Below are 56,352 nucleotides of genomic sequence, written 5' to 3' on the forward strand. Positions count from 1 at the left end.
TGTTCGACAAGCCGGTGCGCGTCTGCGAGATCGACCCCGGCATGGTGAAGAGTGACGAGTTCGCGCTCGTCCGCTTCGGCGGTGACGCCGACAAGGCCGCGGCCGTGTACCAGGGCGTCGAGGCGCCGCTGACGCAGGACGACATCGCCGACGCCGTCGCCTACATTGCCGAACTGCCGGAGCACGTCAACATCGACCAGATGGTCGTGCGTCCGCGCGCCCAGGCCGCGCAGCACAAGGTGCACCGCACCTCCTGACGCTCTCGCCCGCCGGTCCCCAGATGGGGCACGGTGGGTCGAGCGCGGAGCGTGAGGGACGAGCGGTCGGGGCTGGGGATGAGCGATCGGGGCTGGGTGACGACGCTGCCAGGGCCCCGTCTGCATGCCACCGGTTCACGGGCTGAGCCCGTCTGGCGACGCGTTGCGGCGCGGCCGTATCGTGGCGCCCGTCAGCAGTGGTGACCGCGGCGCGGTCACTGTCGTGAGTACCCGGGTTTGCGGCGGCCCACAGATGTTCAGGAGCTTCGGTGGCCCCGTCACGGTTTTCCTCGTCCAGCGTCATGTCCTCCTCGACGGCCCCGGCCGTTCTCATGGTCATCGGCTCGTGCACATCCCTGCAGTTCGGGGCGAGCCTCGCGACGCAGCTCTTCGGCCCGCTCGGAGCGACGGGCGTGACGACGCTGCGGCTCGGTCTCGCCGCCGTCATGCTGGCGCTGGTGACGCGCCCGAGGGTGCGCACCTGGACGCGTTCGCAGTGGACGGCTGTCGCCGCGTTCGGCCTCGCTCTCGCAGGTATGAACGGGATGTTCTACGAGGCGATCGCGCGCATTCCTCTCGGCCCGGCGGTCGCCATCGAGTTCCTCGGCCCGCTCGGGCTGGCCGCGATCCTGTCGCGCAAGCTCAAGGACTTCGCCTGGATCGTGCTGGCGCTCGTCGGGGTCATGATCCTCGGTTTCGATGACGCAGGTGGTTCGCTCGACCTCGTCGGCGTCGCGTTCGTCCTCGGCGCGGGGTTCTTCTGGGCGCTGTACATCCTCGCGAGTGAACGCGTCGGGGGAGCGGTCGACGGCGCGGGTGGCCTCGCGATGGCGCTCGTCGTCGGCACCGTCGCACTCGTCCCGTTCGGAGCGCAGGGCGCCTGGACGGGGCTGACGGACGTCCATTACCTCGCGCTCGCCATCGGCACCGCGTTCCTCGCCTCCGTCGTCCCGTATGCGCTCGAGCTGTCGGCGCTGCGGCGGCTGCCGAAGGCCGTGTTCGGGGTGCTGCTCGCCCTCGAACCCGTCATCGCGGCGCTCGCGGGTTGGCTGCTGCTCGATCAGGGCTTCGGTGCGACGCGCACGCTAGCAGTGCTCCTCGTCGTCGTCGCCGGCGCGGGGTCGGCCATCACGGCGTCACGGCGTGACGCGACGGTCGGCGTCGCCGCCGAACATGCTCCTGACGAGCTCGCCGCGTCCATCCACGGAGGGTGACGACGCCCGTGACGGCCGGTGTACGCAAGCATGCTCATGACGACATCGCCGCCGTCCCACGAAGACTGGCACCATGCGTCCCCGTAGATGAACGTCAGGCGGCCAGGGCCTTGCTCAGAAAACCCACGCCCACGATGCAGCCCACGGCGCCGGCGATGCGGGCTCCTAGGACGTTGGGGGTGAAGGTGGCGCGTTCGCGCACCCAGCGAGGTTGCCAACCCCAGCGCTGGTTGTAGCGGATCATCTTCTCCGGGTATGGCGCCTGGTAGCCGCCATGAGGATGAACAACACCGCGATGGCGCCGCTGCCGAGGCAGCTCATCGGCGGGTTCCACGTCGAGTCATCCTCGGATCGTGCGGCGTGACGGCCTGTTGACGCTCCCGATCTGCCTTTCCCTTGACCCAGGTCCTCCGTCCAAGCGGATCGTTTCCCGCGATACGCCCCGGTGCCCCACGACGCCCCAAGGGTGAGCAGCCACGGCCAGTGGCGAATGTGGACGAAATTCACGGAGGGGGACGAAAATCGCAGGGGTGCACGGGGCTGCGGGGCCGCCACCGTCGCCCTTCGAGTGGCGCGATGGGGTCGTCACCGCCGCGTCCTAGACTGACGGCATGAGTGAGACCACCCCTGACGAAGCCGTCCGGCAGCCCGAGAACCCCTTCGACCCGAGCGCGTGGACCGCCGTCGAGGGGTTCGAGGATCTCACCGACATCACGTACCACCGCAGTCGCGAACTCGGTTGTGTGCGTGTGGCGTTCGATCGTCCCGAGGTGCTCAACGCCTTTCGTCCGCACACCGTCGACGAGTTGTATCGCGTGCTCGATCACGCGCGCCGCACGCCGGACGTCGGCGTCGTCCTGCTCACCGGCAACGGCCCCGGGCCGGAGGGCACCGGCAGCGCCGGCAAGTGGGCGTTCTGCTCGGGCGGCGACCAGCGCATCCGTGGCCGCTCCGGCTACCAGTACGCGGCCGATCCAACGGGTGACGACTCCGCGAGCGGCGTCGACGAACTGCGTGTCAAGGCCGAAGGTGGGCGTCTGCACATCCTCGAGGTGCAACGGCTCATCCGCACCATGCCGAAGATCGTCATCTGCCTCGTGCCCGGCTGGGCCGCCGGTGGCGGGCACAGCCTCCACGTCGTGTGCGACCTGACGATGGCCTCCCGCGAGCACGCGCGGTTCAAGCAGACCGACGCCGACGTCGGCTCGTTCGACGCCGGCTACGGCTCGGCGTACCTCGCGAAGATGGTCGGGCAGAAGTTCGCGCGGGAGATCTTCTTCCTCGGCCGCACCTACACCGCCGACGACATGCACCGGATGGGTGCGGTCAACTTCGTCTGCCCGCACGCCGAGCTCGAGAGCGAGGCTCTGCAGGTGGTGCGGGAGATCATGGCGAAGTCGCCGCAGGCGCAGCGCATGCTGAAGTTCGCGTTCAACCTCACCGACGACGGCCTCATGGGCCAGCAGGTGTTCGCCGGTGAGGCCACGCGCCTCGCCTACATGACGGACGAGGCCGTCGAGGGCCGCGATCAGTTCCTCGAGAAGCGCGACCCCGACTGGTCGGGTTTCCCCTGGTACTTCTGAGAACCCCCAGGGCCGCCCGCGCCGTCTCCTGCTGAGGCCGGGGGCCGCCCTCTGCGCGCAAATGCACCCAGGTGCATTTGCGGGCAAGGTGAGGGCGCGGTCTTCGCGCATGGCGGGCCGGGCGTTCCACACGTGATCTGCGATGAGCGCGCACCCGCGGGGGTGCGCGCTCATCGCTTTGGTCCATCGTCCCCCGAGGCAGAGGCAGAGGCAGAGGCAGAGGCAGAGGCCGGCGCCCAGCCCCCGTTCGCGGCATTCGAACTTTACCAACCGAAAGGTAAAGTAAAGGCCATGAGGCAGAGTTCACGTGAGGTCATCCTCGACGCGGCGCTCGCGCTGATGCGGCGTCAGGAGCCGGTGTCGCTCGACACGGTCGCGCACGCGGCCGGGCTGACGAAGCCGGGGCTGATGTACCACTTCAAGACCAAGGAAGCGCTCATGCTCGCGGTCGTCGATCGGGTGGCTGACGACCAGAAGCGCCAACTGGAGAAGCTCCTGGCGGACGTCGACCCCGTGTCGCCGTGGCCGCGGCTGACGGCGTACGTCCGATGGATGCTCGCGGGCGAGGTCGACGAAGCAGACCTCGCGATGATGGCAGATCCGCGCCTGCGCGAGGTCCTCACGCGCCGCTGGGAAGAGCACTTCGAGCCCTGGGTGGCGCTGCCCGAAGGTCTCGACCCGCAGACGCGGGCACGCCTCGAGGGCGCCCGCTTCATGGCCGACGGCGTGTGGTTCGCCGACGCCAGCGGCGCCCTGCCCCTCGACGACGACGGCCGCTCGGGCGTGCAGGCACTCGCCGAACAGCTCCTCGCCCCTCAGACGCAGGGCGAGCGACACGCAGCGTCTTCGCACCAGGGGCATGCTGACGACGTCCTGCATGGGCGCCACATCGGAGATCGGCGCCGTCGACGATGACGCCCCTCACCACACGTCGCCACACGAACCCGACACGAAGCCCGGCAAGAAGATCAAGAACGTGAAGGAGGAGGAGGCGTGAAGAACTACCTGATGCTCGGATGCGCGGTCGTGTGCGAGGTCATCGGCTCGTCAGCGCTGAAGCGCGCGGAGCAGGACGCCGCGTGGTTTCTGCTCACGCTCATCGCCGACCTCGGCGCCTTCGTCCTGTTGGCGTTGCTGTTGCGCCGGGGCATGGCACTCAGCGTCGTCTACGGCATCTGGGGCGCGCTCGGCGTGGCGCTCACGGCATTCGTCGGGACGGTGGTGTTCGGCGAGCCCTTCACGCTGATGATGGGTTGCGGCGTCGCACTCGTCATCGGGGGCGTGATCATGGTCGAGGTCGGCTCCGACTCCCAAGCACGGCCGAGGACGGTTCGAGCGCGACGATGAACGAGGTGCGCGCGTGAGCTACATCTTCCTCGTCAGTGCGGTCATCAGCGAGGTGATCGGCACGGCCTTCATGCGCGTCGCAGCGCAGGGGCGGGCCCGGTACTACGCCGTGGTCGGGGTCGCTTACACCCTGGCGCTGTACCTGCTCGTGCGCACTCTGAGTGAAGGCATGGGCATCGGTGTCGCGTACGGCATCTGGGCCGCCGCAGGCGTCGCGCTGACGGCACTCGTCAGCCGGTTCGTGTTCAAGGAGCCCATCACTCGCATGATGTGGTGCGGCATGGCCCTCATCGCCGTCGGCGTCGTGCTCATCGAGGGTGGCGCACACGCCTGAGGCCCTCGACGTCGCCGCTCTGGAACCGGCCTTGCCGACGACGAACGCACCGGACGATCCGTGATCGTCCGGTGCGTTCGTCTTGTCTGCGCTGCGTCAGCCCTGCGTCCAGCTCCGCGTGGCCTCGAACACCTTCGAGCCGTCGAGGTCCGCGAGCGACATCCCCGCGAACGTCGTCGCCGCGTCGCTCGTCTGCCAGCGGAAGCGGTACTCGTCCGACAGGGCCGCCCCGGCGATGGCCTCGCCCGCGCTCTCGGCGCTCTGGGCGTTGGCGAAGGCACCTTCGGTGCGCTTCATGTACGCGGCGAGCAGGTCGGCGTACGGCCCCGCGTCGTCGCGCTGGACGTTCTCGACGAAGTTCGTCGCCACGGCGGCCGGTTCGATGACGCTGACCTTGATGCCGAACGCCGCGGCGACCGTCGACAGCGACTGCATGAAACCCTCGACGGCGAACTTGGCGCCGCAGTAGGCGTCGGCGAACGGCTGGCCGACGGCGCCGCCGACCGACGTCACCGTCAGGATCGTGCCGGACGTGGCCTTGCGCATGTGCGGCAGTGCGGCTTGCGTCAGCGCGACGGCCGAGAAGTAGTTCGTCTCCATCTGCTCCTTGATCGTCAGCATGTCGAGCGTCTCCGCGGTAGCGACGCACCCGCGCCCCGCGTTGTTGACGAGCACGTCGAGTCGCCCGTACTGCTCGACGACCGCATTGACGAGCTTCTCGCCCGCGCCATGATCGGTGACGTCGAGTTCACGGACGTCGAGCGTGACGCCCGCCTTGGCCGCCGTCTCGTTGAGCTCGCCCGCCTTGTCGGACGAACGAACCGTCGCGACGACCGTGGCGCCCGCCTTGGCGAGAGCGATGGCGGCATGCAGCCCCATGCCGCTGGAGGTTCCGGTGATGAGCGCGATCTTCGTCATGACGCCATTGTGTGTCCGCCTCCTGAACACGAGCGAATCGGTCGAGTAGGAGCGGCAGGATGCGCCGATTCGACCCTGCCGCTCGTATTCGCGGGGGTGCTGCGCGCGAGTGTGGGAAGCGCCGCCCGCGCATGGCCGTCAGATGGCATGAAGGCAGTTCATGTCCCGGGCTGGACGCGCGGGCCTGCACGTGGCGTAAGGGCGGCTCGTGTCCCGGGGCCTGCATCGCGGAAGCTGCTGCGACGATAGGGGGCATGAACGCGCGGCCTCTTGAACTGCCCCTCTCGTCGCTCGATGAGCTGCTCGATGGGTTCGAGGTCGTCTCGATTCCGCTCAACACGCGCTTTCGTGGTGTCGAGCATCGCGAGTGTGCCTATCTTCAGGGGCCTTGTGGTGCAGGAGAATTCGCGCCGTTCCTCGAGTACGGGCCGGCCGAGGCGTCGCGCTGGCTCGCGGCTGCGATCGAGGCGGCGTACCTCGGGTGGCCCGAGCCGGTGCGCGCGACGGTGCCCGTCAACGCGACCGTCCCGGCTGTTCCCGCCGGCGCCGTCGCCGGGGTGCTCGCCCGGTTCGATGGGTGCCGCACCGCGAAGGTCAAGGTGGCAGAGAGGGGCCAGAACCTCGACGACGACGTCGCCCGCGTCGCCGCCGTCCGTGACGGCCTCGGCGCCGACGCGAAGGTGCGTCTCGACGCGAACGGCGGATGGGATGTCGACCAGGCCGTCGCCGCGATCACACGACTGGCTGCGTTCGACCTCGAATACGTCGAGCAGCCCGTCATGCCCGTCGAAGATCTGGCGCGCGTTCGGAAGACGCTCGCGCGCAACGGAATCGACGTTCTCATCGCCGCCGACGAGTCGATCCGCAAGGCCGACGACCCGATGCGTGTCGTCGAGCTCGAGGCCGCTGATCTAGCGATCGTCAAGGTCGCGCCGCTCGGGGGAGTGCGCGCGGCGCTGCGCATCGCAGACGAGACAGGCCTCCCGATGGTCGTCAGTTCGGCGCTCGATTCGAGCCCCGGGATGGCGGCAGGCGTGGCGCTCGCGGCTGCTCTGACCGAGCTCGATCACGCGTGCGGCCTCGGCACGATCAACCTGCTCGACGGCGACGTCATCGCCGACCCCCTCGTCCCTCGTGACGGGACGATCGACGTAGCTCGCGCCGCCGCCGCGCGCCACCTCGACCCGACGTGCGTCGAGCGTCACCGCGCGAGCCCCGAGCGCCGGCAGTGGTGGCGCGAGCGACTGATCGCGAGCTACCAGCACCTGAAGCGCGACGCCTGACCGACGCTCACCACCTGACCGACGCAGACTGCCTGACCAACGCTCGGCGCGGGTTCGTCATGCCCCGGTCAGAGCTGCGAGCCGGCATGGCGGGTTTTCGGCCCTCAGGGGCGCCGCTGGGAGCTGTAATTCCGCATGGTGGGGTTGCAAGCTCCTAACCGACAGCCGGCCGGCTCACACGGCCACGCCCCCACGCAGCCAGCGCGACCCACTCAATCGGCGCCACTCACTCAATCGGCGCCACTCACGCAGGCAGCGCAGCGCGTCATCAGACGAACGGCCGCAACCGCTCGTGCAGCGCGGCGTCGGCCGTCACGAGCAGCGGCTTGGGTGTCAGTTCGTAGCGCGGGTCGTAGGGCGAGCCGTCGGCGTAGGCGGAGACGCCGCCCGCCTCGCGGATGAAGAGCGCGCCGGGCGCGTGGTCCCACGGCTTCGTCGTGACGTACAGGATGTAGTCCGCGCCGCCCGAGGCGATCTGGGGGTAGTCGACCGCGCAGCACACCCACGACAGCCCGAGCGGCGGCAGCCCGTCGAGTGATTCGCCGACGCGCGTCTGACGTGACGTCACGCCCTTCGGGGCATCGCCGACGACGCGCGGCTCGATGCGCACCCCGTCGAGGAAGGCGCCATTGCCCTTCTCCGCGACGTACGCGTGCCCGAGCTGCGGCTGCCACATCCAGCTGCGGACGATGTCGCCGCCGCGCATCTCGGCGACCATGACGCCGTGGTTCGGTGAGCCGTGGACGAAGTTCTTCGTGCCGTCGACGGGGTCGACCGTGAACCAGTGGTCGGCGGATTCGATGCGGTCGAGGATGCTCGGGTCGGCTGCGACGGCTTCTTCGCCGACGATCAGCGCGTCAGGGTAGGCCTTCTGCAGTTCGGCGGTGATGAACACCTCCGCCTCGCGGTCGGCGACGGTGACGAGGTCGCCCGGGTTCTTCTCGGTCACCTCGTGCGAGGCGAGCGCCTCGAAACGGGGGTTGATGTAGGTCTCGGCGGCTTGCTGGAGCAGGGTCAGAACAGCCTGGGTATCCACGCCCTCATCCTAGGGAGTGACGCGACGTCCGACGAACCGCACGCACGAACGGCGCCGCGGCCTGGGCCGGGCGCCGCTCGTCAGCGTTTCTCGATGCGGCAGCGTTGCTCGCTTCGTCAGCGTGGTCGCGACGAGTTTCAGTTGTCAGGGTTGTGGTCGACGATGTCGCCGGCTTCCTTGACGAGCGCCTTGGCGCGCTTGCGGTGCTTGACCCACTCGAAGATCATCGGCAGCACGCTGACGAGGACGACGACCATGATGGCGGCGTCGATGTTCTTGCCGAGGCTCGGGAAGGCGCGGCCGAGGAAGAACCCGGCGAACGTCACGACGAGCACCCACAGCACGGCACCGATGGCCGACCAGGTGAAGAAGCGTTTGCGGTCCATGTGGCTCGCGCCCGCGACGACGGTGATGAACGTGCGGACGATGGGCACGAAGCGTCCGATGACGAGGGCCTTGCTGCCGTGCTTGTCGAAGAACGCGTTCGTCTGGTCGAAGTACTTCTTCTTCAGCACCCTGCCGTCGCGTTCGTACAGGGGGGTGCCGACGATCCGCCCGATCTCGTAGCCGACGACGTTGCCCGCGAACGCGGCGACGCACAGAGCCGGCAGCGAGACGTAGAGGGGGATGTCGAAGCCGCTCGTGGCAGACGTCGCGGTGAACATGCCGATCGCGAACAGCAGCGAGTCGCCGGGCAGGATCGGGAACAGGAGCCCGCATTCGATGAAGACGATCGCGAGCGAGATCCAGAAGAACGCGCCGCCGAAGTGGGCGAGCAGGTAGTTCGGATCCATGAACTGAGGGCCGAGGGCATGCATCACGAGGCCGAGCCTACCGGCGGGCGATAAGAAACCGCTGAGACGCGCGGGTGAGGTACGGCGCGTCACCCGGATGATGGTGAACTCGTCGCGCCCGCCTACGCTGACGGCCATGGCAGACGTGGACGGGGCGAAACAGATCGACGACGGCGACGCACAACACCGCCGTGCTGACGCTGGGGGCACGGACGAGGTCGGCGTCGGACCGTGGCAGGGCGCCTGGCCGAGCACACCCGACGGCTCGCTCGACCCGCGCTACGACCCCGAGCTGCTCGAGCACGGCGACCGCCGCAACGTCGAGGATCGTTTCCGCTACTGGCGGCACGACGCCATCGTCGAAGAGCTCGACACGGCGCGTCATGCGTTTCACGTCGCCGTCGAGAACTGGGAGCACGACTTCAACATCGGCTCCGTCATCCGCACGGCGAACGCGTTCAACGCCAAGGCTTTTCACATCGTCGGACGGCGGCGCTGGAACCGTCGCGGCGCGATGGTGACCGACCGCTACCAGCACGAGTTCCACCACCCCACGGTCGACGACCTGCTCGCCTGGGCCGCCACGGCCGGGCCCGTCGACGCCGCCGGCCACCCCACGCGCCTGCCCGTCATCGCCATCGACAACGTGGCGGGCAGCGTCCCGCTCGAGGCGTTCGACCTGCCCGAGCACTGCGTCCTGCTCTTCGGCCAGGAGGGCCCGGGTGTGAGCGCCGACGCGCTCGAACGCGCCGACGCCGTCCTCGACATCGCCCAGTTCGGTTCGACGCGCTCGATCAACGCGGGCGCCGCGGCCGCCGTCACGATGCACGCGTGGATCCGACGGCACGTGTTCGGCCAGCGTGTCGACGGCGACGCCCATGGCAGCGCAATCGGAAGCAACCACGCGGACGCCGGCGACGCCCACCCCCGCGCCTGACGCGGCCGGAACTCGGGCGAAGCAAACTCCCGCCGCCCGCCCCGTTGCGCGACGCCCCGTGCGAGGATGGAGGCAGCGGGCCAGCCGCTCACGAAGTGCGCCCGAAACGCGTCATTGTTGTGCCAACACGAGAGGTGATGACATGCCCATCGCAACCCCCGAGATCTACCGCGAGATGCTCGATCGCGCGAAGAAGGAGGGCTTCGCGTACCCGGCCATCAACGTGTCGTCGTCGCAGACGCTGAACGCCGCCATCCGTGGCTTCGCCGAGGCCGGTTCGGACGGCATCATCCAGGTCTCCACCGGTGGCGCCGAGTACTTCTCGGGCCCGACGCAGAAGAACATGGTCGCGGGCGCGCTCGCCATGGCCGCGTTCGCTCGTGAGGTCGCCAAGCAGTACGACGTCAACATCGCCCTGCACACCGACCACTGCCCGAAGGACAAGCTCGACGGTTTCGTCCGTCCGTTGCTCGAGGCGTCGATCGAGAACGTCAAGAACGGTGGCGAGCCGTTCTTCCAGTCGCACATGTGGGACGGTTCGGCCGTGCCGCTCGAAGAGAACCTCGAGATCGCCCAGGAGCTTCTCGCCAAGTGCAAAGAGGCGAACATCATCCTCGAGATCGAGGTCGGTGTCGTCGGCGGTGAAGAGGACGGCGTCGCCAACGAGATCAACGAGCAGTTGTACTCGACGCCGGAGGACGCCATCGCGACCGCCCAGGCGCTCGGCGCGGGCACTGACGTGTACTACATGACGGCCCTGACGTTCGGCAACGTGCACGGCGTCTACAAGCCGGGCAACGTCAAGCTGCGCCCGTCCGTCCTCAAGGACGCGCAGGACGCTGTCAAGGCGAAGTTCTCCGAGGCGGAGGACAAGCCGTTCCACCTCGTCTTCCACGGCGGTTCGGGCAGCTCGCCCGAGGAGATCGCCGAGGCCGTCTCGTACGGCGTCGTCAAGATGAACGTCGACACCGACACGCAGTACGCATTCACGCGTCCCGTCGCCGGTTGGATGCTCGGCAACTACGAGGGCGTCCTCAAGATCGACGGTGAGGTCGGCAACAAGAAGCTGTACGACCCGCGTGCCTGGGGCAAGGCCGCTGAGGAGGGCATGGCGAAGCGTGTCGTCCAGGCCTGCAACGAGCTCGGTTCGGCCGGCAAGAGCAAGGCCGCCAAGAAGGCCTGATCGCCTGACCCGCCGCTGAGGAACGGCCCGCCCCGAATGATCGGGGTGGGCCGTTCGCGTGTCAGGTATCAGACGTTGTCGCCGCCCGTGTCCTGCTGCGGGCCACCGGTTTCGGTGCCGGTGTCGCCGGCGTCGGACCACACCCACGACGCGACGGCGGGGAGGTCCTCACCGTTCTCGTAGGCGTAGGCGCGTGCCTCGAGGCGCAGATCCTGCATCTCCTGACGCAGCCCCGCGCAGCGTGCACCGAGGCCGGGTACACGGTCGAGGACGTCGATGACGAGGTGGAAGCGGTCGAGGTCGTTGCGCATCACCATGTCGAACGGCGTCGTCGTCGTGCCCTCCTCGATGAACCCGCGCACGTGCAGGTTGCTGTGGCCGCTCCGGCCGTAGGTGAGGCGGTGGATGAGCCACGGGTAGCCGTGGTAGGCGAACACGATGGGCTTGTCGGGTGTGAAGATCGTGTCGAACTCGCGGTCGCTCAGGCCGTGCGGGTGCTCCTTCTCGGCCTGCAGGCGCATGAGGTCGACGACGTTGACGACGCGCACCTTCAGCCCCGGCACGCGTTCGCGCAGGATCTTCGCCGCGGCGAGCACCTCGATCGTCGGGATGTCGCCCGCGCAGGCGAGCACGACGTCGGGCTCCTCGCCGGCGACCTCGGTGCCGGCCCATTCCCAGATGCCCAGGCCGCGCGCGCAGTGCCGGACGGCCTCGTCCATCGTGAGCCAGACGGGGTTGGGCTGCTTGCCTGCGACGACGACGTTGACGTATTGCTCGGTGCGCAGGACGTGGTCGAACGTCGACAGCAGCGTGTTCGCGTCGGCCGGCAGGTAGACGCGGATGACGTCGCTCTTCTTGTTGACGACGTGGTCGATGAAACCGGGGTCCTGGTGGCTGAATCCGTTGTGATCCTGACGCCACACGTGCGAGCTCAGCAGGTAGTTGAGCGACGAGATGGGTCGACGCCAGCCGATCTCGTTCGTCACCTTGAGCCACTTGGCGTGCTGGTTGAACATCGAGTCGACGATGTGGATGAACGCCTCGTAGCTCGACATGAGCCCGTGGCGGCCGGTGAGCAGGTATCCCTCGAGCCAGCCCTGGCACTGGTGTTCCGACAGCATCTCCATGACCTGCCCGACGCGGCCCATCGGGTCTTCGGCGTCGTTGGGCTCGTACGCGCCCATCCACTGCTTGTTCGTCGTCTCGTAGACGGCCTGCAGCCGGTTCGACGCGGTCTCGTCCGGACCGAAGATGCGGAAGTTCTCAGGGTTCGCGGCTGCGACGGCGCGCAACCACTCGCCGAGCACCCGCGTCGACTCGGCGACCGAGGTGCCGCGCTCGTCGTCGCGGCCCGCGTCGACGGCGAAGTCGCGGAAGTCGGGCAGTTCGAGGGCGATGCGCAGTTCGCCACCGTTGGCGTAGGGCGTCGCGCCCATGCGCAGCTCGCCGTCGGGGGCGAGGGCCATGATGTCGTCGGCTGGGCGGCCGGCCTCGTCGAACAGCTCGTCGGGGCGGTAGCTGCGCAGCCACGCGTCGAGGTCGTGGAGGTGTTCGTCGGTGTCGCGGGCGTTGGCGAGCGGCACCTGGTGGCTGCGCCAGTGACCCTCGGCGACCTTGCCGTCGATCGTCTTCGGGCCCGTCCAACCCTTCGGCGTGCGGAAGACGATCATCGGCCAGTGCGGACGCTCGGCGTTCTCGGCACCCGCTTCGGCGGCCTCGGCCTTGATGCGGGCGATGTGGTCGAACACCTCGTCGAGCAGCGTCGCGAAACGGCGGTGGATCGAGATCGGATCCTCGTCGTCGAAGCCCGCCTCGAACACGTACGGCGTGTGGCCATAGCCGCGCATGAGGGCATCGAGCTCCTCGTCGCTGATGCGGGCGAGCACCGTCGGATTCGCGATCTTGTAGCCGTTGAGGTGCAGCACGGGCAGGACGACGCCGTCGGTGACAGGGTTGACGAACTTGTTCGAGTGCCACGACGTCGCGAGCGGCCCCGTCTCCGCCTCGCCGTCACCGATGACGGTGAACGCGAGCAGTTCGGGGTTGTCGAAGACGGCCCCGTAGGCGTGGCTAAGGGCGTAACCCAGCTCTCCGCCCTCGTGGATCGAGCCGGGCGTCTCGGGTGCCGCGTGCGACGGGATGCCGCCGGGGAAGCTGAACTGCTTCACGAGCCGGCGCAGGCCCGCCTCGTCGAGCCCGACGTTCGGGTAGATCTGCGAGTACGTGCCCTCGAGGTAGGTGTTGGCGACCATGCCGGGGCCGCCGTGGCCGGGGCCGGTGACGTAGATCGTCGGCTGAGAGCGCTCGGCGATGACGCGGTTGAGGTGGGCGTAGAGGAAGTTGAGCCCGGGCGTGGTACCCCAGTGCCCGAGCAGGCGATGCTTGACGTTGTCGCGCGTCAGCGGCTCGCGCAGCAGGGGGTTGTCGAGCAGGTAGATCTGCCCGACCGACAGGTAGTTGGCGGCGCGCCACCAGCGGTGGATCGTCTCGAGAGTCGCGTCGGTGAGCTCGGTTCCGGGGGAGGGCTGCCAGGGGGTCGCGGTGCTGACGTGGAAGGTCATGCCTCCATTCTCGTCGTGCGGCACGAGCGATGAAAGGGGCTGGGACGTTGGTCCTGACGCTCGGTGGAGTCGGTCGGCGGTGTGAGGGGTGTGACGTGGGTGTTGCCGGCCCGCCGCGGCGGGGTTGTCGGGTGTCGATGCTTGAATGGCGGCATGGACAACCTTCTTGCCATTCCGGAGACCAAGCTCGACGTCGACCCCGCAGCCGAGAAGCTCGACCTCGGCGTCCACGCCCGCGACGTGGCCCGCATGTACCCGGCGAGTTCGCTCGTGTGGGCGACGCTCGCCGAGGACGCGCTGGGTGACGGCGAGGCTGTCGAGGCGTACGCCTACGCGCGCACCGGCTACCACCGCGGCCTCGATTCCCTGCGCCGCGCCGGGTGGAAGGGCCAGGGGCCCGTTCCGTGGGAGCACGAGCCGAACCGCGGTTTCCTGCGCGCACTCGCCGCGCTGAGCAAGGCCGCCGGCGAGATCGGTGAGGTCGACGAGCAGCGACGCTGCGCCGACTTCCTGCGCGACTCCTCGGCCACCGCGGCGCGTGAGTTGGGCGTCTGAGACGCGCTCGAGCGCCGCGTCCGAAAATGATGTCGGCGTGAGGGAACCGATCTCCTGATCGCGGCGTCTCAGATGTGACGATGCCCGGTCAGGGAGCGCTCGCACTCGGTGCGTCGAATCGTCGTGCCTCTCGGGGCGCGGCTGTCGGCGCCCGGTATCTCTGGGGGGATGAGCGAACGGGAGTCGGGCGTCGTCCGCCGCCTGCAACAGGGCGGGCGCGACGGGGGTGTGGCCGGGAGGGGCCACACCCCCGTCGCATGTCATCTGGCGGCCACGGCGCGCTAGCCTGACGGCGTGAATCCTCTCGCCGTCCTCGGCATCGACGACCTCGCCGAACAGCTCTACCGCCAGGTGCTGCGTGACCAGGCGCGACCGTTCGGTGTGTACGCCTCGCGCCTCAACACGCCCGTCGGTGACGTCGAGGCAGCGGCTGAACAGTTGCGCGCGCTGCGTCTCGTGCGCATCACCGAGGACGGTCGTCCCTCCGCCGATCATCCGCGCGCCGGGCTCGAACGCGTCCTGTCGGCCGAGGAGGCGCGTCTCGCCGAGCGACGCCGCGACCTCGCCCGCCTGCGCGACGCCATCGATGGTTTCGCCGGCGACCACCGTGCGGGCCAGGAGCAGGCCGACCCCGCCGAGGCGGGTCGCGAGTACGTCGAGATCGACGGGCTCGGTGACGTCATGGAGCACCTGGCGGCATCGACCTCGGGCCCGATCCGGTTCACTCACACCGACGCACTCGCCGTCAGCGCCGGGGAACAGCCGGTGCTCGCGCGCCTCGTCGCCGACGGGCGCCTGCTGCGTGGCCTGCACGAGTTCGACGCCGCGAGCACGCGCAGCCTCGACGTAGTCGAGTGGGCGAACTTGGGCGAGGAGCAGCGCCTCGCGACGCACATCCCGAACGAGTTCGTCTGCTATGGAACGGATGCTGTCATCGCCAACACCGATTGGGGCGGCGAGGGCGGGCGCTACGTCGTACTGCGTGACGCCGTCGTCGTGCGTGCGTTCGTCGAACTCTTCGATCGGATGTGGGCCGCGTCCTCCGGCGTCGACGACGGCGCGGAACCGACGTCGGAGCGTCTCGTCGAACTCATGCAGGCCGGGTTGAAGGATGAGGCGATCGCGCGGGCGCTCGGCGTCAGCCTGCGGACGGTGCGACGCCGCGTCGCGGCGCTCATGGAGGAGTGCGGTGTCGAGACGCGCTTCCAGCTCGCGGTGAAGCTCACCGAACGTGGCCTCACCGGCTTCGAGGGCTGACCAGGCACTCTATGGGGGGCGTCCGGTGGTGCTCGGCGGGCGACGCGTCGGCTCGCCTGCTGGCGACGACCGCGACGGATGCGTGCCAGCGGGTAACCTTGGGCGGTAAGAGTTGACGCCCGGTTCGTCGCTCGAGGCCGCCGCGCGCCGGGGGTCGAGCGTGGCGGGGGAGCGGCGTCAGCCCACCAGCTACGCAAAGGCAGTTGATACCGATGCCGGCAATCGTTCTCGTCGGCGCCCAGTGGGGCGACGAAGGCAAGGGCAAGGCCACCGACCTTCTCGGAAGCCGAATCGACTACGTCGTGAAGTTCAACGGCGGCAACAACGCCGGGCACACGGTCGTCATCGACGGTGAGAAGTACGCGCTGCACCTGCTGCCGTCGGGCATCCTGACGCCGGGTGTCACGCCCGTCATCGCGAATGGGGTCGTCGTCGACCTCGGCGTGCTGTTCGAGGAGATCGATGCCCTCGAGGCGCGTGGTCTCGACACGAGCAAGCTCGTCATCTCCTCGAACGCGCACCTCATCCCGCGCTACAACAAGGTGATCGACCAGGTCTCCGAGCGCTTCCTCGGCAATCGCAAGATCGGCACGACCGGGCGCGGCATCGGCCCGACGTACGCCGACAAGATGAACCGCATCGGCATCCGCGTGCAGGACCTTTTCGACGAGTCGATCCTGCGGCAGAAGGTCGAGGCGGCGCTCGAGACGAAGAACCAGCTGCTCGTGAAGACGTACAACCGTCGCGCGATCGAGGTCGACGAGGTCGTCGAGGATCTGCTGCAGTACGTCGAGCGGCTGCGCCCGATGGTGAAGGACACGTCGCTGCTGCTGAGCAAGGCGCTCGACGCCGACGAGGTCGTGCTGTGCGAGGCCGGTCAGGCGACGCTGCTCGACGTCGACCACGGCACCTACCCGTACGTGACGAGTTCGAACGCGATCTCGGCGGGCGCCTGCACCGGTGCGGGCATCCCGCCGACGCGCATCGACCGCGTCATCGCCATCCTCAAGGCGTTCACGACGCGTGTCGGCGAGGGCCCGTTCCCGACGGAGTTGCATGACGAGGTCGGCGACCGCCTGCGCGAGATCGGCGGCGAGTTCGGCACGACGACGGGGCGCCCGCGCCGCATCGGTTGGCTCGACACCGTCATCGGGCGCTATGCGACGCGCGTCAACGGCGTCACCGACTTCGTCATCACGAAGCTCGACAACCTCGATTCCTTCGACGAGATCCCCGTCTGCGTCGCGTACGACATCGACGGCGAGCGCGTCGAGGAGATGCCGGAGAACCAGACCGACTTCCACCACGCGAAGCCGATCTACGAGATGCTGCCGGGTTGGAACGCCGACATCACCGGTTGCCGCACGTTCGAGGACCTGCCCGAGAACGCGCAGCGCTACATCGAGTTCGTCGAGAAGCAGATCGGCGCGCGTGTCTCCGTCATCGGCGTCGGCCCGGGTCGTGACGAAGTCATCGTCCGTCACGATCTCCTGAACGACTGACGCTCTCATCCCTCGCCGCAGGGGTCGACTCGCTGACGAGTCGGCGCCTGCGGCCCGTTCGTGTGCGTCCTGGCGTCGGCGGGCCGCCGGTAGGCTGAGTGTGTGGCGAGGGAAGCGATCCGACTGCAGTTCGGCAAGTACAACGGTGACGAGCACTGGGGGTTCGACGCCGTCGTGCTGGGTCGTGATGCGCAGGGGCTGTGGCTCGGGGTGACGGGTGGCACTCGTGTGGCACGACCCGGGCTCGAGTTCGCAGCGCACGGCGACTTCGTCGTCCTCGTTCCCGACGACGCCTGGTGGGTGGCCACCTTCAACACCGCTCCGGGCGGCAAGGACCATGACATCGACGTCTACGTCGACATCACGACGCCGACGACCGTCAACCAGGGTGAGGCGTTCACGCTCGACCTCGACCTCGACGTCGTCAAGCGCACGAACGGCGACCTCGACCTCGACGACGAGGACGAGTTCGAGCGGCACGCCCGCGAGATGAGCTACCCGCCGCGGCTCGTGACGGCGGCGCGTGAGGCTGCCGACACTGTCATGGCGATGGTGCGTGACGGCGCCGCACCGTTCGACGGTTCGCACGAGACGTGGCTCGCGAAGCTCTGACGAGGCGCCGTCTGTTTCGGTTCACGGCCAGCTCGTCCGCCATCCTGCCGATGTCAGCGCGAAGAGCCCCCTGCGGGCGCGTCAGAACCACCCTGACCGGGCGCCTAAAATGAACCCATGACGACTGTGTTGCCTCCTGACGCCGACTGGGTTTCGCGACTTGCCGACGAGACGATCGCCGAAGCCGAGAAGCGTGGCACGAAGGTCGTCGTCGCCTCCGGCATCAGCCCCTCGGGCCCGGTGCACCTGGGCAACCTGCGCGAGGTCATGACGCCGCACCTCGTCGCCGACGAGATCCGTCGCCGCGGCATCGAGTGCGAGCACATCATCAGCTGGGACGACTTCGACCGCTACCGCAAGGTGCCGAACGTCGAGGGCGTCGACGCTTCGTACGAGCAGTACATCGGCATGCCGCTGACGCGCGTGCCCGCGCCGAAGGGCAGCTCGGCGAGCAGCTGGGCCGAGCACTTCCGCGCCCAGTTCGAGGAGGGCCTCGCGGCGCTCGGCGTCGTCTACCGAGGCATCAGCCAGAGCGAACAGTACGGCGCGGGCGCCTACACGGATCAGATCCTCTTCGCGATGAGCAAGCGCGACGAACTCGACGCCATCCTCGCGCGCTACCGCACCCTGCCGAAGCCTGACGGCGACGCCGCCGGCAGCGGCAAGCCCGTCAAGGGCGGCAAGAAGGCGCCCGTGTTGTCCGAGGAGGAGCAGGCGGCAGCCGCCGAGGCGGAGGCCGGTTCCGGGGCGGCAGCCGAGGACGACGGCGGCAGCGCGTCCGGTTACTACCCGTACAAGCCGTACTGCTCGGCGTGCGGCACCGACTTCACCACCGTCACCGCCTATGACGACGCCACGCACGACCTCACGTACACGTGCCGCTGCGGGCACACCGAGACCGTCGACCTGCGTGAGCACCGCAACGGCAAGCTCGTGTGGAAGATCGACTGGCCGATGCGCTGGTCGGTCGAGAAGGTCGTCTTCGAGCCGTCGGGCGTCGATCACCAGAGCCCCGGTTCGAGCTTCGTCGTCGGCAAGGACGTCGCTCCGATCTTCGGGTGGGAGCGCCCGCTCGGCCCGATGTATGCGTTCGTCGGCATCAAGGGCATGGCGAAGATGAGCTCGAGCAAGGGTGGCGTGCCGACCCCGAAGGACGCGCTCGGCATCATGGAACCGGCCCTGCTGCGCTGGCTTTACGCGCGCAAGAAGCCAAACCAGAGCTTCACCGTCGCGTTCGACTCCGACGTGCAGCGCATGTACGACGAGTGGGACGCGCTCGACGCGAAGGTCGCCGCCGACAAGGGCCAGCCGGGCGACGTCGCCGCCTACGTGCGCGCGTCGACGACGGCTGAGAAGGTGCTGCCCGCGACCGAGTACCCGGTCGCCTACCGCACCCTCGCGAGCATCACGGACATCACGACGGGTGACGAGACGCAGACGCTGCGCATCGTCGGCACGCTCGACCCGGCGAACCCCCCGTCGAGCCTCGACGCGCTGCGCCCGCGCCTGACGAACGTCGAGAACTGGGTCGCGCGCTACATGCCCGACGACGAACGCACGGTCGTGCGGGAGACGAAGAACGCTGACGCCCTCGCAGCCGCCAGCGACGAGCAGAAGACCGCCCTGCGCATCCTGCTCGACGGCCTCGACGTACCGGGCGAGCAGGGGCTGCCGCGCATCGAGGACGCGTGGTCGCTCGACGGGCTGACGACGCAGGTCTACGGTGTGCCGAAGGTGCAGATCGGCAAGGGTGCCGACTTCCGACCCGACCGCAAGGCCGACCCCGAGACGGCCGCAGCCCTCGGCGCGAGCCAGCGCGAGTTCTTCAAGCTGCTCTACACACTGCTCATCGACAAGGAGACCGGCCCGCGTCTTCCGACGCTGCTGCTCGCCGTCGGCCCGCAGCGCCTGCGCGAACTCGTCACCCCCTGACGGCCGACCCCCGTCCACGTCGGCGATTCTCGTCCACATTCGTCGAGCCGGGCGGGGTCGGTGATCGGGTCAGCGAACGCCGCAGTGACGGGCGTCTCCGGCCCGATCGGGCCGCGTTGTCGGTGCCGACGTCTACGCTGATGCGCGTGATGACGATGACGACGATCCGCGGAGCTGTGACGAGCCTGGGCGCGGCTGCGCTCCTCGCGGGCACCGCGGCCTGCGGCACCTCGTCGGACGCATCGCACTCGGCGACGAGCGCGTCGCCCACGGCGTCCTCGTCGAACGGCACGCAGCCGGCGCCCTCGGCGTCGGGCTCGTCGCGCGCGTCAGCGTCAGGGCCCACGCCTGCCGACAGTGGCTCGACATCGACGAAGCCGGCGTCCGACGCCACGTCGAGCTCCGCGAAGGGCGGCGACACGCACGGGCAGGGCGCCGGGACGGGTCCGGGAGCGGCGTACGACGTCGTCAGCGTCATCGACGGCGACACCATCGCCGTCCGTATCGACGGAAAGCGCGAGAAGATCCGCATCATCGGCCTCGACACCCCCGAGACGCGCAAGCCGAACACGCCCGTGCAGTGCTTCGGCAAGGAGGCGAGCAGTCACATGCAGTCGCTCGTGCAGAGCAAGCAGGTGCAGCTCGCGGCGGACTCGTCGCAGGGCGATCGCGACAAGTACGGCCGCCTGCTGCGTCACGTCTTCGTCGGCGGGACGACGAACGTCGCGCTCGCGCAGATCGAGGGTGGCTATGGGCGCGAGTACACGTACGACGGGCCGTACCAGCACCGCCTCGAATATCTCGCGGCGCAGAACCAGGCGAAGAACGCCCACCGCGGCACGTGGGGCCCGCCGTGCAACGGTTTTCACCAGGATGACGCAGGCTCGAGCGCTGCTGCGTCGACGTCAGCTGCGCCGGCACCCTCGACGCCCGTCGCGTCGGCGGTGCCAGCCGCTCCATCGTCGCCGGCCGGTGCCGGCTCGAGCGGCGGAGCGTGCGCGATCAAGGGCAACATCAACTCGAAGGGCGCCAAGATCGCGCACGCGCCCGGTTCGGCGACGTACGACAAGACCGTCATCACGCCGAGCAAGGGGGAGCGCATGTTCTGCTCCGCGGCCGAGGCCATCGCCGCAGGGTGGCGCATGGCGAACGACTGACCTGACCGCAGCGCACCACGTCGGCCTGGTGGCCGCCCTGCTCGACGCCGGCCGATGCAGGCGCGCGCCATGGGTGGGAAGGGCCCGGCCACGCCCCGCCACCCCCTGGATTACTCGCCGGTATGACTCAGCCCACACAAGGCCGATCGACTCCTACGATGGCGTCATGAGCGACACCACCACCTCGAACACGCCGGGCGAACAGAACCAGCACGACATCGACGTCTTACTCACCGCCGCCGCGCGGCAGGGCGCCGTCACGATTCCGGCGGGCTGGGGGCAGGGTCGGGCGACGTTCGGTGGCGTCGTCGCAGGCGCCCTCGTCGCCCGCGTGCTCGGTGAGCTGGCCGCGGATCCGACGTCGCTGCGTTCGCTCACCGTCAACTTCGTCGCACCGGCCTCCGCCGGCACGGCCGAGGTGCGCGTCGAGGTGCTGCGTCAGGGCAAGTCGGCGACGCAGGTCGAGGCGCGCCTCGTGCAGCCGGACGATTCCGGCGAGAGCACCGTCCGCGCCATCGCCCTGCTGACGTTCGGTGCGCAACGCGACTCGAAGGTGGCGCTCGATCCGACCTTCGACGCAGTCACGCGCCCGGCGTTCGAGATGCTCGAGGCCATTCCGTACATCGAGCCGTTCACGCCCGAGTTCATCGCACGCGTCGACCTGCGCCCGGCCAGCGGGGTGCTGCCGTTCTCCGCAGCGACTGACGGTGACCTCACCGGCTACATGCGATTCCGCGAGCTGACGGACGACTTCAGCGTCGCGCACCTCGTCACGCTCATCGACGCGTGGCCGCCGGCAGCGGGGCAGATGCTGCACTCGCCGGCCCCGATGTCGACGATGACGTGGACACTCGAGTTCACCGCGCCCGTCTCGTCCGACCCGGTGACGACGTGGTGGTACGACGTCACGACGGACGCCGCCCACGACGGCTACGCCCACTCGGGGGCGCGCATCTACGACCCCGCGAGCGGCGCCCTCGTCGCCATCAGTCGTCAGACGGTGGCGTTGTTCGGCTGACGTACACGCGAACCAACGACGTCAGGACGCGTCGGACGCCGCCTGCAGGTGGTGGTGGATGACCTCGTCGATGACGAATCGGAGGAACTTCTCGCTGAACTCGGGGTCGAGGCCCGATTCGGCGGCGAGGCCGCGCAAGCGGGCGACCTGACGCTCCTCGCGCGACGGGTCGGCGGGCGGCAGCTCGTGCGTCGCCTTGTACTCGCCGACGGCCTGCGTGATGCGGAAGCGTTCGGCGAGCATGTGGATGATCGCCGCGTCGATGTTGTCGATGCTGCGTCGGTACGCGCCGAGCACCGCGTCGGACGTGCCCGCGACCGAGCCGTGCAGACCGCCGTCGCCCGCGGTCGGGCTGGCGTTCGCGCCGCCGTCGGGGCCGTCGCTCGCCGGCAGCGCGGCGTCAGGGGTGTGGGTCATGTCGTCCTCGCTCCGTCGTCACTCGTGTCGCGCGTCAGCGCACGTCGAGCACCGTCATGCGGTGCGCGGCACGAGTCAGCACAACATAGAGAACGCGCGCGCCGCCAGGTGACTCGGCGGTGATCTCATCGGGGTCGACGACGAGCGTCGCATCGTACTCGAGGCCCTTCGTCGACATCGGGTCGATGACGACGACGCGGCCCGCTGCGCCGTCGAGCTCGGCCAGCGCCTGCCGCCACGCCGCGGGCGCGATGACGGCGACGCTGCCGTCGACCTGCTCGAGCAGGCCGGTGACGGCTTCGCGGGCGCGGGCGATGACGTCGTCGCGGCTCACGTCGATCGAGACGGGGTGAATGCCGGTCTCGCGCACGGCTTCGGGGATGTCGGCGTCGGGCACGTAGCGTCGGATGAGGTCGGCCGCGAAGTCGAAGATCTCGCGCGCGTTGCGGTAGTTCGTCGTCATGTGGAAGCTCTGACGCTTCTTCGTCCCGAAGGCCTCCTCGCGTGCCTCGGCGGCTTCGTCGAGGTCGGGCCACGACGCCTGCGCGAGGTCGCCGACGACGGTCCACGACGCGAACTTTCCGCGCCGACCGACGGCGCGCCACTGCATCGGCGACAGGTCCTGCGCCTCGTCGACGAGGACGTGACTGTATTCCTCGGCGCGCGTGAGGCGCCCGGCGAGCAGGCGCTCGCGGGCGTCGGCGGGCGTCACCTCGAAGCCGACCTCGCCGCCCTGACGGCGCGATCCGGTCACCTCGACCTCGTGGACGCCGTACTCGGTGAGGTTGTCGAACTCCTCGATCTCGTAGAAACCACGCTCCTCGCGGGCGGCCTCGGGCACCTCGGCGAGGCGGGCGAGCAGGTCGTCGACGAGCGCAACGTCGGCCACGGACCACTCGCCGCGCTCGACCGCGACGGCGATCGACGCGACGAGTTCCGCCTGCTCACCAATGCTCAGCACGCCGCGTGCATACCGCGCGAGCCGGTCGGCGTCACCGAGCCACAGCAGCACGTGACGCGGGTCGATCGGGCGCCACCAGTCGGCGACGAACGCCTCGACGTCGCGCGAATCCTCGAAGCGGTCGACGAACTCGGGGCGCTCCAGGTTCGTGTGCTCGCGCACCTGCAGCCACGCCGCGGCCGCGAGGGCCTCGACGACGTCGGCGGGGTTGCTGGCGAGCTTGTTGTGCTGGTGGTGGCTGAGCAGGCTCGCACGGACGCGGCGCAGCTCGCGCTCATCGAGGTGGACGGCGAGGCCCGCGACCATCGCGCGCAGGCTCGTCGCCGCGTCGGGCGCGACGTCCTTCGCGGCGCGCGAGAGCACCTTTCGGATGCGCAGCCCACCCTTGACGGCGGCCGCGGCCGGCGCGTCGAGGCGCGTCGCCGTCAGCCCGCCGACGAGGTCGCCGAGCGCGCGCAGCGCCACCGAATCCTCGCCGAGCGACGGCAGGACGCGCTCGATGTATGCGGTGTAGGCGGCCGACGGGCCGACGACGAGGATGCCGCCCGACTCGAATCGGCGCCGATCCGAGTAGAGCAGGTAGGCCGCGCGGTGCAGCGCGACGACGGTCTTGCCCGTGCCCGGCCCACCCGTGATGAGGGTGACGCCGCGCGCGTCGGCGCGGATCGCCTCGTCCTGGTGGCGCTGGATCGTCGCCACGATGTCGCGCATCCGCGCCCCGCGCGAGCGCGTCAGGGCGGCCATGAGCGCACCGTCACCGACGACCGTCATGCCCTCCGGCGCCTCCACCGTCATGAGGTCGTCCTCGACGCCGAGGACGCGAGCGTCACGGCAGCGCAGCACGCGGCGGCGCACGACCTTCTCCGGGGCGACGGGCGTCGCGCGGTAGAACGGTGATGCCGCCGGCGCGCGCCAGTCGATGACGAGCGGTTCGTACTCGTCGTCACGCACGCCCAGGCGACCGATGTAGCGCACCTCGAGGTCGTCACCCGAGCCGGTGGAGACGAACCCGCCGGGGGCGTCGTTCGCGTCCCCACCCGCCGTCATCGCGTGGTCGAGGTCGAGGCGCCCGAAGACGAGGCCTTCGAACTGCTGCTCGAGCGTCGCGCGTCGCTTGCCGGCGGAGAACATGAGCGCGTCACGCTCGAACAGGCCGGCCTTCTCCTCGTCGCGCATGTCGCCGGAGCGGCTCGCGCGCCCGCGCGCGAGGCCCTCGGATTCGACGATGCCGACGCGCTCGCCGGCCTTCGCCAGTTCGGCGTAGACGCGCTCGACGTGCGCCTGTTCGATCGCGATCTCGCGGGTGACCTCGTCGGGCAGTTCGTCGACCTGGCCGGCCGGACGTCCCTCAACCGTGCTCACGCAGTGCTTCCCCTCGCCGTGCTGGCTCACCGCGCCGCGCGCGGATGACCCTCTACCTTAGAGCGTTCGTCGGCCCGTTCGGCGCGTCGGGGTCCATGTCGCGACAGGGCTCACAACCAGCCGCGTCGGGCGGCCAGCACCCCGGCCTGAAACCGTGTCTGGGCGTTGAGGCGATCCATGACGCTGCGGACGCGCCGATCGAACGTGCGCTGGCTGACGCCGACGCGACGCGCCACGGTGGCGTCGGGCACTCCTGCGGCGAGCAGCGTCAGGATGAGGCGCTCCTGGTCGCTCAACGCATCCGACGTGGCAGCCTGCACACCGTCCGTGCGCTGGCGCGCCATGGACTGCGTCGACGCACGCGGATGGGTCGCGGCGAGGGGAGCGGCGAGGCGCAGCATGAGGTCGATCGTCGACGACACCGCCGCGACGAGTCCGGCGTCGTGCACGACGAGCCCCGCCACACCGCCACCGCTGACGGTCTCGATGACCGCCATCCCGTCGTCGTTGACGGCGGCGGTGAACGGAACGCCCGTCGCAAGGGTGACGCGGACGTTCGGCGTGGGTTGCAGAGAGGCGAAGTCGTCGGCGTCGAAGTCGGCGACCAGGCTCGAGTCGATGACGGTGTCGACCGTCACGAGACGTTGCGAGGCGCCGACGCGCCCGTCGCGTGAACCGGGCAGCGCGTCGAGGATGGGCGAGCGCGTCGCGATGGATCGCGTGCGCATGGCTCGCACCTCATGACGAGCGTTCGCGACGCACTGGGCGAACGCGAACGCGACCTCGCGCTCGCCGTCGAGCGCGTCGGTGCCTTCTAACAGTCGGTTCGCGCCCGTGGCCTTCGCGGCGTTGCGGTGGGCGGCGACGAGGCCCGGCAACGCGGCGCGGATACTCGTCGCGCGTGACTCGAGCTGCCCCGCGAGGGTGGGCAGCGCCTGCTCCGGGGGCGTGACCCGCCACCCCGACGAATCCCGCTCGACCATGGCACGCGCGGTGAGGATGCGCAGGGCGACGGCGGTAGCCTCAACGGCGAATCCGGCTGCGGCGAGATCGTTCTCGTCGCACGCGCCGTGCATGAGCAGGTGGAGGTAGAGCTCGGTCGGACGGTCCTCGCCGATGAGGTCGGCGAGCGCGTTCGTCGTCGCAGCGCCCTCGGGCATCGTCGCGGCGAGGTCGGCGATCGCGTCGGCGGGCGTGCCGCCGCCGATCGTGCCGGGGGTGTCGGCAGGCGCGCCGAGAGCGTCGGCGGGTGTGCCGGGTGCCCCGGAAGGTACATCGGTGGATGACTGATGGGGCATGACGACCGCCTGTCGACGAGGGAGAAAGAAGTAACGCTCTTGGCGAATGTTCGCCAATGACGCCATTCTGCCAAACCGTGAGCGAACGGGTGTCCGTGGTCGTGCCATAGTGGGTCTGCCGGCCCGTCCGGTGCGCGAAGGAGCGTGTCACCACCTACCCCCGATGGTTCGACCCACTTCGCGCCAGGTGCGCGCCGCCCCGGGAGCATTTCCTCCCCCTGGGTTCCCGGGGCCGCGCGCGCCGCCTCCTCGCCGGTAGGGTTGCGGCCATGAAGGCTTTGGTCGTCGGAACGGGCGCGCGCGAGCACGCCATCGTCAAGGGTCTCGCAGCGGATCCGCAGGTCGACATCATCGTCGCCGCCCCCGGAAATCCAGGCATGGCCGCCGACGCCCAGGTGCGTGACGTCGACATCCTCGACGGTGACGCCGTCGCCGAACTGGCGCAGGAGATCAGGGCCGACCTCGTCGTCATCGGGCCCGAGGCGCCGCTCGTCGCCGGGGTGGCGGACGCGGTGTGCGCAGCCGGAATCGACACGTTCGGCCCGTCGGCCGAAGCCGCCCGACTCGAGGGGTCGAAAGCGTTCGCCAAGGACGTCATGGCGGCCGCCGGCGTCCCGACCGCCGGCGCGCACGCGTGCACGAACATGACGCAGGTCGCCGCGGCCCTCGATGCGACCGGCGCCCCGTACGTCGTCAAGGACGACGGGCTCGCGGCCGGCAAGGGTGTCGTCGTGACGAACGACCGCCACGAGGCGCTCGCGCACGCCCGGGCCTGTCTCGACGCCGGGTCGAGCCTCGTCATCGAAGAATTTCTCGACGGCCCCGAGGTGTCGCTGTTCTGCATCAGCGACGGTGCGACGGTCGTTCCGCTCGAGCCGGCGCAGGATTTCAAGCGCGCCCATGATGACGATGCGGGCCCGAACACCGGTGGCATGGGCGCGTACTCGCCGCTCGACTGGGCGCCGGTGGGGCTCGTCGACGATGTCGTGAAGCGAGTCGCGCAGCCGACGATCGACGAGATGGCGCGCCGCGGCACGCCGTTCGCGGGCGTGCTGTACGTCGGGCTGGCGCTGACGTCGAAGGGTCCGAAGGTCGTCGAGTTCAACGCGCGCTTCGGCGACCCGGAGACGCAGGTCGTCCTCGCGCGTCTGCGCACGCCGCTCGGCGGTCTGCTGCGCGCTGCCGCACGGGGTGAGCTCGCTGACTTCGGGCCGCTCGAATGGAGCGATGACGCCGCCGTCACCGTCGTCGTCGCGAGCGAGGGTTACCCCGCGAAGCCGGTGACGGGTGTGCGCATCGACGGCCTCGACGAGGTGAACGGTGACGGCACCGCGGCGGGTGACGGTGCGTACGTCCTGCATGCGGGGACGAAGCTGGGCAGCGACGGCGGAATCGTCTCGTCCGGTGGGCGTGTGCTGTCGGTCGTCGGACGGGGTGCGGATCTCGCCGCCGCCCGTGAGGTGACGTACGCGGGCGTCGAGCGCATCAGGTTGCCCGGCAGTCATCACCGCACCGACATCGCGCTCAAGGCACTCAAGGGTGAGATCACCGTCGAAGGAGAGCAGGCATGAGCGAGACACTCGACCTTCCTGGGTACGCGCACGTCTACTCCGGCAAGGTGCGCGACCTGTACGCGCCGCTCGACGCGGACGGCAAGGCTCGCGACGACCAGGTGCTGCTCGTCGCGAGCGACCGCATCTCGGCGTTCGACTTCATCCTCTCGACACCCATCCCCGACAAGGGCAAGGTGCTGACGCAGCTGTCGCTGTGGTGGTTCGAGCAGATGGCAGACCTCGTGCCCAACCACGTCGTCTCGACGGACGTGCCCGACGCCGTCGCGGGCCGTGCGGTGCTCGTCGAACGGCTCGACATGGTGCCGCTCGAAGCCATCGCCCGCGCGTACCTGACGGGTGGCGGGCTCGCCGAGTACCGCGCCACGGGTGCGGTGTGTGGGGTGGCCCTGCCGGACGGCTTGGTCGATGCCTCCAAGCTCGAGACGCCGATCTTCACGCCGACGTCGAAGGCCGAGATCGGGGATCACGACGAGTCGATGACGTTCGACGAGGCCGTCGTGCTCGTCGGGCGGGAGCGCGCGGATGAGATCCGCGACCTCACCGTGCGAATCCTCGCGCGTGGCAACGAGATCGCCGCCGAGCGGGGCATCCTCATCGCCGACACGAAGGTCGAGTTCGGCGTGCGTGCCGACGGCACGCTCGTGCTCGCCGACGAGCTGCTGACGCCCGACTCGTCCCGCTTCTGGCCGGCCGCGTCGTGGCAGCCGGGGCGCGCACAGGATTCGTACGACAAGCAGTTCGTGCGCGACTGGCTGACGTCCCCGGCCTCTGGTTGGGACAAGTCGTCGGGCGAGCAGCCGCCGGCATTGTCCGACGACATCGTCGCCGCCACGCGCGCCAAGTACATCGAGGCCTACGAAGCACTGACGGGCCGCACGTTCGCGTGACGGGTCGCAGGGCGGCGGGCGAGCCCGAGGTTCAGCGACCGGCCCACGGCATCAGTATCGGTGTCGACCTGGCTGCCGCCCCGGTCAACACCGCTGCGGTGGAGTTGGCTTGGGAGGGGGACCGCGCGAGGATCGTCGACGTCTGGGGCGAGGGTCGTGAGTGCGTCAGCGACGCGGTGCTCGTCAGCCTCCTCGATCGCAGTGACGCCAAGATCGGCGTCGACTGCCCGTTCGGCTGGCCTCAGGAGTTCGTCGAACTCGTGGGTGATCAGGGTAGTGGGGAACCGGGAGGGTCCGAGGTGCGGGAAGCGTCCTACGCGACGCCGGACGAGCGCCAGCGCTTGGTCTATCGGGCGACGGATCTCGACGTCATCGAGGTGACGAAGCGCCACGGCTCGAGCGCTGATCCGGCACGGCCGGCCGTCAGGCCGCTCAGTGTCTCGGCCGATCGCATCGCCCACGTGTGCGCACCGTGACGCGGCCCGTCAAGAGGGCTGGATCCACCTGCCGCTGCGCACGACGTGAGCGGGAATGGGGCGTTGTCGGTGGCGCCGCCTAGACTCAGGGTGCTGGACACACCGCCTCTCACAGGGAGAACCCATGGGCCACGTCGTCGTCGACGTCATGCTGAAGTCCGAGATCCTCGACCCGCAGGGTCAGGCCGTCGCCGGTGCGCTGCCGCGCCTCGGTTTCGAGCAGTTCACCGACGTGCGTCAGGGCAAGCGTTTCGTCCTCGCCGTCGACGGTGATGTGACGGACGCGCACCTCGCCGCGGCGCGTGAGGCGGCCGACAAGCTGCTGAGCAACCCCGTGATCGAGGACGTCGTCAGCGTGCACGACCTGAAGGACGAGCAGTGAAGATCGGCGTCATCACCTTCCCCGGTTCGCTCGACGATCACGACGCGAAGCGCGCCGTCCGCCTCGCCGGGGGAGACCCCGTCGACCTGTGGCACGGTGACGCCGACCTCAAGGGCGTCGACGCCGTCGTCGTGCCTGGCGGTTTCAGCTACGGCGACTACCTGCGCTGCGGCGCCATCGCGCGGTTCGCGCCTGTCATGGACGAGCTGATCCCTGCAGCGCAGGGCGGCATGCCCGTGCTCGGCATCTGCAACGGCTTCCAGATCCTGTGCGAATCGCATCTGTTGCCCGGCGCGCTCATCCGCAACGACCACCAGAAGTTCCTGTGCAAGGACCAGGTGCTGCGTGTCGAGAACACCTCCACCGCGTGGACGAACGCTTTCACGGCCGATCAGGAGATCACCATCGCGCTGAAGAACGGGGAGGGCTGCTTCGTCGCAGATGACGCGACGCTCGACCGCCTCGAGGGCGAGGGCCAGGTCGTCTTCCGCTACCTGCAGGGCAACCCGAACGGCTCGTACCGCGACATCGCCGGCGTCACGAACGAACGCGGCAACGTCGTCGGCCTCATGCCGCACCCCGAGCACTGCGTCGAGGAGGGCTTCGGCCCCTCGACCGACGGGCTCGCCTTCTTCACGTCCGCCATCACGGCGCTCGCGAGCGTCTGAGGAGACAGCACTGATGACTGAGATGAACACGAGCCCGGAGCCGGGCCAGCTCGCCGCTGCCGAAGAGGGCTTCAGCGCCGAAAGCCAGATCATCGCCGCGCCGAAGACGGACGGTCTCGACACGGTGAGCAAGGCCGAGGCGACGCCCGACGTCGAGCAGCCGTGGGCCGAACTCGGCCTCAAGGACGACGAGTACGCGCGCATCCGCGAGATCCTCGGGCGTCGCCCGACGAGCGCCGAACTCGCGATGTACTCCGTCATGTGGAGCGAGCACTGCTCGTACAAGTCGTCGAAGACGCACCTGCGCCGCTTCGGCGACCTGCCGAGCGAGACGCCGCGCGGCAAGCAGCTCGCCGGCATCGGCGAGAACGCCGGCGTCATCGACATCGGTCAGGGCTGGGCCGTCACCTTCAAGGTCGAGAGCCACAACCACCCGAGCTACATCGAGCCCTACCAGGGCGCCGCGACCGGCGTCGGCGGCATCGTGCGCGACATCATGGCGATGGGTGCGCGCCCGATCGCCGTCATGGATCCGCTGCGCTTCGGCGCGCTCGACCACCCCGACACCGCGCGCGTCCTGCCCGGCGTCGTCGCCGGCATCGGCGGCTACGGCAACTGCCTCGGCCTGCCGAACATCGGTGGCGAGGTCGTGTTCGACGACTGCTATCAGGGCAACCCGCTCGTCAACGCGCTGTGCGTCGGCAAGCTGCGCCACGAGGATCTGCACCTCGCCAAGGCCGCAGGCCAGGGCAACAAGGTCGTGCTGTTCGGCGCCAAGACGGGTGGCGACGGCATCGGCGGTGTCTCCGTGCTCGCCTCCGAGACGTTCGACTCCGAAGGGCCCACGAAGCGACCCGCCGTCCAGGTCGGCGACCCCTTCGCCGAGAAGGTGCTCATCGAGTGCTGCCTCGACCTGTACGCCGCGGGCGTCGTCGAGGGCATCCAGGATCTCGGGGGCGCCGGATTGTCCTGCGCGACATCCGAACTCGCCTCCGCCGGTGACGGCGGCATGCACATCGAACTCGACCGCGTCCCGCTGCGCGACAGCTCGCTGCGGGCCGAGGAGATCCTCATGTCCGAGTCGCAGGAGCGCATGATGGCCGTCGTCGCGCCGGACAAGCTCGACGCGTTCATGGCGATCGCCGAGAAGTGGGACGTCGAGGCCGTCGTCCTCGGCGAGGTCACCGACGGTGAGAACCTCGTCATCACCTGGCATGGCGACGTCGTCGTCGACGTGCCGCCGCGCTCCGTCGCGCACGACGGGCCGGTCTACGAGCGCCCGCTCGCGCGACCCGAGTACCTCGACGCGATGCAGGACGACGTGTCGTCGCTGCTGCGCCGACCGGCGTCGGGCCACGAGCTGCGCGCGCAGCTGCTGCAGGTGCTGGGTTCGCCGAACATCGCCGACAAGTCGTGGATCACCGACCAGTACGACCGCTACGTCATGGGCAACACGGCGCTCGCCATGCCTGACGACGCCGGCGTCGTGCGCGTCGACGAGGGCACCGGGCTCGGCGTCGCGCTCTCGACGGACTGCAACGGCCGTTTCGCGAAGCTCGACCCGTTCATCGGCGCGCAGCACGCCGTCGCGGAGGCGTACCGCAACGTCGCGGCCGCCGGCGCGACGCCGCTCGCCGTCTCCGACTGCCTCAACTTCGGCTCGCCCGAGGACGCGGGCGTCATGTGGCAGTTCAGCCAGGCCGTCGACGGCATCATCGAGGCGTGCCGCGCGTTCGGCACTCCCGTGACGGGCGGCAACGTGTCGTTCTACAACCAGACGGGTGACGTCGCGATCCACCCGACGCCCGTCGTCGCCGTCCTCGGCGTGCTCGACGACGTCAGCAAGCGCACGCCGTCGGCGTGGAAGGATGCGGGCCTCGCGCTCTACGTGCTCGGCGAGACGCGGGACGAGCTCGACGGCTCCGAATGGGCCGGCGTCGTGCACAGCCACCTCGGGGGCCTGCCGCCGATGGTGCACCTCGAGAACGAGAAGGCGCTCGCGTCGGTGCTCATCGACGGTGCCCGTGACGGCCTGCTCGCCGCGGCTCACGACCTGTCGTCCGGCGGTCTCGCGGTCGCGTTGGCTGAAGGCGTCATGCGTCATGGTGTCGGTGCGTCGGTGTCGTTCACCGACAACGCGTTCGTGTCGCTGTTCTCCGAGTCGGCCGGTCGCGCCCTCGTCGCGGTGGCACCGGAGCACGTCGAGGCGTTCGAGGCGCTCGCGTCGAAGGCCGGTGTAGCCGCAGCGAAGATCGGCGAGACGGGTGGCGGCGCGCTCGCCGTCGGCGACCTGTTCTCGATCCCGGTCGCCGAGCTCTCCGAGACGCACCAGGTGCCGCTGCGAAAGATCTTCGGCTGACGGCCTGCGCATCGCTGACGGTTGGTGCGCGCTCGTTCGAGAGGCCCATTCCTGGAACCAGGAATGGGCCTCTCGACGTGTTCACGAGGTGCGGGTCCAGGCGTGTGCCCCATCTCGGCTCGGCTGCTCGGATTGGGGCTGAAACTCTGCCATGCCAGATTGCGGCTCTCAACCGGCGAGTCGGGGTCCGAAGCTCTGCCATGCGGGATTGCGGCCCTCACGGGTTGGGCGTGCGACGGCGGTGACGCGGCTGGCAGCGCGGGCACCAGAACAGGTTGCGGCCCGCGAACTCCTCGTGTGCCACGGGCGTGCCGCAGACGAGGCACGGTTGCCCCGCGCGTCGATAGACGTAGACCTCGCCGCCGTGCTTGTCGACGCGCGGATCACGCCCCATGGTCTCGGGCGAGTGTTCGTCGCGGACGGTGTCGATGCGGCCGTCGCGTACCCCGAGCGGCATGAGCGCGATGAGGTCCGCCCAGATCGCGTCGAACTCGGTGCGGCGCAAGAACTTCCCCGGCATCTTCGGGTCGAGGCCGTGGCGGAAGAGCACCTCGGCTCGGTAGATGTTGCCGACGCCGTTGAACACCTTCTGGTCCATGAGCAGCGCAGCGATCGGCGTCGACGTGCGGCGGATCCGCACCCACGCGACGTCAGGGTCGGCGTCCACGCGCAACGGGTCGGGCCCGAGCTTGCCGACGATCGCCGCCACCTCGTCCGGCGTCTTGAGCGCGCAGACGTTGGGGCCACGCAGATCCATGACCACACTGCCGCGCGCATCACCGTCGTCGGACGATGCTCCGAGACGCCACCGGATGGCGCCGGTGATCGGCGCCTCGCCGGGCTCGACACCGTACGTCCAGAAGAACTTTCCGAGCAGACCGAGGTGGATGTTGACGCGCTCGTCGAGCCCTTCGAACGCGACGAGCATGTGCTTGCCGTAGGCCTCGGCGTGATCGAAGGCACGGCCGTCGATGCGCGCTGAGCTTTCGGCGAATCGGCCCTGGGGAGAGGACGATTTGATGATTCGCCCAGCGAAGTTGTCGTTCATCATCCCCGCGATGCGGTGCGTGACGTGGCCCTCGGGCATCGTTCTCCTTCGTCGTGGCGGTGCAGCCGATCGTGTCACGCTCGCAGCGTCAGCGCACTCGCCACGCACCGAGCTGCGGCGGGACGGGGGAGCGTGCCGCGTCGTTGTCGGTGAAAGGGGCGGCCGCCCGCAACATCCGTGCCAGCTCGGCGGCGCGCCGGACGCCCGTCGGCAGGGGCGCACGAGCGGCGGCGCGGGTGACGGCGTCGAGGTCGAGGGCGCTGGCATCGGCCGACGCGGTCAGCACGACGTTGCCGAAGCGCTTGCCCTTGAGCACCTCGTGCGCCCCGACGATGACGGCGTGTGGCAGCACGGCGGTGAACGTCGCGGCGGCGCGTGAGGTCCACGCGAACCCTGGCTCGTCGGCGAGATTGGCGATGAACACGCCACCCGGCTTGAGCACACGCGCGACGTCGGCCGCGAACGTCGGGCTGACGAGCTCGGCCGGCACGCGTCCGTCGGCGAATGCGTCGAGGACGATGACGTCGGCCGAGTCGTCCTTGAGAGCTACGACGCCCGAGGCGCCGTCAGCCGGCCGTACCCGGATGCGATGCGCGCGGGGCAGCGGCAGTTCGCGACGGACGGCGTCGGTGAGGCGGACGTCGGGCTCGAGGACGATCTGCGGCGAACCGGGGCGGGTCGCCTCGACGTAGCGTGCCAGCGTCAGCCCTGCGCCGCCGACGTGCGTGACGCCGAGCAGGGACGGCGCGGGCGGCGTCAGCGCGTCGAGCACGAGCGCGAAGTGCTGGACGTACTCGAACTCCAGCAGCGTCGGATCGTCCGGGTGGACGTGCGACTGTGGGTGCCCGTCGCGCATGACGGTGACACCGCCGCGCTCGTCGGTGATGAACTCGAAGGGGTCGCCGGCGGCGGTCTCAGGGGCAGTCGTGGGGATGCGTCGGCGAGCCATGCGACCAATGTAGGCGGTGCGAATGTGGACGAAGATCGCCGATGGGAACGAGAATCGCGGAAGGGGGACGCCCCTAGGATGGGGCGCATGCCACCTCGTCGCCGCATCGCGCCAGAAGCGGGTCGCGCCGCCGTCCTCGACTGGGCCGCGAACCCCGCTGACACGGCACGACCCACCACCGCCCTCGCCGTGCGCTACACGCTCGAAGAGCTCGGTATCCAGGTGCCCGGCCGCACCGTCGAGGTGCGCGTGCCGCCGTTCGGCGCCGTCCAGTGCATCGAGGGCCCGGTCCACACGCGCGGCACGCCCCCGAACGTCATCGAGACCGACGCCGTCACCTGGCTCGAACTCGCCACCGGCCGCCTGACGTGGGACGCCGCCCGCGCCGAGGGGCGCCTACGCACGTCGGGGCAGCGCGCCGACGTCTCGGCCCAACTGCCGCTCGTCCCAGCCTGACGGGACTCGCAACGTTGCCGGGCCGGCCAGCAGCGCCGGCCGCGGAGGTGGCCGGGGCCCCGCCCGCCCGGGAGACAAAACGGAGCCTGGAGGATGGCGGGTAACTCACAGGTCGGCGGGCAGTTACCTGCCGACGTGTGAGCTACTCGCCATCGGGAGCGTGTGCGGACGCGCGGAGGGTGCCGAAGGGCTCGGTCAGGCGGCCGAGGACGGCGATGGCCGCCCACCTTCGAGGTGAGCGGCCATCGTCAGGAGCCGAGTCGATCAGCGCTGGGCGGGGTCCCAGTGGCGGAACATCGCGGCCTTGGCGGCGTCCACGCTCGTGAACCACACCTCGGCCTCGGTCTGCTCGTAGCTCGGGCTGTCGGGCGTGTGGAACAGCATCGTGTCCGCGTTGCCCTTGATCGTGTACGCCGGCGACGGCGCCGAACCGTCCTCGTTGGGTTCGGCCGAGCCAGGACCGAACGGACCGTCAGCCACCTCGGCAGCCGAGACCTCAGCCGCCGTGGGAGCAGCCTGCAACGGCGAACCGGCGCCCTGCGGCGACTGCCCCGACTCGCTCGATGAAGCCGTGTCGTGAGCCAGCTCGTCGGACGTGAAGTCCTGCAGTGGCTGAGCGGCGTCGTCGGTGCGTCCGTCGGCCTCGACCGCCGTCTGCGAGGCGCTCGCGGCATCCTCGGACGCCGACGGCTGTGCCACCGTCGTCGTGGCGGCGTTCGACGCAGCGCCGGTCGTCGACGTGGACGGGTCGGCGACGGGCTCGCTCACACCGACACCGGCCGACTCCGCAGGCGCTGCGGCCGCGTCGGTCGTCGCCGGAGCGAACTGGTCAAGCTGGTCCAGCGGAAGCGGCTCGGTGCCCCAGTCGTCGCCGCCCGAGGGCTTCGGCGCAGCAGGGGTCGTGGCGGGTGCCGACATGGTGGCGTCCTGCGCTCCCGAGCCCGCGTGCTTGGACTGAGTCTGCGTCGCGGTCGAGTCGGCTTCCGCGGAACGGTCCGACGCGACGGTCGCCGTGTCGTCCGACGAGCGGCCCGACGCCATCGCGGCAGCGGCGGCCGCCCCTCCCGCGACACCGGCCGCAACCGCAGCACCGGACGTGCCGTGGTCGGTGGTGTCAGCGGCCTGTTCGGACGGGCGGGTGGCGGCGTCAGTCGTCGTGTCGTTCGTGCTCGTCGATGCGCCGTGAGTCGACGTCGAGTCCGCCGCCGGGGTGGATGCTGCTTCGGCAGCGGCCTTCTCGCCGTCAGCTTCGGGAGCAGCCGGGGTGCTCGGGGTCGAGTCAGCAGCGGTGGACGCGGCCGCAGGGGCAGCCTTCTCGTCCGTCGCTGCGGGCGCTGCCGGGGCGAGCGAGTCGAGCTGGTCGAGCGGCAGCGGCTCCGTTCCCCAGTCATCGCCACCCGACGACGCCGGTGCGGGTGTCGGGGCCGCGGCAGGTTGGCTCGTCGCCGTGTCCTGGGCCGGCGCGGGGGTCTCGGCCTGGGCCGGATCGCTTGCCGGGGCAGCTGCCTGCGGCTGCGCAACGGGGGCGGGAGCGGAGTCGTCGAGAGCCGGGGGAGCAGCGTCCCAGTCGTCGCCACCGGAGGCGGCGGGTGCGGCTTGCGGTGCCTGGGTGGCTTCGGGTGTCTGTTGCGGCTGCGCGGCCGGAGCCGAGTCGTCGAGTGCGGGCGGCGGGGCGTCCCAGTCGTCACCACCGGAGGTCGCAGGCGTGGCCTGCGGTGTCTGGACGGCTTCCGGGGTCTGCTGCGGTGCGGCAGCCGCCGCGTCATCGAGAACCGGGGGAGCAGCGTCCCAGTCGTCACCACCGGACGCGGCAGGCGCAGCGGCGGCAGGGGCGGAGTCGTCCAGAGCGGGGGCGGGGGCGTCCCAGTCGTCGCCGCCAGATGCGGCGGGCGCGGCGGGCGCAGCCTGAGCCGGCGCGGCCGGGGCAGCGGTCGCGTCGAGAGCCGGAGCGGGGGCATCCCAGTCGTCACCACTCGATGCGGCGGGCGCGGCGGGCGTCTCAGGAGCAGGAGCCGGGGCGGCATCCCAGTCGTCGGCCGCTGCCGACGCAGCGCCACCGGCAGACGCCGCAGCACCGGCCGCGGCAGCCTTCTGGCCGTTGGACGGCGCGTTCTTCGGCGCGGGAGCCTCCGCCTTCGCGGGCGCGTCCTGGGCGGCCGGCTGCTGCTTGGCCGTCTCGTTCTTCGGTGCGCCGGTCTTCACCTCGTCGGCCGTCTTCGCGGCACCCTTCGCAGGCTTCTCCTCGAGTTCGGAGGTGGCCGCGGCCTTCGCGTCAGGCGTCTCGACGCTCTCGTCGACGGAGTCGTCACGGCCGATCTTGTTCTTGCCGTTCACTCCGTGGATGCCGACCGAACCCGGGCGCTTCGGCGCGCCCTTCTTCGGGTCGCGCATGAGCAGGTAGGCGATCAGAGCCAACAGCAGGATGACGTTTTCGAGGATGAACCACTTCACGGTCGCGTCCCATCAGTCGTACGAGCACACATTTCTGTGGCCACCCTACCGCCGAGTCACTTGCGCCGGGCCGGGATTTACCGCGTCGTGATGCGCCCGCGGGCGTTGCTACCGTGGTGGGGTGAGCACGCCTGAACCCCGCACCGAAACCGCCGAGCGCGACGAGAGCCGCCACGACACCCGTGACGACGCCCGCCGGGCGTCCGAGGCGCCACGCCCGGCCCATGACGAGGCGCGCGCTGACGAACGTCCGGCCATGAACCGCGACGGCCTGCCCCTCGCTCGCGTGCGTCGTGCGCCCCGCGTCATGCCGTTCCTGCTGACGGGCGCCGTCATCGGAGCCCTCGCGGGCCTCTTCGTCTCCCTCGACGGCGGTGACGGCGGCAACTACACGGCGTCGTCATCGACCGGTTATCTCGTCGTCCTGTTCGGTGCCCTCGGCACGCTGCTCGGCGGCCTCGCCTTCGTCGTCGCCGACCGTCGTTCCTGACGCCCGTACGCGTCCTGCGCCCCGGCGCCCGGCTGCTCGCACGATGCACGCTGCGGCTCAGGTCGTGAAAGACTGATGTCTGTGGCACGCGGCGACGGCAAACTCTCACACGACATCCTTCCCGGCGAGAAGGGCCCCCAGGACGCATGTGGCGTCTTCGGGGTCTGGGCGCCGGGTGAAGAGGTCGCGAAACTCACCTACTACGGCCTGTACGCGCTGCAGCACCGCGGCCAGGAGTCGGCAGGTATCGCGACGAGCGACGGCAAGAGCCTGCTCGTCTACAAGGACATGGGCCTCGTCTCCCAGGTGTTCGACGAGACGAGCCTCGCCTCCCTGCGCGGCCACCTCGCGATCGGCCACTGCCGGTACTCGACGACGGGTGGTTCCACCTGGGAGAACGCGCAGCCGACGCTCGGTGACACCGAGGCGGGCACGGTGGCGCTCGCGCACAACGGCAACCTCATCAACTCCGCCGAGCTGCGCGAGAAGCTCGAGGAGATCCACGGCGAGCTCGGCAACACGCTCGGCGAGCTGCGTCGCGGCAACACCACCGACACCGCGCTCGTGACGGCGCTGCTCGGCGCTCAGTTCGACACGAGCCTCGAGAAGACGGCCCTCGCCCTGCTGCCTCACCTGCGGGGGGCGTTCTGCTTCGTCTTCATGGACGAGAACACGCTCTACGCCGCGCGTGACCCGCAGGGCATCCGCCCGCTCGTCATCGGCCGCCTGGAGCGCGGTTGGGTCGTGGCGAGCGAGACGGCGGCGCTCGACATCGTCGGCGCCAGCTACGTGCGCGAGGTCGCGCCGGGCGAGATGATCGCCATCGACGCGGACGGTCTGCGCTCGACGACGTTCGCCGAGCCCGAGCCGAAGGGCTGCGTCTTCGAGTACGTCTACCTCGCCCGTCCCGACACGACGATCGCCGGCCGCGAGGTCTACGAGAGCCGCGTCGAGATGGGCCGTCAGCTCGCGCGTGAGTTCCCCGTCGACGCTGACATGGTCATGCCGACGCCGGAATCCGGGACGCCCGCCGCGATCGGGTACGCCGAGGAGTCCGGGATTCCGTACGGCATGGGCCTGGTGAAGAACGCCTACGTCGGGCGGACGTTCATCGCGCCGAGCCAGACGATCCGCCAGCTCGGCATCCGCCTCAAGCTCAATCCGCTCAAGCCCGTCATCAAGGGCAAGCGCCTCGTCGTCATCGACGACTCGATCGTGCGCGGCAACACCCAGCGCGCCCTCGTGCGGATGCTGCGCGAGGCCGGCGCGGCCGAGGTGCACGTGCGCATCTCGAGCCCGCCCGTGCGCTGGCCGTGCTTCTACGGCATCGATTTCGCGACGCGCGCCGAACTCATCGCCAACGGCCTCGTCGTCGACGAGATCGCGACGTCTCTCGGTGCCGACTCGCTCGGTTACATCAGCGAGGACGGCATGATCGCCGCCACCGGGCAGCCCCGCGAGAACCTGTGCACCGCCTGCTTCACGGGCCGTTACCCCGTCGAGCTGCCCGCTGAGGATCGCCTCGGCAAGGGCCTGCTCGAGCTGCAGCTGCCTGTCGAGTTCGGCGGCGTCGATCCGACGACGGTCGGCACGGCCGACCTCGGCCAGGACGAGTCGATCGACCTCGCCCGCACCAACCCCGACGGCGTCTCGCCCGCCGGGGGCGCCGCCGTCAGCCCGGCCCGTCGGCACACGTCGAACTGACCGACGCCTCTCGATCCTCCCGCGCCGCCGCAGCCCTGACGGCGGCGCCGCGCCCGCACCGTGACCTCGCACCTCGAAGGACGACGATGACCCAGCACAACGAACCCATCACCTACGCAGGCGCCGGCGTCGACGTCGAGGCCGGCGACAAGGCCGTCGAACTGATGAAGGCCTCCGTCAAGCAGGCCCAGCGCCCCGAGGTGCTCGGCGGCCTCGGCGGGTTCGCGGGGCTGTTCGACGCCTCCGTCCTCGCGCGCATGGAGCACCCGATCCTCGCGACGTCGACGGACGGCGTCGGCACGAAGGTCGCGATCGCGCAGGCGCTCGACACGCACGACACGATCGGGTTCGACCTCGTCGGCATGGTCGTCGACGACATCGTCGTGTGCGGCGCGGAGCCGCTCTACATGACCGACTACATCGCGACCGGCAAGGTCGTGCCCGAGCGCATCGCGGCCATCGTCAAGGGCATCGCCGCCGCGTGCCGTCAGGCGAACGTCGCCCTCATCGGTGGGGAGACGGCCGAGCACCCGGGCCTGCTCGCCGCGGACGAGTACGACGTCGCGGGCGCCGCGACGGGCGTCGTCGACAAGGCCGATCTCATCCTTCCCGAGTCGGTGCGCGAAGGTGACGTCGTCCTCGGCCTCGCCGCGAGCGGCCTGCACAGCAACGGCTACTCGCTCGTGCGCAAGGTCTACGCGAGCGCCGGGTGGGGCTACGACAAGCACGTCGAGGAGTTCGGTCGCACGCTGGGGGAGGAGCTGCTCGAACCGACGCGGGTCTACGCTGCTGACCTGCTGCGCCTCATCCGCACCGACGGCGTCGACATCCACGCACTGTCCCACGTCACAGGCGGGGGCCTGGCGGCGAACGTCGCCCGCGTCCTGCCCAAGGGCATGGGCGCGCGCATCGAGCGTTCGACGTGGACGCCGCCGGCCGTCTTCGACGTCACCCAGCGCGTCGGCAACGTGCCCCAGGACGACATCGAACGCACCCTCAACATGGGCGTCGGCTTCGTCGCCGTGCTGCCCGCCGAGCAGGCCGCGACGGCCATCGAGGTGTGCGCCGAACTCGACCTGCCCGCATGGCGCATGGGCGATATCGCACGCACCGAGAACCTCGACGCCGCAGAGGCAGAGATCATCTCCGGCGCCAAGGGCGTCGACGCCGGCGCCTGCCAGATCGTGGGCAGCTACGCCTGACGCGTGAGCACGGGCGCTCGAGCCCCTCGAGCTCGGCGGCGGCCCACGCAGAAGTCAGCACGACGAGAGCCTCCGTCCCGATGGGATGGAGGCTCTCGTTCACGTCAACTCAAGAAAAAGCGGGTTGCGCGCTCGTCGTGGTCAGTCGTCGTCCGAGGCCCACTTGGAGTAGCGGTCATACTCGTCGCCCTCGTCGTCGGCTTGCGCCTGACGCGTTTCGTTCGCGCTGCGCGAGGCACGGAGCTCTCGCTCCAACGCGCTGAGGTCGGTGTCCGGCGAGAAGTACTTGAGCTCGCGTGCAACCTTGGTCTGCTTGGCTTTGGCCCGGCCGCGCCCCATGGCGAGACCCCCTCTGTCGTGTTGCCAGGGCGGCCATCATCACCCCGCACGCGGGCGTGCGGACGTCAGGCGGAGGGCCCTGGGGATCCTAAGTTTCTGTCGTGGGGGTAACGCTACCTCAGGTGCGTTGATTTCCGCCCATCGACGCGGATCACCGGGCACCTCGCGCGGCCATGAGTGACCGGTCTCACTCCGTGTGGGTGGTGGCCAAGCCTGGATCGTCGACGACACGCCGTCGGGCGACGACGAACGCCCCCGCGAGGGCGAGCGCGCCGAGGCCGAAACCACCCAGGACGAGGGCAGGTTCGTTGTCGCCGGGCTCGTCGACCGTCGGCGTCGTCGGCCCCTTGACGGTGCTCGGGGAGGCCGTGGCGGTCTGCACGGTCAACTCCTGAGCTCCCTCGGACGCCCCGGCGGTGCTGCTCGAGCTCACACCCGGGCTGCGCGTGATGGCGGCGGCGGGTGAGGACGACCCCGCGGCGACGGCGAGCACGCAGGCACCACCGACGACGAGGGTGCGAGCGGATGCGGGCAGATGGCGCGACGTCATGCCCCCATTCTGACGCCCGCGCGACGGGGGCGCCACGTTCCGCGTCGTCGTTTCGCATCATCGCGCCCGGTATCGTCGCCGGACATGACGACGTCTCGGTTCACCACCCTCGCAGGCCCGGCCATCGCCGAGATCGAGGTGAAGCGCTCGCGGTTCCTGTGTGAACTGACGCCGGTGGGCGCGGGTGACGACGAAGCGTCGGAGGTGGCCGCACGGGCCGTCGTCGAGGCCGCTCGTAAGCAGCACTGGGACGCGCGTCATCACTGCAGCGCGTTCGTGCTCGGCCCCCAGCGTCAGGTGCGGCGCAGCAACGACGACGGCGAGCCGTCGGGCACGGCGGGCGCGCCGATGCTGGAGGCGCTCGTCGCCTCGGGTCTGAGCGACGTCGTCGCCGTCGTGACGCGCTGGTTCGGCGGCACGCTGCTCGGCGCCGGAGGGCTCGTGCGGGCCTACGGCGACGTCGTGCGCGCCGCGCTGGCCGAGGCCCGCGTCGTCACGTACGAGTGTCGCCTCGTCATGGCGGCCGACGTCGGCATCGCCGACGTCGCCCGCGTCGAGAACGCCCTGCGAGCCGCCGGGCGGCACGTCGAGGGCGTCGACTACGCCCAAGGCGCGGCCTCAGGAACGGCGCGCCTGGTGCTCGCCGTCACGGAGGCCGACCGCGCAGCGCTCGAGAGCGAGCTCGCGAGCCTGACGGGCGGTTCGGCCGACCTCGACGAGTGTGGGCAGCGCTGGGTCTCACTCGCCGACCAGCCTGGGTGAGGCGTCAGCCGGCCGGACCTTCGCGCGTCTTCGGGGCGCACCGGCCGCCACCCATCAGCGACACCACACCTGCCCCGGTACTTCTGCCGCGCCACGGCGCGTCTCCCGCGCCCTGAGACGGGGTTGGCGCGTGGGCGTGCGAACCCCCAGAGTGGCTCCATGAGTGAACCGAAGACCTTGACCCCCGACGAAACATACGCACTCGACCGGGCCCACGTCTTCCATTCGTGGTCGGCGCAGGCCGCGCTGAAGCCGATGGTCGTGACGAAGACGTCCGGCTCCCGCCTGTGGGACGGCGACGGCAACGAGTACCTCGACTTCACCGGCCAGCTCGTCTACACGAACGTCGGCCACCAGCACCCGCGCGTCGTCGAGGCGATCAAGACGCAGGCCGAGACGCTGTGCACGATCGGGCCGAGCAACGCCAACGACCAGCGTTCGCAGCTGGCGAAGATGATCAGCGACCTGCTGCCCGACACGCTCAACAAGGTGTTCTTCACCAACGGTGGTACCGAGGCGAACGAGCACGCCGTCCGCATGGCGCGCGAGGTGACGGGCCGTCGCAAGCTGCTCGCCGCCTACCGCAGCTACCACGGCGCGACGGCGCAGTCGATCCACCTCACCGGTGAGGCGCGCCGCTTCGCCAACGACAAGGGTGCGAGCGAGGTCGTCCACTTCTACGGTCCGTTCCTCTACCGCAGCGAGTTCTGGGCGACGAGCGAGGACGAGGAGTGCGAGCGTGCGCTGACGCACCTCGAGCACACCATCACCTCCGAGGGCGCCGACGCGTTCGCCGCTCTCATCCTCGAGCCCGTCATCGGTTCGGCCGGCATCATCCCGCCGCCGCCGGGCTACCTCGAGGGCGTCCGCGAGCTCTGCACGAAGTACGGCATCATCTTCATCGCCGACGAGGTCATGGCCGGCTTCGGCCGCACCGGTGCCTGGTTCGCGCACCAGCACGCAAATGTCGTGCCCGACCTCATCACGTTCGCCAAGGGCGTCAACTCGGGGTACGTGCCGCTCGGCGGTGTCGTGCTGAGCGACGAGATCGCCCACCACTTCGACGAGCGCGCCTACCCCGGCGGCCTCACCTACTCCGGCCACCCGCTCGCGTGCGCGGCGGGCGTCGCGACGATCGCCGCGATGCAGGACGAGGGCATCGTCGAGAACGCCGCCCGCATCGGTTCCGACGTGCTCGGCCCCGGCCTGCAGGCGCTCGCCGAGAAGCACGACGCGGTCGGCCAGGCGCGTGGCGTCGGGGTGTTCTGGGCGCTCGAACTCGTCGAGGACGCCGCGCGCACGCCCGACGTCGAGCGCGCCGCCGCCGTCGCGGCCGCGTGCAAGAAGACCGGCCTGCTCGTCATCGCCGCCGCGAACCGGCTGCACGTCGTGCCGCCGTGCAACGTCAGCGACGACGACGTCCGTGCGGCCCTGACGATCCTCGACGAGGCGCTCTCCGCGAGCTGACGACGACGCGCCGTCGGTGGGTGGTCGGCCGTTGCGACGCTGCCGAACGAGGCAGCGTCGCACCCGGTGCAACGTCGGGGGTGCCGCGGCGTGGAACGCGCCTCGAACCGGGAGGCATATCGAACCGGGAGGCATGCAGAACACGAGAAAGCCCCCGAGACGAATCTCGGGGGCTTTCTCGGTGGAGCGTGGCCAGAGACGGGGTCGAACCGCCGACCTAGCGATTTTCAGTCGCTCGCTCTACCAACTGAGCTATCTGGCCCTTGGGAAAGGGATGGCGACCCCGACGGGACTCGAACCCGCGACCTCCGCCGTGACAAGGCGGCGCGCTAACCAACTGCGCTACGGGGCCTCGTGAAAGGCCGATCTGTGCGTGGTATCCCCAACGGGATTCGAACCCGTGCCGCTGCCGTGAAAGGGCAGTGTCCTAGGCCGCTAGACGATGGGGACTACACAAATCATTCCCGCGAGCCGCTCACCTTCCGGTGTTTGCCCCGCTGGAACTTGCGTAACTTTAGTACACGTTCGCCGGGCAACGCAAAACGCCCGGAATGGCGGGGATTCCGGCGGCATGGCGTGCGGTGCGCTGCCCGGCCCGGGCGGCGTCGAGGCGCTTCTCAGGCGATCTCCTTGCGCGCGAACGTACGCACCCGCTCGACGTCCCACGTCGTGATGACGCGCTCGAGCGGCACGCCGAGCTCCTCGATGCGGGCCGCGCCGTACTGGAGGAAGTCGAGCTGGCCGGGCGCGTGCGCGTCGGAGTCGAGGGAGAAGTAGCAGCCGGCGTCGATCGCCTCGCGGATGAGATCGTCGGGCGGGTCGCAGCGTTCGGGGCGCGCATTGATCTCGACGGCGACGCGGTGCTCGGCGCATGCAGCGAACACGGCCTTGGAATCGAACGTCGACGGTGGGCGGACGCCGCGTTCGCCGTCGACGAGGCGGCCGGTGCAGTGCCCGAGGATCGTCGTGTGGGGGTTCTCGATGGCGCCGAGCATGCGTTTCGTCATGGCGGCCGGGCCCGAACGCAGCTTGGAGTGAACCGACGCGACCCGCACGTCGAGGCGGTCGAGCATGTCGGCGCGCTGGTCGAGGGAGCCGTCCTCCTTGATGTCTACCTCGATGCCCTTGAGCAGGACGAACGGGGTGCCCGTCGCCCCGAGGGCCGAGTTCATCGCGTCGATGACGCCGAGCTGCTTCGTCAGCCGCTCGGCACTCAGCCCGTTGGCGACGCGCAGCGAGGGGGAGTGGTCGGTCTGCACGATGTACTCGCGCCCGAGGGAGATCGCTGCCATGACCATCTCGTCGATCGGTGAGCCGCCGTCGCTCCAGTCGGAGTGGGTGTGGCAGTCGCCCTTGACGGCGGCCATGACGCGCTGCGCGCCCTCGACGAGGTGCTCGGGGCTCGATTCCTCCAGCTGGTCGAGGTAGCTCGGGACGCGGCCGTCGAGTGCCTCGGTGATGACGGCGAGCGTCGTCTTGCCGATGCCGGAGACGTCCGCGAGGGAGCCGTCGGCGGCCTTCGCGCGCAACGTCTCCTCGTCGAGCGCGGCAATCGCGCGCGAGGCGCCACGGAACGCCTTGACGCGGTATGTACCCGCACGGCGACGTTCGAGCAGGAAGGCGATGCGGTCGAGCGCTTCGCGAGGCGTGGGAGCACCGGTCATGTGGTCACTGTACGAACATCGCCCGGACTTGCCCAGGGCCTCCGCCTTGCCCAAGGATCCTGATTTGCCCAGAGGTTAGGAGCCTTAGTTTGGATTTGGCTCGTCTGCGTGGCCTCGGTGTCGTTCCTTCGTGGGTGTCACTGGAAATGGCCGATCAGGATCGCAGCGAGGTGCCCTGCGGCGCCGAGGAGCCCCGACGAGACGAGGACATCGTGACGAACACCGAAGCAGCGCCGGCCTGCCCGCGGCGAACGCCCACCCACGTGAGAGTCGAGCAGACCGAGCGGCTGACCCGCGACCTCGTGCGCGTCCACTTCAGCGGGGACGGGCTGCGCGCCCTCGAGCCGAAACCGGTGACGGACGCCTACGTCAAGCTGCTCTTCCCGCCGCGCGGGGCCGACTACGCAGCGCCGTTCGACCCCGAACAGATCCGCGCCGAGCGGCCTCGTGAGGAATGGCCGGTGACGCGCACCTACACGATCCGGGCGATCGACCACGCGGCCGGAACGATGGCGATCGACTTCGTCGTGCACGGTGACGCCGGCCTCGCGGGGCCCTGGGCGGCTGCGGCGCGAGCGGGCGACGTCATCGGCTTCCTCGGCCCCGGCGGCGCGTGGGCGCCCGAGTCGGAGGCCGCTCATCACCTCTTCGTCGGCGACGAATCGGCCTACCCCGCGATCGCCGCGGCGCTCGATGCGCTGCCGCAGGACGCCGCGTGCACCGTCGTGCTCGAGGTGGCCGACGCGAGCGTGCACCCTCCGGTGCGCGCACTGGCGCACATGAACCTCGTCTGGGTGCACCGGGACGAGACGCGCAGCCACGGCGGCGGGCTCGTCGACGTCGTCGCCGCAGCCGACGTGCCGGGTCTGCGCGACGGTGATGCCCCCGACGGGCTGCGCGTGTTCGTGCACGGCAACGCCGAGATGATCAAAGAGATGCGCCGGTTGCTCATCGTCGAGAAGAGCGTCGCTCGTGCGCACGCGTCGATCTCCGGATACTGGCGCCCCGGCCATGACGAGGACGCGTGGCAGTCGAGCAAGCGCGAGTTCGTGCAGCAGATGGAGCAGGAACAAGACCGCGCCTGACCCCCGCGCCTCGCCCCCTGTGCCCATCCGCGATTCTCGTCCCCAACGGCGAACGGCGTCCCCATCGGCGATTTTCGTCCGCATTCGTCGAGGTCACGCTGATGGCCGGGCGCTCGCCCCCGCGTCACTGATCGCCTCGGCGCGATCGACGCCGAGGTCCGCGACGACAACGACGTCGAACGCGGCGCGCGGTCGCGGCGAAACGCGAGACAATGCCGCGGTGAAGTCCTGGTTGCTCCTGCTGCTCGTCGTCGCTGCTGCGGCCTTCGTCCTGCTGACGCGTCGTTCGGTGCGGACGTCCGTCGTCACGTGGATGGCGGCGCGGCTCGGCCCCGACGCGCGCAGCGGCCGGCGGGCCGCGCTGCTGTGGCACGGTTCGGCGTTCCTCGCCGCCGTCGCAACACTGACGGGCGCCTGGTTCGGTGTGCGCGCCGGGGGAGCGGCGCGCTGGGTCGGGGATGCGGCGGCGATCGCGGTCGTCCTCGGCTACCTGCCGTTCACGTCGCTGGGCGCGCCGAAGATGACGCGGTGGCAGAAGAGCTTCGGGCAGCACCTCGCCGAAGCGGGTGCCGCCCGAAGTGCCGCGACGGCCTGTGCCGACGTCGCGCGTGTGTTCTCAGTGGTCGGTGTGCTCGTCGCTCTCGCGGCGCTCGTCGTCGTCGCCGGCCGCGGGGCGTGAGGTGTTCGCGGACTCGATCTGACCGGCCGGCGCAGACGCCTTCTGCTTCGTGCCGAGCGGGTCGCTGAGCGTCGACTCGAGCGTCTCCTTCGGCAGCGCCTTCTCCTGCAGACGGGCCGTGGACGCCTGGATCTGCTTCGTCACGTACGGCCCGACGAGGCTGATCGCCGCAGCTCCGACAGCCATCCACAGACGCGGGTGGCGCACGCCGCGCTTGAGCAGCATTTTCTCGACGTTCTTGTCGATGCGCAGCGCGAGCCCGGACGTCACGAGGCCCATGCCGGCCGTCGCGGCGGCGGCCAGGTCGCTCATCGACGACGACGTGGCGCGCCCGTCGACGACGTTGATCGCCTTGTTCGAGTCGGCCAGGCGCGAGCTCGCGGGGCGGCGCTCGCCCGCCATCGCCATGCCGACGCTCGTCAGCGTCGACGACATCGCGACGCCGCGTCGCACCCAGCGCGGGAAGCGCGCGGGACGCACCAGCGTCGTGGCGGCCGCCGTCGCGGCGGAGATGGCGGCCTGCGCGGCCGGGGAGTCGAGAGCGGGAAGCGTGAAACGAGGCATGACCTCAGCCTAACGAGAGGCGCTGGCGCGGCACCACCACGTCAGCGACGTCGGCTGGTCACACCTGCGCAGCGCGCGCTTGCGCGCGCCGCAACAAACCGCGCGTCGCGACGGCGAGGACGAGGGCGACGCTCGTCGCCGTGAGCGTGACGGCGAACGCGGCCGTCGCGCCGTGGGCGTCGACGAGGCGTCCGGCGATGCCCGCTCCGCTGGCGTAGCCGAGGCCTGTCGCGCCGGCGAGGAACGTCATGGCCGTCGCGAGGCGCCCGCGATCGGTGATGAGTTCGCCGAGCGTGAACGTCGTGATCATGTACGGCGCGATCGCGAAGCCGAGGATGACGAGCTCACCTGCGAGCCCCCACAGCCCGTCGACGGCGAGCAACGGCAGCGACAGCACCCACATGGCCGTCGCGAAGAGGAGCAGCCGGCGCGCGTGATCCGGGGTGCGGCGCACGCGGCCCAACGCGAGGCCGGCGCTGACGGAACCGATGCCGAGCAGCGCGTGGAACAACCCGGCGCTCTCGGCGTGGCCGGCGGCGCGCGTCATCATCGTCGTACCGGTCTGGATCGAGCCGAACAGGTTGCCGATGAGGAACTGCGCGACGAACAGGACGGTGAACGCGGCGCTCCACACAGGTATACGCGACGAGCCCGTCGGGGCCGGCGTGACCAGTGAGGCGCTGGGGTGACGTGCGAACTGCAGACCGAACCACAGCAGCAGCGCCGAGGCGGCGAGCAGCGGCGCCCACGTCCCGAACAAGGCCGCGAACGCGCCGACGAGCATCGGGCCGACGACGAACGACGCCTCGTCCGCGGCTCCCTCGTAGGAGAATGCGGTCGTGACGAGCCGCCCATCGGCGCCGTGCGATCCGATGATAGGACGCCAGCGCACGCGGGCGAGCTGACCGATCTGCGGCAGCGCGAACCCGGCGAGCGCCGCGACGATGGCCGTCAGCCACCAGGGCGTATCGAAGTAGCGGGTGGCGACGACACCGACGAGGCCCGCCGCGCCGCCGAGGCACTGCACGAGAAGGATGCGCGTCTGGCCGAGCCGGTCGGTGAGGGAACCGAACCAGGGCGAACCGATGGCGTTGCACACCGCCAGCGCTCCCGCGCAGATGCCGGCGTAGGTGTAGGAGTCGGTCGTCGTCGCGACGAGCAGCAGCGTGCCGAGTTGCGACATGGCCAGTGGCAGGCGCGCGATGAACGCGACGACGACGTACCAACGGCCCGTGAGCCCGAACAACCCTGAATACCCGACGTGACTCACCCGCCCATGCTACCGGCGCCGTGAGGGCGCCGAAACCGCCGACAACCGCGACCTGACGGGGTTGTCGGTCCTGGCGCACCTAGGCTGAGCACGTGCTCGTCTCACTCGTGCGTCAGTCGCTGGCGCCCCATGGTCGGTTGCTGCTCGGGCTCGTCGCCGCGCAACTCGTCAGCGTCGCCGCGTCGCTGTATCTGCCGAACCTCAACGCCGACATCGTCGACCACGGCGTCGTACGCGCCGACACCGGTTACATCTGGCGCACCGGCGGCTGGATGCTGCTCGTCAGCGTTGTCCAGGTGTGCGCCGCGATCTGCGCGGCCTGGTTCTCGGCCCGCATCGCGATGAACGCCGGACGCGACATGCGGGCCCGCGTCTTCGGCGCCGTCCAGCGCTTCAGCTCGCGCGAGGTCGCCGAGTTCGGCGCGCCGTCGCTCATCACGCGCTCGACGAACGACGTGCAGCAGGTGCAGATGCTCGTTCTCATGGGCGCCAACCTCATGGTGACGGCGCCGATCATGATGGTGGGCGGCGTCATGATGGCGCTGCACCAGGACGTCGGGTTGTCGTGGCTCATGGTCGTCGCCGTGCCGGTGCTGGCCGTCGCGATCGGTCTCATCGTCTCGCGCATGGTGCCCGGGTTCCGCACGGTTCAGGAGCGGCTCGACGGCGTCAACCGGGTCATGCGCGAGCACCTGTCGGGCATCCGCGTCGTGCGTGCGTTCGTCCGGGAACCGCACGAGTTGCAGCGTTTCGGCGCCGCCAACTCGGCGCTCGCGAACGCGCAGATCCGCGTCGGCAACCTCATGGCCTTCATGTTTCCGACGGTGTTCCTCGTCATGAACCTCTCGACGGTCGCCGTCTGGTGGTTCGGCGGCCACCGCGTCGGTGACGGCGACCTGCAGATCGGCGCGCTGTCGGCGTACATGAGCTATCTCATGCAGATCCTCATGGCCATCATGATGGCCACGTTCATGCTCGTCATGATTCCGCGTGCCGCAGTGGCTGCCGAGCGCATCACGGCGGTACTGGACACGCGCTCGAGCGTGGTCGAGCCTGCGTCACCGATCCTGCCCGACGGTGGGGTGCGCGGCGTCGTCGAACTCGAGCACGCCGAGATGCGCTATCCGGGCGCCGACGAACCTGTCGTGCGCGACCTGTCGTTCACCGCCCGCCCCGGCCAACGCGTCGCGCTCATCGGCTCGACCGGTTCGGGCAAGTCGACGGTGCTCGGCCTCGTCGCGCGACTGTTCGACGTGTCGGCCGGCGCGGTGCGCATCGACGGCGTCGACGTGCGCGAACTCGACCCGCAGGCGCTGTGGGGCAGCATCGGCCTCGTCCCGCAGCACGCCTATCTGTTCTCCGGCACCGTCGCGTCGAACCTTCGCTACGGCAAACCCGACGCCACCGACGACGAGCTGTGGTCCGCGCTCGAGACGGCACAGGCGCGTGACTTCGTCGAGAGAATGGACGGCGGCCTCGACGCCGTCATCGAGCAGGGCGGTAGCAACGTCTCCGGTGGCCAACGGCAGCGATTGTGCATCGCTCGGGCGCTCGTCGCGAAGCCCCGCATCTACCTGTTCGACGACTCGTTCAGCGCACTCGACCTCGCGACCGACAGGCGGCTGCGTGCCGCGCTCGCGCCGCAGGTGAAGGACGCGACGGTGCTCATCGTCGCCCAGCGCGTCTCGACGATCACGGACGCCGACCTCATCATCGTCCTCGAGGACGGCGCGGCCGTCGGCATGGGCACGCACGAGGAACTGCTCGCCACGTGCGCGCCGTACCGCGAGGTGGTCGATTCGCAGCTCGGACGTCAGGAGGGAGCGGCGTGAGCCGCCGTCAGCCGTCGGGGCCCGCCGCATCGGCCGCATCGCCCGGCTCGGGCACTCGCCCGCCGGGCCCGCCGGCCGGAGGGCCGCGTCGCGGGGGTCATGGCGCGGCGATGGCGCCCGCGGAGAAGTCGCTGAACTTCGGCGCATCCGCGCGCCGCCTCATCGGGCTGCTGAAACCGCATCGGCTGCGCGTCATCGCGGTACTGGCGCTCAGCGTCACGGCCGTCGTCATGAACGTCGTCGCGCCGAAGGTGCTCGGCAAGGCCGTCGACGCAGTGTTCGCGGGCTCGGTGAGCATGCATCTGCCCCTGGGCTCGACGAAGGCACAGGCCGTGGCGGCGCTGCGCGCGTCGGGGCAGTCGAAGATGGCCGACATGGTCGCGGCGATGGACCTCGTACCGGGCGCGGGCATCGACTTCGACCGTGTCGCGACGATCCTGCTCACCGTCGTCGCGCTCTACGTCGTTGCATCGCTGCTGCAGGTCGTGCAGGCGCGTCTGCTCAACACCGTCGTACAACGGACGGTGGAGAAACTGCGCGCCGACGTCGACGCCAAGCTGCAGCGCGTGCCGCTGTCCTATGTCGACTCGCGCCCGCGCGGCGAGCTGCTCTCGCGCGTGACGAACGACATCGACAACGTCGGGCAGTCGATGCAGCAATCGGCGGGGCAGCTGCTCGTGTCGATCTGCACGGTGCTCGGCGTCGTCGTCATGATGCTGACGGTCTCGTGGCAGCTGACGATCGTCGCACTGCTGACCATTCCCCTCGTCATGCTCGTCGCCGGGCAGATCATGAAGCGTTCGCAGGGGCAGTACGTGGCCCAGTGGGCGCACACGGGCACGCTCAACGGGCAGATCGAGGAGGCGTTCACGGCGCACGAGCTCGTCAAGGTCTTCGGGCGAGGGCCGCAGGTGGAGGCGGCGTTCGCGTCGACGAACGCCTCCTTGACGGAGGTCTCGCGCCGCGCGCAGTTCCTGTCGGGGCTGATGATGCCGATCATGATGTTCGTCGGCAACCTGCAGTACGTCGCGATCTGCGTCATCGGCGGCGTGCGCGTCGCGTCGGGGCAGATGACGCTCGGTGACGTCACCGCGTTCATCCAGTACTCGCGCCAGTTCACGCAGCCCGTCACGCAGATCGCGTCGATGATCAACCTGCTGCAGTCCGGCGTCGCGAGCGCCGAGCGCGTGTTCGAGGTGCTCGACGCGCCGGAGGAGTCGCGCGACGCCCGCGGGCGCGGTGCCGGCGAGAACGCGCACCTGCCGACGCCGCTGCGCGGAGAGGTCGTCTTCGATGACGTGCGCTTCGGTTACGACCCTGACGCGTCGCTCATCACGGGCCTCGACCTGCGGATCGAGCCCGGCCAGACGGTCGCCATCGTCGGGCCGACGGGTGCGGGCAAGACGACGCTCGTCAACCTCGTCATGCGCTTCTACGACGTCGATGCGGGTCGCATCCTCGTCGACGGGGTCGACGTGCGTGACGTGCCACGCGAGGAGTTGCGCTCCCACTTCGGGATGGTGCTGCAGGACAGTTGGCTGTTCCGCGGCACGATCGCCGACAACCTGCGCTACGGGCGGCTCGACGCGAGCGACGACGAACTGCTCGAAGCCGCTCGCGCGACGTTCGTCGACCGGTTCGTGCACTCACTGCCCGACGGCTATGACACGATCATCGACGACGAGGGCGGCTCCATCTCGACGGGTGAGCGTCAGCTCATCACCATCGCGCGCGCCTTCCTCGCGCGGCCCGACATCCTCATCCTCGACGAGGCGACGTCATCGGTCGACACGCGCACGGAGGCGACGCTCCAGCAGGCAATGGCGGCGCTGCGTCAGGATCGCACGAGCTTCGTCATCGCCCACCGACTGTCGACGATCCGTGACGCCGACATCATTCTCGTCATGGAGAACGGCGGCATCGTCGAACAGGGCTCGCACGACGATCTGCTCGCCGCGCGCGGCGCCTACTGGCGGTTGTACGAGGCACAGTTCGCCGGGGCGGCGCAGACCGACACGGACGAGGGGAAGGCAGCGGACGTACGACCGGCCTGACGGGAGCCGGATGATTCCGGCGTCGTCGTCCGCATTCTTCGGCCGGGAAGACCGCCCCGACGTTCTCGAGGGCCGGGGCGGTCGACGGCATCTCAGCCCCGGGCGTGCTCCCACGCGCCGCGCGTGTACTGCGCCGGATACGGCGTCTCGCGCCATGTCAGACCCAGTTCGGCGGCGGCGCGCAGCGGCCAATACGGCTCGCGCAGGCCTGCTCGTCCGATGAGGACGACGTCGGCGTCGCCCTCGGTGAGGATCGCCTCGGCCTGCGCGGGCTCCGTGATGAGTCCCACGGCTCCGGTCGCAATATCGGCCCCGCGCCGGATCTCGGACGCGAAACGCACCTGGTAGTTGGGCCCTACGGGGATGTCGGCGGGCACGTTGCCGCCGGTGCTCGTGTCGACGAGGTCGACGCCGACGGACTTCAGCTCGCGAGCGAGGCGGACGGTCTCGTCGATGTTCCAGCCCGTCTCGGCCCAATCGGTGGCCGAGACCCGCACGAAGAGCGGCTTCGCCTCCGGCCAGGCCGCGCGCACCTCGGTCGCGATGCGCAGCAGCAGACGGGCGCGGTTCTCGAAGGAGCCGCCGTACTCGTCGTCACGGCGGTTGGAGGCAGGGGAGAGGAACTCGTGCAGCAGGTAGCCGTGCGCTGCGTGGAGCTCGACGACGTCGAAACCGGCCTCGTCCGCGCGTCGGGCGGCGTCGACGAAGGCGTCCACGACGTCGTCGATGTCGGCGAGCGTCATGGCGCGGGGCGTTGCGTAACCGTCGAAGGCGACCGCGGACGGGCCGAGAGCCTCCCAACCGCCTGCGTCGACGGGCACGCTGCCGGAGGGCTCACCCGCGAAGGGGCGGTAGGTCGAAGCCTTGCGTCCGGCGTGCGCGAGCTGGACTCCGATCTTCGCGCCGTTCGCGTGGACGGCGTCGACGACGCGGCGCCATGCGGCCACCTGGTCGTGGTTCCACAGGCCGGCGTCCTGGGGGCTGATGCGCCCCTCGGGCGCGACGGCGGTGGCCTCCGTCAGCACGAGCCCGAAACCACCGACGGCGCGCGTCGCGTAGTGGACGAAGTGCCACGCGGTCGGGATACCGTCGCACGCCTCGCAGCTGTACTGACACATCGGCGTGAGCCAGATGCGGTTGCGGAATTCGACGTCGCGCAGGGTGAGGGGTTCGAACAGCTGGGGCATGCGGGGGCCTTTCGTCAGGATCGGGCGCGGCCACGGACCGCGCCTCGTGGGGCCCATGCGACAACGGTGGTTAGGGACGCGATATTTCCTCGGCCCGTTGTTCTGGCCGCCAACCGCTCCGTCAGAACGCCGCCGATGCCTCGCCGCGCTTGACGTCGGCGCGCCATCGCGTGAGGAACGCGGCACCGGCGGCGTCGTTCGTCAGCGCCGGATCGGGCGCGACCTCGACGGGGTAGGTGCGCTCGAGCAGGCCGTCGGCGGGGCGAACGTCGCCGTGGCGCACGACGAATCCACGCTCGTGCAGACGATCAGCCATCGCGTAGTCGCTGCGTGAATCGCCGAGGGTGCGCCACTCGCGCGGGGTGATGCCGCGCGCGGCGAGCAGTTCGATCGCCTTGTCGGCACCGACGTTCTTGCCGACCCCGACGTGCTCGATGTCGGTCGAGATGATCGTCGGATCGATGCGGACGGCGATGTCTTCACTGCCGTTGAGCGCTTCTCGCTCACCCCAGACGACGCCGATCTCCTGCTCGGCGAGGTAATCCCAAACCCGCTGATCGAACGCGTGCTGACGTTCGCGGTAGACGTCGAGGTCGATGCCATGGTGCGCCTCGAGGCTCACCATGGCCTTCTTCGTGTCGTCGAAGAACATGGCGTCGTCGAAATCGGGGGCGATACTGCGGCAGTACTCGACGAGCCCCGTCGGAACGCGCAGGGCGTCGTCGACGCGCAGGTCGACGCCCGCGTTGCGCAGGTGCGCGCGCGTCGGGGTGAACCACGTCGCGCCCTTCTCACAGACGGCGATGACGGGCGCGTCGTCGGGTAGTCCGGCGTCGAGCAGCGCGGGCATGACGGTGGCTGCGACGAAGTCGTCGGAGCGACCCGTGTTGAACACGATGGGGACGCCCGCCCGCGCCATCGCGACGAGATCCGTGGCGATCGACGGGATCGCGACGGTGCGCGTCACCGGGCTCGCGATGGGTCCGTCGACGTCGAGGAGGAGGCCGTACAGGGGTTCGCGCAGCTGGCTCGTCATGCTCGAAGTGTCGTCGCGCGCGGGGCCGGTCGCAAGCCGCACCCCCACGCCTCGGTTAAGGATGATTAACTGAAGTCGGCATGGTGTGAGGTGCATCTCACGAAGCGCGATCTGGAGGGTTCATGGACAAGGTGGTGGCCTCGGCCGCGGAAGCGGTCGCCGACATCGGTGACGGTTCGTCGCTCGCCGTCGGAGGGTTCGGGCTGTGCGGCATCCCGAGCGTCCTCATCGCGGCGCTGCACGAGCAGGGCGCGAAGGATCTTGACGTCGTCTCCAACAACTGTGGGGTCGACGACTGGGGTCTCGGCGTGCTGCTGCGCGACGGGCGCCTGCGCACCGTCATCGCGTCGTACGTGGGCGAGAACAAGGAATTCGCGCGCCAGTACCTCGAGGGCGAGCTGGAGGTGCACCTGACGCCGCAGGGCACCCTCGCGGAGAAGTTGCGCGCCGGTGGCGCAGGCATCCCCGCGTTCTACACGGCGACGGGTGTGGGTACGCAGGTCGCCGACGGCGGCATGCCGTGGAAGTACGCGGCCGACGGCTCGGTGGAGAAGGCCTCACCGGCGAAGGAGACGCGCGTCTACGGTGACGGCGACGACGCGAAGCCGTACGTGCTCGAGGAGGCCATCACGACGGACTTCGCACTCGTGCGTGCGGCGAAGGGTGATCGTCACGGCAACCTGGTGTTCAACCTGTCGGCGCGCAACTTCAACCCGCTGTGTGCGATGGCGGGCCGCGTCGTCGTCGCGGAGGTGGAGCAGCTCGTCGAGCCGGGCGACATCCACCCCGACGACGTCCACCTGCCCGGCATCTACGTGCAGCGAGTCGTGGAATTGACGTCCGAACAGGCTGACGACAAGCGGATCGAGAAGCGCACGACCCGCGAGACGGAGGGTGACTGAGATGGATGGGCGACTGTTCGGGGGGCGTGCGTTCGACCGAGAGTGCGAGAAGCGCACGACCCGCGAGACGGAGGGTGACTGAGATGGATGGGCGACTGTTCGGGGGGCGTGCGTTCGTCCGAGAGTGCGAGAAGCGCACGACCCGCGAGACGGAGGGTGACTGACATGGCCTGGACGCGAGAGCAGATGGCGGCGCGTGCTGCGGCGGAGCTGCAGGACGGCGATTACGTCAACCTGGGCATCGGGTTGCCGACGCTCGTGCCGAACTACGTGGCGGACGACGTCGAACTCGTCCTGCAGTCGGAGAACGGGCTGCTGGGGGTAGGCGCGTATCCGAGCGATGGCGCCGTCGATCCCGACCTCATCAATGCGGGCAAGGAGACGGTGACGCTGCGGCGCGGCGCCTCGACGTTCGACTCGGCGATGTCGTTCGGCATGATCCGGGGCGGCAAGGTCGATGCGGCCATCCTCGGTGCCATGCAGGTGTCGGCGGACGGTGACATCGCGAACTGGATGATCCCGGGCAAGATGGTCAAGGGCATGGGTGGCGCGATGGATCTCGTGCACGGCGCGAAGAAGGTCATCGTCCTCATGGAGCACTGCGCGAAGGACGGATCGCCCAAGATCCTGCCCGCGTGCACCCTGCCGATCACGGGGCTCGGTGTCGTCGAGCGCATCATCACCGACCTCGCCGTCATCGACGTGACGCCCGACGGTCTCGTCGTCACCGAACTCGCACCGGACGTGACGTTCGCCGAGCTCGAGTCGAGGACGGGCGTGCCGCTGACGGCGGCGGC

At 69.9% G+C, this 56,352-nt stretch carries 52 protein-coding genes and 3 tRNA genes (2 of these 55 only partly in view); 34 read left to right on the top strand and 21 right to left on the bottom strand.

Going from position 1 to position 56,352, the window contains the following annotated elements:
* Together AC1RS9_RS06310 and AC1RS9_RS06315 are read left to right on the top strand one after the other, a co-directional pair.
* Nucleotides 1-257, top strand: the 3' portion of a protein-coding gene (locus tag AC1RS9_RS06310; RefSeq protein WP_006943688.1) for an SDR family NAD(P)-dependent oxidoreductase. It extends 487 nt beyond the left edge of the window; only the last 257 of its 744 coding nucleotides appear in the window; its start codon lies off the left edge, out of view; the stop codon is at nucleotides 255-257.
* Between the two features lie 302 nt (nucleotides 258-559).
* The gene (locus tag AC1RS9_RS06315; RefSeq protein ID WP_281710940.1) at nucleotides 560-1,471 is read left to right on the top strand and encodes an EamA family transporter; all 912 of its coding nucleotides are present in this window, start codon (nucleotides 560-562) and stop codon (nucleotides 1,469-1,471) included.
* A gap of 94 nt (nucleotides 1,472-1,565) precedes the next feature.
* On the opposite strand, the gene AC1RS9_RS06320 is transcribed toward AC1RS9_RS06315, so the two are convergent.
* Nucleotides 1,566-1,805, bottom strand: a complete 240-nt coding sequence (locus AC1RS9_RS06320; protein ID WP_492920884.1) for a hypothetical protein — start codon at nucleotides 1,803-1,805, stop codon at nucleotides 1,566-1,568.
* A 277-nt stretch (nucleotides 1,806-2,082) separates the two neighbouring features.
* On the opposite strand from AC1RS9_RS06320, the gene AC1RS9_RS06325 reads away from it, so the two are divergent.
* From AC1RS9_RS06325 to AC1RS9_RS06340, 4 genes are all read left to right on the top strand, one after another.
* Nucleotides 2,083-3,054, top strand: coding sequence for a 1,4-dihydroxy-2-naphthoyl-CoA synthase (locus AC1RS9_RS06325; RefSeq protein ID WP_492920886.1), 972 nt, complete (start codon nucleotides 2,083-2,085; stop codon nucleotides 3,052-3,054).
* A 291-nt stretch (nucleotides 3,055-3,345) separates the two neighbouring features.
* Nucleotides 3,346-3,969, top strand: coding sequence for a TetR/AcrR family transcriptional regulator (locus AC1RS9_RS06330; protein ID WP_006943684.1), 624 nt, complete (start codon nucleotides 3,346-3,348; stop codon nucleotides 3,967-3,969).
* Nucleotides 3,970-4,047: 78 nt separating this feature from the next.
* Nucleotides 4,048-4,401 (top strand): DMT family transporter, encoded by a 354-nt coding sequence (locus tag AC1RS9_RS06335; RefSeq protein WP_492920888.1) that lies wholly within the window; start codon nucleotides 4,048-4,050, stop codon nucleotides 4,399-4,401.
* A gap of 13 nt (nucleotides 4,402-4,414) precedes the next feature.
* Nucleotides 4,415-4,735 (top strand): DMT family transporter, encoded by a 321-nt coding sequence (locus AC1RS9_RS06340; RefSeq protein WP_006943678.1) that lies wholly within the window; start codon nucleotides 4,415-4,417, stop codon nucleotides 4,733-4,735.
* A gap of 96 nt (nucleotides 4,736-4,831) precedes the next feature.
* Here the strand turns inward: AC1RS9_RS06340 and AC1RS9_RS06345 are convergent, their stop codons facing one another.
* Nucleotides 4,832-5,653 carry an SDR family NAD(P)-dependent oxidoreductase gene (locus AC1RS9_RS06345; RefSeq protein WP_492920890.1) on the bottom strand — a complete coding sequence of 274 codons (822 nt, stop codon included), beginning with the start codon at nucleotides 5,651-5,653 and terminating at the stop codon, nucleotides 4,832-4,834.
* Nucleotides 5,654-5,907: 254 nt separating this feature from the next.
* Here AC1RS9_RS06345 and AC1RS9_RS06350 point away from each other — a divergent pair, with 254 nt between their 5' ends.
* The gene (locus tag AC1RS9_RS06350; RefSeq protein WP_006943687.1) at nucleotides 5,908-6,936 is read left to right on the top strand and encodes an o-succinylbenzoate synthase; all 1,029 of its coding nucleotides are present in this window, start codon (nucleotides 5,908-5,910) and stop codon (nucleotides 6,934-6,936) included.
* Between the two features lie 268 nt (nucleotides 6,937-7,204).
* Here AC1RS9_RS06350 and AC1RS9_RS06355 read toward each other — a convergent pair whose 3' ends face one another.
* Together AC1RS9_RS06355 and AC1RS9_RS06360 are read right to left on the bottom strand one after the other, a co-directional pair.
* On the bottom strand, nucleotides 7,205-7,972 hold the full coding sequence (locus AC1RS9_RS06355) for an inositol monophosphatase family protein (protein ID WP_208065469.1): 768 nt from the start codon (nucleotides 7,970-7,972) through the stop codon (nucleotides 7,205-7,207).
* 137 nt (nucleotides 7,973-8,109) lie between these two features.
* Nucleotides 8,110-8,790, bottom strand: a complete 681-nt coding sequence (locus tag AC1RS9_RS06360; RefSeq protein WP_038571631.1) for a DedA family protein — start codon at nucleotides 8,788-8,790, stop codon at nucleotides 8,110-8,112.
* Nucleotides 8,791-8,902: 112 nt separating this feature from the next.
* Here AC1RS9_RS06360 and AC1RS9_RS06365 point away from each other — a divergent pair, with 112 nt between their 5' ends.
* Nucleotides 8,903-9,703, top strand: coding sequence for a TrmH family RNA methyltransferase (locus AC1RS9_RS06365; protein ID WP_243754930.1), 801 nt, complete (start codon nucleotides 8,903-8,905; stop codon nucleotides 9,701-9,703).
* Between the two features lie 142 nt (nucleotides 9,704-9,845).
* Nucleotides 9,846-10,886 (top strand): class II fructose-bisphosphate aldolase, encoded by a 1,041-nt coding sequence (fbaA, locus tag AC1RS9_RS06370; RefSeq protein ID WP_062257354.1) that lies wholly within the window; start codon nucleotides 9,846-9,848, stop codon nucleotides 10,884-10,886.
* Between the two features lie 68 nt (nucleotides 10,887-10,954).
* Here fbaA and AC1RS9_RS06375 read toward each other — a convergent pair whose 3' ends face one another.
* Entirely contained in the window at nucleotides 10,955-13,447 is a 2,493-nt protein-coding gene (locus AC1RS9_RS06375; RefSeq protein ID WP_006943697.1) for a phosphoketolase family protein, read from the bottom strand.
* Nucleotides 13,448-13,600: 153 nt separating this feature from the next.
* Here AC1RS9_RS06375 and AC1RS9_RS06380 point away from each other — a divergent pair, with 153 nt between their 5' ends.
* The 7 genes from AC1RS9_RS06380 to AC1RS9_RS06410 all read left to right on the top strand — a co-directional run bounded on the left by AC1RS9_RS06380 (nucleotide 13,601) and on the right by AC1RS9_RS06410 (nucleotide 21,480).
* Nucleotides 13,601-14,002 carry a DUF3151 domain-containing protein gene (locus AC1RS9_RS06380; RefSeq protein ID WP_006943618.1) on the top strand — a complete coding sequence of 134 codons (402 nt, stop codon included), beginning with the start codon at nucleotides 13,601-13,603 and terminating at the stop codon, nucleotides 14,000-14,002.
* A gap of 294 nt (nucleotides 14,003-14,296) precedes the next feature.
* Nucleotides 14,297-15,259: a helix-turn-helix transcriptional regulator gene (locus AC1RS9_RS06385; protein ID WP_074040237.1), complete on the top strand. Its 963-nt coding sequence runs from the start codon at nucleotides 14,297-14,299 to the stop codon at nucleotides 15,257-15,259.
* A 212-nt stretch (nucleotides 15,260-15,471) separates the two neighbouring features.
* Nucleotides 15,472-16,761: an adenylosuccinate synthase gene (locus AC1RS9_RS06390; RefSeq protein ID WP_492920895.1), complete on the top strand. Its 1,290-nt coding sequence runs from the start codon at nucleotides 15,472-15,474 to the stop codon at nucleotides 16,759-16,761.
* Between the two features lie 102 nt (nucleotides 16,762-16,863).
* Entirely contained in the window at nucleotides 16,864-17,373 is a 510-nt protein-coding gene (locus AC1RS9_RS06395; protein WP_074040242.1) for a DUF402 domain-containing protein, read from the top strand.
* A 117-nt stretch (nucleotides 17,374-17,490) separates the two neighbouring features.
* Complete coding sequence (gene lysS / locus AC1RS9_RS06400) at nucleotides 17,491-19,305, top strand: lysine--tRNA ligase (protein ID WP_313490179.1); 1,815 nt, start codon at nucleotides 17,491-17,493, stop codon at nucleotides 19,303-19,305.
* A gap of 149 nt (nucleotides 19,306-19,454) precedes the next feature.
* On the top strand, nucleotides 19,455-20,462 hold the full coding sequence (locus AC1RS9_RS06405) for a thermonuclease family protein (RefSeq protein WP_235006302.1): 1,008 nt from the start codon (nucleotides 19,455-19,457) through the stop codon (nucleotides 20,460-20,462).
* A gap of 166 nt (nucleotides 20,463-20,628) precedes the next feature.
* On the top strand, nucleotides 20,629-21,480 hold the full coding sequence (locus AC1RS9_RS06410) for a thioesterase family protein (RefSeq protein ID WP_074040247.1): 852 nt from the start codon (nucleotides 20,629-20,631) through the stop codon (nucleotides 21,478-21,480).
* Nucleotides 21,481-21,501: 21 nt separating this feature from the next.
* On the opposite strand, the gene AC1RS9_RS06415 is transcribed toward AC1RS9_RS06410, so the two are convergent.
* The 3 genes from AC1RS9_RS06415 to AC1RS9_RS06425 form a co-directional block, all read right to left on the bottom strand.
* The gene (locus AC1RS9_RS06415; RefSeq protein ID WP_081873741.1) at nucleotides 21,502-21,897 is read right to left on the bottom strand and encodes a chorismate mutase; all 396 of its coding nucleotides are present in this window, start codon (nucleotides 21,895-21,897) and stop codon (nucleotides 21,502-21,504) included.
* A gap of 34 nt (nucleotides 21,898-21,931) precedes the next feature.
* Nucleotides 21,932-24,220 (bottom strand): HelD family protein, encoded by a 2,289-nt coding sequence (locus tag AC1RS9_RS06420; protein WP_083603867.1) that lies wholly within the window; start codon nucleotides 24,218-24,220, stop codon nucleotides 21,932-21,934.
* 110 nt (nucleotides 24,221-24,330) lie between these two features.
* The gene (locus AC1RS9_RS06425; RefSeq protein ID WP_074040248.1) at nucleotides 24,331-25,518 is read right to left on the bottom strand and encodes a response regulator transcription factor; all 1,188 of its coding nucleotides are present in this window, start codon (nucleotides 25,516-25,518) and stop codon (nucleotides 24,331-24,333) included.
* A 269-nt stretch (nucleotides 25,519-25,787) separates the two neighbouring features.
* Here AC1RS9_RS06425 and purD point away from each other — a divergent pair, with 269 nt between their 5' ends.
* The 6 genes from purD (at nucleotide 25,788) to purL (ending at nucleotide 31,864) form a co-directional block, all read left to right on the top strand.
* A complete protein-coding gene (purD, locus tag AC1RS9_RS06430; RefSeq protein ID WP_074040249.1) occupies nucleotides 25,788-27,089 on the top strand; it encodes a phosphoribosylamine--glycine ligase in 1,302 nt (433 codons plus the stop codon).
* Nucleotides 27,086-27,979, top strand: a complete 894-nt coding sequence (locus tag AC1RS9_RS06435; RefSeq protein ID WP_074040250.1) for a phosphoribosylaminoimidazolesuccinocarboxamide synthase — start codon at nucleotides 27,086-27,088, stop codon at nucleotides 27,977-27,979. The genes purD and AC1RS9_RS06435 overlap by 4 nt, the downstream gene beginning before the upstream one ends.
* Entirely contained in the window at nucleotides 27,976-28,455 is a 480-nt protein-coding gene (locus AC1RS9_RS06440; RefSeq protein WP_074040251.1) for a DUF429 domain-containing protein, read from the top strand. The genes AC1RS9_RS06435 and AC1RS9_RS06440 overlap by 4 nt, the downstream gene beginning before the upstream one ends.
* 124 nt (nucleotides 28,456-28,579) lie before the next feature.
* A complete protein-coding gene (purS, locus tag AC1RS9_RS06445) occupies nucleotides 28,580-28,837 on the top strand; it encodes a phosphoribosylformylglycinamidine synthase subunit PurS (protein ID WP_038569404.1) in 258 nt (85 codons plus the stop codon).
* Nucleotides 28,834-29,505, top strand: a complete 672-nt coding sequence (gene purQ, locus AC1RS9_RS06450; protein ID WP_006945326.1) for a phosphoribosylformylglycinamidine synthase subunit PurQ — start codon at nucleotides 28,834-28,836, stop codon at nucleotides 29,503-29,505. Before purS ends, purQ begins: the two co-directional genes overlap by 4 nt.
* Before the next feature lie 13 nt (nucleotides 29,506-29,518).
* Nucleotides 29,519-31,864: a phosphoribosylformylglycinamidine synthase subunit PurL gene (gene purL / locus AC1RS9_RS06455; protein WP_235006219.1), complete on the top strand. Its 2,346-nt coding sequence runs from the start codon at nucleotides 29,519-29,521 to the stop codon at nucleotides 31,862-31,864.
* Nucleotides 31,865-32,081: 217 nt separating this feature from the next.
* Here purL and AC1RS9_RS06460 read toward each other — a convergent pair whose 3' ends face one another.
* Nucleotides 32,082-32,951: an Fpg/Nei family DNA glycosylase gene (locus AC1RS9_RS06460; protein ID WP_131941646.1), complete on the bottom strand. Its 870-nt coding sequence runs from the start codon at nucleotides 32,949-32,951 to the stop codon at nucleotides 32,082-32,084.
* A 49-nt stretch (nucleotides 32,952-33,000) separates the two neighbouring features.
* A complete protein-coding gene (locus AC1RS9_RS06465) occupies nucleotides 33,001-33,861 on the bottom strand; it encodes a spermidine synthase (RefSeq protein ID WP_131941644.1) in 861 nt (286 codons plus the stop codon).
* Nucleotides 33,862-33,948: 87 nt separating this feature from the next.
* Here AC1RS9_RS06465 and AC1RS9_RS06470 point away from each other — a divergent pair, with 87 nt between their 5' ends.
* Nucleotides 33,949-34,317 carry a sterol carrier family protein gene (locus AC1RS9_RS06470; RefSeq protein WP_115297148.1) on the top strand — a complete coding sequence of 123 codons (369 nt, stop codon included), beginning with the start codon at nucleotides 33,949-33,951 and terminating at the stop codon, nucleotides 34,315-34,317.
* A gap of 264 nt (nucleotides 34,318-34,581) precedes the next feature.
* Here AC1RS9_RS06470 and AC1RS9_RS06475 read toward each other — a convergent pair whose 3' ends face one another.
* A complete protein-coding gene (locus AC1RS9_RS06475) occupies nucleotides 34,582-36,768 on the bottom strand; it encodes a sunset domain-containing protein (protein WP_131941642.1) in 2,187 nt (728 codons plus the stop codon).
* Nucleotides 36,769-36,889: 121 nt separating this feature from the next.
* Between AC1RS9_RS06475 and AC1RS9_RS06480 the strand changes: the two genes are divergently transcribed.
* The 3 genes from AC1RS9_RS06480 to purM all read left to right on the top strand — a co-directional run bounded on the left by AC1RS9_RS06480 (nucleotide 36,890) and on the right by purM (nucleotide 40,164).
* Nucleotides 36,890-37,258, top strand: a complete 369-nt coding sequence (locus AC1RS9_RS06480; protein ID WP_131941640.1) for a hypothetical protein — start codon at nucleotides 36,890-36,892, stop codon at nucleotides 37,256-37,258.
* 81 nt (nucleotides 37,259-37,339) lie between these two features.
* Nucleotides 37,340-38,962 carry an amidophosphoribosyltransferase gene (purF, locus tag AC1RS9_RS06485; protein WP_006943258.1) on the top strand — a complete coding sequence of 541 codons (1,623 nt, stop codon included), beginning with the start codon at nucleotides 37,340-37,342 and terminating at the stop codon, nucleotides 38,960-38,962.
* Between the two features lie 86 nt (nucleotides 38,963-39,048).
* Complete coding sequence (purM, locus tag AC1RS9_RS06490; protein ID WP_062258216.1) at nucleotides 39,049-40,164, top strand: phosphoribosylformylglycinamidine cyclo-ligase; 1,116 nt, start codon at nucleotides 39,049-39,051, stop codon at nucleotides 40,162-40,164.
* A 141-nt stretch (nucleotides 40,165-40,305) separates the two neighbouring features.
* Here purM and AC1RS9_RS06495 read toward each other — a convergent pair whose 3' ends face one another.
* On the bottom strand, nucleotides 40,306-40,503 hold the full coding sequence (locus tag AC1RS9_RS06495; RefSeq protein ID WP_006943260.1) for a DUF3073 domain-containing protein: 198 nt from the start codon (nucleotides 40,501-40,503) through the stop codon (nucleotides 40,306-40,308).
* A 187-nt stretch (nucleotides 40,504-40,690) separates the two neighbouring features.
* Nucleotides 40,691-41,053 (bottom strand): hypothetical protein, encoded by a 363-nt coding sequence (locus tag AC1RS9_RS06500; RefSeq protein WP_115296992.1) that lies wholly within the window; start codon nucleotides 41,051-41,053, stop codon nucleotides 40,691-40,693.
* A gap of 84 nt (nucleotides 41,054-41,137) precedes the next feature.
* Between AC1RS9_RS06500 and AC1RS9_RS06505 the strand changes: the two genes are divergently transcribed.
* Together AC1RS9_RS06505 and AC1RS9_RS06510 are read left to right on the top strand one after the other, a co-directional pair.
* On the top strand, nucleotides 41,138-41,815 hold the full coding sequence (locus AC1RS9_RS06505) for an IMPACT family protein (protein ID WP_492920903.1): 678 nt from the start codon (nucleotides 41,138-41,140) through the stop codon (nucleotides 41,813-41,815).
* A gap of 159 nt (nucleotides 41,816-41,974) precedes the next feature.
* Nucleotides 41,975-43,282: an aspartate aminotransferase family protein gene (locus AC1RS9_RS06510; protein ID WP_131941633.1), complete on the top strand. Its 1,308-nt coding sequence runs from the start codon at nucleotides 41,975-41,977 to the stop codon at nucleotides 43,280-43,282.
* A gap of 189 nt (nucleotides 43,283-43,471) precedes the next feature.
* Here the strand turns inward: AC1RS9_RS06510 and AC1RS9_RS06515 are convergent.
* The 4 genes from AC1RS9_RS06515 to AC1RS9_RS06530 form a co-directional block, all read right to left on the bottom strand.
* Nucleotides 43,472-43,544, bottom strand: a tRNA-Phe gene (locus AC1RS9_RS06515).
* A gap of 13 nt (nucleotides 43,545-43,557) precedes the next feature.
* A tRNA-Asp gene (locus AC1RS9_RS06520) sits at nucleotides 43,558-43,634 on the bottom strand.
* Nucleotides 43,635-43,656: 22 nt separating this feature from the next.
* Nucleotides 43,657-43,732: transfer RNA gene (locus tag AC1RS9_RS06525), tRNA-Glu, on the bottom strand.
* Between the two features lie 167 nt (nucleotides 43,733-43,899).
* Complete coding sequence (locus AC1RS9_RS06530; RefSeq protein ID WP_062258224.1) at nucleotides 43,900-44,946, bottom strand: PHP domain-containing protein; 1,047 nt, start codon at nucleotides 44,944-44,946, stop codon at nucleotides 43,900-43,902.
* 263 nt (nucleotides 44,947-45,209) lie between these two features.
* On the opposite strand from AC1RS9_RS06530, the gene AC1RS9_RS06535 reads away from it, so the two are divergent.
* A complete protein-coding gene (locus tag AC1RS9_RS06535; RefSeq protein ID WP_074041021.1) occupies nucleotides 45,210-46,031 on the top strand; it encodes a siderophore-interacting protein in 822 nt (273 codons plus the stop codon).
* Nucleotides 46,032-46,251: 220 nt separating this feature from the next.
* The gene (locus AC1RS9_RS06540; protein WP_131941629.1) at nucleotides 46,252-46,710 is read left to right on the top strand and encodes a hypothetical protein; all 459 of its coding nucleotides are present in this window, start codon (nucleotides 46,252-46,254) and stop codon (nucleotides 46,708-46,710) included.
* On the opposite strand, the gene AC1RS9_RS06545 is transcribed toward AC1RS9_RS06540, so the two are convergent.
* Complete coding sequence (locus tag AC1RS9_RS06545; RefSeq protein ID WP_074041014.1) at nucleotides 46,648-47,274, bottom strand: hypothetical protein; 627 nt, start codon at nucleotides 47,272-47,274, stop codon at nucleotides 46,648-46,650. The two genes, AC1RS9_RS06540 and AC1RS9_RS06545, sit on opposite strands and share 63 nt — an antisense overlap.
* 58 nt (nucleotides 47,275-47,332) lie before the next feature.
* Nucleotides 47,333-48,544 (bottom strand): MFS transporter, encoded by a 1,212-nt coding sequence (locus AC1RS9_RS06550; protein ID WP_074041013.1) that lies wholly within the window; start codon nucleotides 48,542-48,544, stop codon nucleotides 47,333-47,335.
* Between the two features lie 92 nt (nucleotides 48,545-48,636).
* Here AC1RS9_RS06550 and AC1RS9_RS06555 point away from each other — a divergent pair, with 92 nt between their 5' ends.
* Both AC1RS9_RS06555 and AC1RS9_RS06560 read left to right on the top strand, forming a co-directional pair.
* Nucleotides 48,637-50,376, top strand: a complete 1,740-nt coding sequence (locus AC1RS9_RS06555) for an ABC transporter ATP-binding protein (RefSeq protein ID WP_074041012.1) — start codon at nucleotides 48,637-48,639, stop codon at nucleotides 50,374-50,376.
* Entirely contained in the window at nucleotides 50,373-52,430 is a 2,058-nt protein-coding gene (locus AC1RS9_RS06560; protein ID WP_074041011.1) for an ABC transporter ATP-binding protein, read from the top strand. The genes AC1RS9_RS06555 and AC1RS9_RS06560 overlap by 4 nt, the downstream gene beginning before the upstream one ends.
* A 92-nt stretch (nucleotides 52,431-52,522) precedes the next feature.
* Here the strand turns inward: AC1RS9_RS06560 and AC1RS9_RS06565 are convergent, their stop codons facing one another.
* A complete protein-coding gene (locus AC1RS9_RS06565; RefSeq protein ID WP_074041010.1) occupies nucleotides 52,523-53,617 on the bottom strand; it encodes an NADH:flavin oxidoreductase/NADH oxidase in 1,095 nt (364 codons plus the stop codon).
* A 121-nt stretch (nucleotides 53,618-53,738) separates the two neighbouring features.
* Complete coding sequence (locus AC1RS9_RS06570; RefSeq protein WP_074041009.1) at nucleotides 53,739-54,653, bottom strand: hypothetical protein; 915 nt, start codon at nucleotides 54,651-54,653, stop codon at nucleotides 53,739-53,741.
* A 122-nt stretch (nucleotides 54,654-54,775) separates the two neighbouring features.
* Here AC1RS9_RS06570 and AC1RS9_RS06575 point away from each other — a divergent pair, with 122 nt between their 5' ends.
* Together AC1RS9_RS06575 and AC1RS9_RS06580 are read left to right on the top strand one after the other, a co-directional pair.
* Nucleotides 54,776-55,555, top strand: coding sequence for a CoA transferase subunit A (locus AC1RS9_RS06575; RefSeq protein ID WP_074041008.1), 780 nt, complete (start codon nucleotides 54,776-54,778; stop codon nucleotides 55,553-55,555).
* 165 nt (nucleotides 55,556-55,720) lie between these two features.
* On the top strand, nucleotides 55,721-56,352 hold the 5' portion of the coding sequence (locus tag AC1RS9_RS06580) for a CoA transferase subunit B (protein ID WP_038569361.1). 13 nt of this gene lie beyond the right edge of the window; the window shows 632 of its 645 coding nt (coding positions 1-632); the start codon lies at nucleotides 55,721-55,723; the stop codon falls past the right edge of the window.

It is taken from the genome of Dermacoccus sp. MPR-E5 (genome assembly GCF_058809565.1).

Coding starts and splice junctions, on each gene's coding strand:
- AC1RS9_RS06315 (WP_281710940.1), top strand. CDS start 560: ATGTCCTCCTCGACGGCCCCGGCCGTTCTCATGGTCATCGGCTCGTGC.
- AC1RS9_RS06325 (WP_492920886.1), top strand. CDS start 2,083: ATGAGTGAGACCACCCCTGACGAAGCCGTCCGGCAGCCCGAGAACCCC.
- AC1RS9_RS06330 (WP_006943684.1), top strand. CDS start 3,346: ATGAGGCAGAGTTCACGTGAGGTCATCCTCGACGCGGCGCTCGCGCTG.
- AC1RS9_RS06345 (WP_492920890.1), bottom strand. CDS start 5,653: ATGACGAAGATCGCGCTCATCACCGGAACCTCCAGCGGCATGGGGCTG.
- AC1RS9_RS06350 (WP_006943687.1), top strand. CDS start 5,908: ATGAACGCGCGGCCTCTTGAACTGCCCCTCTCGTCGCTCGATGAGCTG.
- AC1RS9_RS06360 (WP_038571631.1), bottom strand. CDS start 8,790: ATGCATGCCCTCGGCCCTCAGTTCATGGATCCGAACTACCTGCTCGCC.
- AC1RS9_RS06365 (WP_243754930.1), top strand. CDS start 8,903: ATGGCAGACGTGGACGGGGCGAAACAGATCGACGACGGCGACGCACAA.
- fbaA (WP_062257354.1), top strand. CDS start 9,846: ATGCCCATCGCAACCCCCGAGATCTACCGCGAGATGCTCGATCGCGCG.
- AC1RS9_RS06375 (WP_006943697.1), bottom strand. CDS start 13,447: ATGACCTTCCACGTCAGCACCGCGACCCCCTGGCAGCCCTCCCCCGGA.
- AC1RS9_RS06380 (WP_006943618.1), top strand. CDS start 13,601: ATGGACAACCTTCTTGCCATTCCGGAGACCAAGCTCGACGTCGACCCC.
- AC1RS9_RS06390 (WP_492920895.1), top strand. CDS start 15,472: ATGCCGGCAATCGTTCTCGTCGGCGCCCAGTGGGGCGACGAAGGCAAG.
- lysS (WP_313490179.1), top strand. CDS start 17,491: ATGACGACTGTGTTGCCTCCTGACGCCGACTGGGTTTCGCGACTTGCC.
- AC1RS9_RS06405 (WP_235006302.1), top strand. CDS start 19,455: ATGACGATGACGACGATCCGCGGAGCTGTGACGAGCCTGGGCGCGGCT.
- AC1RS9_RS06410 (WP_074040247.1), top strand. CDS start 20,629: ATGAGCGACACCACCACCTCGAACACGCCGGGCGAACAGAACCAGCAC.
- AC1RS9_RS06415 (WP_081873741.1), bottom strand. CDS start 21,897: ATGACCCACACCCCTGACGCCGCGCTGCCGGCGAGCGACGGCCCCGAC.
- AC1RS9_RS06425 (WP_074040248.1), bottom strand. CDS start 25,518: ATGCCCCATCAGTCATCCACCGATGTACCTTCCGGGGCACCCGGCACA.
- purD (WP_074040249.1), top strand. CDS start 25,788: ATGAAGGCTTTGGTCGTCGGAACGGGCGCGCGCGAGCACGCCATCGTC.
- AC1RS9_RS06435 (WP_074040250.1), top strand. CDS start 27,086: ATGAGCGAGACACTCGACCTTCCTGGGTACGCGCACGTCTACTCCGGC.
- purS (WP_038569404.1), top strand. CDS start 28,580: ATGGGCCACGTCGTCGTCGACGTCATGCTGAAGTCCGAGATCCTCGAC.
- purL (WP_235006219.1), top strand. CDS start 29,519: ATGACTGAGATGAACACGAGCCCGGAGCCGGGCCAGCTCGCCGCTGCC.
- AC1RS9_RS06460 (WP_131941646.1), bottom strand. CDS start 32,951: ATGCCCGAGGGCCACGTCACGCACCGCATCGCGGGGATGATGAACGAC.
- AC1RS9_RS06465 (WP_131941644.1), bottom strand. CDS start 33,861: ATGGCTCGCCGACGCATCCCCACGACTGCCCCTGAGACCGCCGCCGGC.
- AC1RS9_RS06470 (WP_115297148.1), top strand. CDS start 33,949: ATGCCACCTCGTCGCCGCATCGCGCCAGAAGCGGGTCGCGCCGCCGTC.
- purM (WP_062258216.1), top strand. CDS start 39,049: ATGACCCAGCACAACGAACCCATCACCTACGCAGGCGCCGGCGTCGAC.
- AC1RS9_RS06495 (WP_006943260.1), bottom strand. CDS start 40,503: ATGGGGCGCGGCCGGGCCAAAGCCAAGCAGACCAAGGTTGCACGCGAG.
- AC1RS9_RS06500 (WP_115296992.1), bottom strand. CDS start 41,053: ATGACGTCGCGCCATCTGCCCGCATCCGCTCGCACCCTCGTCGTCGGT.
- AC1RS9_RS06505 (WP_492920903.1), top strand. CDS start 41,138: ATGACGACGTCTCGGTTCACCACCCTCGCAGGCCCGGCCATCGCCGAG.
- AC1RS9_RS06510 (WP_131941633.1), top strand. CDS start 41,975: ATGAGTGAACCGAAGACCTTGACCCCCGACGAAACATACGCACTCGAC.
- AC1RS9_RS06530 (WP_062258224.1), bottom strand. CDS start 44,946: ATGACCGGTGCTCCCACGCCTCGCGAAGCGCTCGACCGCATCGCCTTC.
- AC1RS9_RS06545 (WP_074041014.1), bottom strand. CDS start 47,274: ATGCCTCGTTTCACGCTTCCCGCTCTCGACTCCCCGGCCGCGCAGGCC.
- AC1RS9_RS06565 (WP_074041010.1), bottom strand. CDS start 53,617: ATGCCCCAGCTGTTCGAACCCCTCACCCTGCGCGACGTCGAATTCCGC.
- AC1RS9_RS06570 (WP_074041009.1), bottom strand. CDS start 54,653: ATGACGAGCCAGCTGCGCGAACCCCTGTACGGCCTCCTCCTCGACGTC.
- AC1RS9_RS06575 (WP_074041008.1), top strand. CDS start 54,776: ATGGACAAGGTGGTGGCCTCGGCCGCGGAAGCGGTCGCCGACATCGGT.